The 57,671-nt window shown below is 61.8% G+C and carries 52 protein-coding genes and 1 tRNA gene (2 of these 53 running past the window's edge); 11 read left to right on the plus strand and 42 right to left on the minus strand.

Annotated features, from left to right (window positions below; translation table 11 throughout):
* A protein-coding gene (gene hisD / locus RIN13_RS01690; protein ID WP_309105597.1) for a histidinol dehydrogenase crosses the window boundary here: on the minus strand, positions 1-666 show its beginning. It extends 705 nt beyond the left edge of the window; only the first 666 of its 1,371 coding nucleotides appear in the window; it begins with the start codon at positions 664-666; its stop codon lies off the left edge, out of view.
* A gap of 73 nt (positions 667-739) precedes the next feature.
* On the minus strand, positions 740-1,246 hold the full coding sequence (locus RIN13_RS01695) for a hypothetical protein (RefSeq protein WP_309105598.1): 507 nt from the start codon (positions 1,244-1,246) through the stop codon (positions 740-742).
* A gap of 164 nt (positions 1,247-1,410) precedes the next feature.
* On the opposite strand from RIN13_RS01695, the gene RIN13_RS01700 reads away from it, so the two are divergent.
* The gene (locus RIN13_RS01700) at positions 1,411-1,881 is read left to right on the plus strand and encodes a flavin reductase family protein (RefSeq protein WP_309105669.1); all 471 of its coding nucleotides are present in this window, start codon (positions 1,411-1,413) and stop codon (positions 1,879-1,881) included.
* Here the strand turns inward: RIN13_RS01700 and dnaE are convergent.
* From dnaE to dinB, 23 genes are all read right to left on the minus strand, one after another.
* Entirely contained in the window at positions 1,878-5,408 is a 3,531-nt protein-coding gene (dnaE, locus tag RIN13_RS01705) for a DNA polymerase III subunit alpha (protein ID WP_309105599.1), read from the minus strand. The two genes, RIN13_RS01700 and dnaE, sit on opposite strands and share 4 nt — an antisense overlap.
* Positions 5,409-5,443: 35 nt before the next feature.
* Positions 5,444-6,370: an RluA family pseudouridine synthase gene (locus RIN13_RS01710; protein ID WP_309105600.1), complete on the minus strand. Its 927-nt coding sequence runs from the start codon at positions 6,368-6,370 to the stop codon at positions 5,444-5,446.
* Positions 6,363-6,941, minus strand: a complete 579-nt coding sequence (gene lspA, locus RIN13_RS01715) for a signal peptidase II (RefSeq protein WP_309105601.1) — start codon at positions 6,939-6,941, stop codon at positions 6,363-6,365. The genes RIN13_RS01710 and lspA overlap by 8 nt, the downstream gene beginning before the upstream one ends.
* Before the next feature lie 158 nt (positions 6,942-7,099).
* Entirely contained in the window at positions 7,100-7,795 is a 696-nt protein-coding gene (locus RIN13_RS01720) for a DivIVA domain-containing protein (RefSeq protein ID WP_309105602.1), read from the minus strand.
* A 170-nt stretch (positions 7,796-7,965) separates the two neighbouring features.
* On the minus strand, positions 7,966-8,253 hold the full coding sequence (locus RIN13_RS01725; RefSeq protein ID WP_309105603.1) for a YggT family protein: 288 nt from the start codon (positions 8,251-8,253) through the stop codon (positions 7,966-7,968).
* A gap of 120 nt (positions 8,254-8,373) precedes the next feature.
* Positions 8,374-8,904: a cell division protein SepF gene (locus RIN13_RS01730; RefSeq protein WP_309105604.1), complete on the minus strand. Its 531-nt coding sequence runs from the start codon at positions 8,902-8,904 to the stop codon at positions 8,374-8,376.
* A gap of 87 nt (positions 8,905-8,991) precedes the next feature.
* Positions 8,992-9,729 carry a YggS family pyridoxal phosphate-dependent enzyme gene (locus RIN13_RS01735; RefSeq protein WP_309105605.1) on the minus strand — a complete coding sequence of 246 codons (738 nt, stop codon included), beginning with the start codon at positions 9,727-9,729 and terminating at the stop codon, positions 8,992-8,994.
* Positions 9,722-10,438: a polyphenol oxidase family protein gene (locus tag RIN13_RS01740; RefSeq protein ID WP_309105606.1), complete on the minus strand. Its 717-nt coding sequence runs from the start codon at positions 10,436-10,438 to the stop codon at positions 9,722-9,724. The genes RIN13_RS01735 and RIN13_RS01740 overlap by 8 nt, the downstream gene beginning before the upstream one ends.
* A gap of 106 nt (positions 10,439-10,544) precedes the next feature.
* The gene (gene ftsZ, locus RIN13_RS01745) at positions 10,545-11,777 is read right to left on the minus strand and encodes a cell division protein FtsZ (RefSeq protein WP_309105607.1); all 1,233 of its coding nucleotides are present in this window, start codon (positions 11,775-11,777) and stop codon (positions 10,545-10,547) included.
* A 189-nt stretch (positions 11,778-11,966) separates the two neighbouring features.
* Positions 11,967-12,872, minus strand: coding sequence for an FtsQ-type POTRA domain-containing protein (locus RIN13_RS01750; protein ID WP_309105608.1), 906 nt, complete (start codon positions 12,870-12,872; stop codon positions 11,967-11,969).
* A complete protein-coding gene (gene murC / locus RIN13_RS01755; RefSeq protein WP_309105609.1) occupies positions 12,865-14,256 on the minus strand; it encodes a UDP-N-acetylmuramate--L-alanine ligase in 1,392 nt (463 codons plus the stop codon). Before murC ends, RIN13_RS01750 begins: the two co-directional genes overlap by 8 nt.
* Positions 14,253-15,359, minus strand: coding sequence for an undecaprenyldiphospho-muramoylpentapeptide beta-N-acetylglucosaminyltransferase (gene murG / locus RIN13_RS01760; RefSeq protein ID WP_309105610.1), 1,107 nt, complete (start codon positions 15,357-15,359; stop codon positions 14,253-14,255). Before murG ends, murC begins: the two co-directional genes overlap by 4 nt.
* 7 nt (positions 15,360-15,366) lie before the next feature.
* Complete coding sequence (ftsW, locus tag RIN13_RS01765; RefSeq protein WP_309105611.1) at positions 15,367-16,686, minus strand: putative lipid II flippase FtsW; 1,320 nt, start codon at positions 16,684-16,686, stop codon at positions 15,367-15,369.
* A gap of 2 nt (positions 16,687-16,688) precedes the next feature.
* Positions 16,689-18,305, minus strand: a complete 1,617-nt coding sequence (gene murD, locus RIN13_RS01770; RefSeq protein ID WP_309105612.1) for a UDP-N-acetylmuramoyl-L-alanine--D-glutamate ligase — start codon at positions 18,303-18,305, stop codon at positions 16,689-16,691.
* Complete coding sequence (gene mraY, locus RIN13_RS01775; RefSeq protein WP_247045104.1) at positions 18,287-19,396, minus strand: phospho-N-acetylmuramoyl-pentapeptide-transferase; 1,110 nt, start codon at positions 19,394-19,396, stop codon at positions 18,287-18,289. Before mraY ends, murD begins: the two co-directional genes overlap by 19 nt.
* On the minus strand, positions 19,393-20,880 hold the full coding sequence (gene murF, locus RIN13_RS01780) for a UDP-N-acetylmuramoyl-tripeptide--D-alanyl-D-alanine ligase (RefSeq protein ID WP_309105613.1): 1,488 nt from the start codon (positions 20,878-20,880) through the stop codon (positions 19,393-19,395). The genes mraY and murF overlap by 4 nt, the downstream gene beginning before the upstream one ends.
* Positions 20,881-20,886: 6 nt before the next feature.
* Complete coding sequence (locus tag RIN13_RS01785) at positions 20,887-22,575, minus strand: UDP-N-acetylmuramoyl-L-alanyl-D-glutamate--2,6-diaminopimelate ligase (RefSeq protein WP_375164640.1); 1,689 nt, start codon at positions 22,573-22,575, stop codon at positions 20,887-20,889.
* A 76-nt stretch (positions 22,576-22,651) separates the two neighbouring features.
* Positions 22,652-24,454: a penicillin-binding protein 2 gene (locus tag RIN13_RS01790; protein ID WP_309105614.1), complete on the minus strand. Its 1,803-nt coding sequence runs from the start codon at positions 24,452-24,454 to the stop codon at positions 22,652-22,654.
* A gap of 56 nt (positions 24,455-24,510) precedes the next feature.
* The gene (locus RIN13_RS01795; RefSeq protein ID WP_309105615.1) at positions 24,511-25,215 is read right to left on the minus strand and encodes a hypothetical protein; all 705 of its coding nucleotides are present in this window, start codon (positions 25,213-25,215) and stop codon (positions 24,511-24,513) included.
* Entirely contained in the window at positions 25,212-26,210 is a 999-nt protein-coding gene (rsmH, locus tag RIN13_RS01800; RefSeq protein ID WP_309105616.1) for a 16S rRNA (cytosine(1402)-N(4))-methyltransferase RsmH, read from the minus strand. The genes RIN13_RS01795 and rsmH overlap by 4 nt, the downstream gene beginning before the upstream one ends.
* A 183-nt stretch (positions 26,211-26,393) precedes the next feature.
* Positions 26,394-26,822, minus strand: a complete 429-nt coding sequence (gene mraZ / locus RIN13_RS01805; RefSeq protein WP_247045223.1) for a division/cell wall cluster transcriptional repressor MraZ — start codon at positions 26,820-26,822, stop codon at positions 26,394-26,396.
* A gap of 312 nt (positions 26,823-27,134) precedes the next feature.
* Positions 27,135-27,506 (minus strand): DUF3040 domain-containing protein, encoded by a 372-nt coding sequence (locus RIN13_RS01810; RefSeq protein ID WP_309105617.1) that lies wholly within the window; start codon positions 27,504-27,506, stop codon positions 27,135-27,137.
* A gap of 274 nt (positions 27,507-27,780) precedes the next feature.
* Complete coding sequence (gene dinB / locus RIN13_RS01815; RefSeq protein ID WP_309105671.1) at positions 27,781-28,941, minus strand: DNA polymerase IV; 1,161 nt, start codon at positions 28,939-28,941, stop codon at positions 27,781-27,783.
* A gap of 146 nt (positions 28,942-29,087) precedes the next feature.
* On the opposite strand from dinB, the gene RIN13_RS01820 reads away from it, so the two are divergent.
* Both RIN13_RS01820 and RIN13_RS01825 read left to right on the plus strand, forming a co-directional pair.
* Entirely contained in the window at positions 29,088-29,630 is a 543-nt protein-coding gene (locus RIN13_RS01820) for a hypothetical protein (RefSeq protein WP_309105618.1), read from the plus strand.
* Complete coding sequence (locus RIN13_RS01825; protein WP_309105619.1) at positions 29,627-30,721, plus strand: polyprenyl synthetase family protein; 1,095 nt, start codon at positions 29,627-29,629, stop codon at positions 30,719-30,721. Before RIN13_RS01820 ends, RIN13_RS01825 begins: the two co-directional genes overlap by 4 nt.
* 38 nt (positions 30,722-30,759) lie before the next feature.
* On the opposite strand, the gene RIN13_RS01830 is transcribed toward RIN13_RS01825, so the two are convergent.
* On the minus strand, positions 30,760-31,113 hold the full coding sequence (locus RIN13_RS01830; protein ID WP_309105620.1) for an Rv2175c family DNA-binding protein: 354 nt from the start codon (positions 31,111-31,113) through the stop codon (positions 30,760-30,762).
* Positions 31,114-31,370: 257 nt separating this feature from the next.
* Between RIN13_RS01830 and RIN13_RS01835 the strand changes: the two genes are divergently transcribed.
* Complete coding sequence (locus RIN13_RS01835; RefSeq protein WP_309105621.1) at positions 31,371-32,732, plus strand: LysM peptidoglycan-binding domain-containing protein; 1,362 nt, start codon at positions 31,371-31,373, stop codon at positions 32,730-32,732.
* Between the two features lie 96 nt (positions 32,733-32,828).
* Positions 32,829-34,895, plus strand: coding sequence for a Stk1 family PASTA domain-containing Ser/Thr kinase (gene pknB / locus RIN13_RS01840; RefSeq protein ID WP_309105622.1), 2,067 nt, complete (start codon positions 32,829-32,831; stop codon positions 34,893-34,895).
* Between the two features lie 106 nt (positions 34,896-35,001).
* On the opposite strand, the gene RIN13_RS01845 is transcribed toward pknB, so the two are convergent.
* The gene (locus RIN13_RS01845; protein ID WP_309105672.1) at positions 35,002-36,360 is read right to left on the minus strand and encodes a class II 3-deoxy-7-phosphoheptulonate synthase; all 1,359 of its coding nucleotides are present in this window, start codon (positions 36,358-36,360) and stop codon (positions 35,002-35,004) included.
* A gap of 174 nt (positions 36,361-36,534) precedes the next feature.
* A complete protein-coding gene (locus RIN13_RS01850) occupies positions 36,535-37,383 on the minus strand; it encodes a lysophospholipid acyltransferase family protein (RefSeq protein WP_309105623.1) in 849 nt (282 codons plus the stop codon).
* A 111-nt stretch (positions 37,384-37,494) separates the two neighbouring features.
* Between RIN13_RS01850 and RIN13_RS01855 the strand changes: the two genes are divergently transcribed.
* Genes RIN13_RS01855 through RIN13_RS01865 form a run of 3 tightly spaced genes read left to right on the plus strand, consistent with a single transcriptional unit; the run spans position 37,495 to position 39,613 of the window.
* Positions 37,495-38,283, plus strand: coding sequence for an alpha/beta fold hydrolase (locus RIN13_RS01855; protein ID WP_309105624.1), 789 nt, complete (start codon positions 37,495-37,497; stop codon positions 38,281-38,283).
* Complete coding sequence (locus RIN13_RS01860; protein ID WP_309105625.1) at positions 38,280-39,080, plus strand: alpha/beta fold hydrolase; 801 nt, start codon at positions 38,280-38,282, stop codon at positions 39,078-39,080. The genes RIN13_RS01855 and RIN13_RS01860 overlap by 4 nt, the downstream gene beginning before the upstream one ends.
* Complete coding sequence (locus RIN13_RS01865) at positions 39,077-39,613, plus strand: hypothetical protein (protein WP_309105626.1); 537 nt, start codon at positions 39,077-39,079, stop codon at positions 39,611-39,613. The genes RIN13_RS01860 and RIN13_RS01865 overlap by 4 nt, the downstream gene beginning before the upstream one ends.
* 43 nt (positions 39,614-39,656) lie before the next feature.
* On the opposite strand, the gene RIN13_RS01870 is transcribed toward RIN13_RS01865, so the two are convergent.
* Positions 39,657-40,757, minus strand: a complete 1,101-nt coding sequence (locus RIN13_RS01870) for an ROK family glucokinase (protein WP_309105627.1) — start codon at positions 40,755-40,757, stop codon at positions 39,657-39,659.
* A 172-nt stretch (positions 40,758-40,929) separates the two neighbouring features.
* Here RIN13_RS01870 and RIN13_RS01875 point away from each other — a divergent pair, with 172 nt between their 5' ends.
* Complete coding sequence (locus RIN13_RS01875; RefSeq protein WP_309105628.1) at positions 40,930-42,750, plus strand: long-chain fatty acid--CoA ligase; 1,821 nt, start codon at positions 40,930-40,932, stop codon at positions 42,748-42,750.
* A gap of 86 nt (positions 42,751-42,836) precedes the next feature.
* Here the strand turns inward: RIN13_RS01875 and RIN13_RS01880 are convergent, their stop codons facing one another.
* Both RIN13_RS01880 and RIN13_RS01885 read right to left on the minus strand, forming a co-directional pair.
* A complete protein-coding gene (locus tag RIN13_RS01880) occupies positions 42,837-43,298 on the minus strand; it encodes a hypothetical protein (RefSeq protein ID WP_309105629.1) in 462 nt (153 codons plus the stop codon).
* Between the two features lie 208 nt (positions 43,299-43,506).
* Positions 43,507-46,902: a pyruvate carboxylase gene (locus RIN13_RS01885; RefSeq protein WP_309105630.1), complete on the minus strand. Its 3,396-nt coding sequence runs from the start codon at positions 46,900-46,902 to the stop codon at positions 43,507-43,509.
* Between the two features lie 316 nt (positions 46,903-47,218).
* On the opposite strand from RIN13_RS01885, the gene RIN13_RS01890 reads away from it, so the two are divergent.
* The gene (locus RIN13_RS01890) at positions 47,219-48,040 is read left to right on the plus strand and encodes a ParA family protein (protein WP_309105631.1); all 822 of its coding nucleotides are present in this window, start codon (positions 47,219-47,221) and stop codon (positions 48,038-48,040) included.
* Positions 48,041-48,207: 167 nt separating this feature from the next.
* On the opposite strand, the gene RIN13_RS01895 is transcribed toward RIN13_RS01890, so the two are convergent.
* The 5 genes from RIN13_RS01895 to gcvH all read right to left on the minus strand — a co-directional run bounded on the left by RIN13_RS01895 (position 48,208) and on the right by gcvH (position 51,325).
* Entirely contained in the window at positions 48,208-48,801 is a 594-nt protein-coding gene (locus tag RIN13_RS01895) for a MerR family transcriptional regulator (RefSeq protein ID WP_309105632.1), read from the minus strand.
* Positions 48,802-49,038: 237 nt separating this feature from the next.
* Positions 49,039-49,542 (minus strand): bifunctional nuclease family protein, encoded by a 504-nt coding sequence (locus tag RIN13_RS01900; RefSeq protein WP_247045150.1) that lies wholly within the window; start codon positions 49,540-49,542, stop codon positions 49,039-49,041.
* Entirely contained in the window at positions 49,542-50,258 is a 717-nt protein-coding gene (locus tag RIN13_RS01905) for a MerR family transcriptional regulator (protein ID WP_309105633.1), read from the minus strand. The genes RIN13_RS01900 and RIN13_RS01905 overlap by 1 nt, the downstream gene beginning before the upstream one ends.
* A 23-nt stretch (positions 50,259-50,281) precedes the next feature.
* Positions 50,282-50,755, minus strand: a complete 474-nt coding sequence (locus RIN13_RS01910; protein WP_309105634.1) for an FHA domain-containing protein — start codon at positions 50,753-50,755, stop codon at positions 50,282-50,284.
* Positions 50,756-50,938: 183 nt separating this feature from the next.
* Positions 50,939-51,325: a glycine cleavage system protein GcvH gene (gene gcvH / locus RIN13_RS01915; RefSeq protein ID WP_309105635.1), complete on the minus strand. Its 387-nt coding sequence runs from the start codon at positions 51,323-51,325 to the stop codon at positions 50,939-50,941.
* 132 nt (positions 51,326-51,457) lie between these two features.
* On the opposite strand from gcvH, the gene RIN13_RS01920 reads away from it, so the two are divergent.
* Positions 51,458-52,330, plus strand: coding sequence for a DNA-formamidopyrimidine glycosylase family protein (locus RIN13_RS01920; RefSeq protein WP_309105636.1), 873 nt, complete (start codon positions 51,458-51,460; stop codon positions 52,328-52,330).
* Between the two features lie 104 nt (positions 52,331-52,434).
* Here RIN13_RS01920 and RIN13_RS01925 read toward each other — a convergent pair.
* From RIN13_RS01925 to RIN13_RS01950, 6 genes are all read right to left on the minus strand, one after another.
* Positions 52,435-52,511 (minus strand) — tRNA-Pro (locus tag RIN13_RS01925).
* A gap of 138 nt (positions 52,512-52,649) precedes the next feature.
* Positions 52,650-54,200 carry a ribosome biogenesis GTPase Der gene (der, locus tag RIN13_RS01930; protein ID WP_309105637.1) on the minus strand — a complete coding sequence of 517 codons (1,551 nt, stop codon included), beginning with the start codon at positions 54,198-54,200 and terminating at the stop codon, positions 52,650-52,652.
* 10 nt (positions 54,201-54,210) lie between these two features.
* Positions 54,211-54,927, minus strand: a complete 717-nt coding sequence (locus RIN13_RS01935; protein ID WP_309105638.1) for a lysophospholipid acyltransferase family protein — start codon at positions 54,925-54,927, stop codon at positions 54,211-54,213.
* The gene (gene cmk / locus RIN13_RS01940; protein ID WP_309105639.1) at positions 54,920-55,633 is read right to left on the minus strand and encodes a (d)CMP kinase; all 714 of its coding nucleotides are present in this window, start codon (positions 55,631-55,633) and stop codon (positions 54,920-54,922) included. The genes RIN13_RS01935 and cmk overlap by 8 nt, the downstream gene beginning before the upstream one ends.
* Positions 55,633-56,742, minus strand: coding sequence for a prephenate dehydrogenase (locus RIN13_RS01945; RefSeq protein ID WP_309105640.1), 1,110 nt, complete (start codon positions 56,740-56,742; stop codon positions 55,633-55,635). The genes cmk and RIN13_RS01945 overlap by 1 nt, the downstream gene beginning before the upstream one ends.
* Before the next feature lie 3 nt (positions 56,743-56,745).
* Positions 56,746-57,671 carry the 3' portion of a pseudouridine synthase gene (locus RIN13_RS01950; RefSeq protein WP_309105641.1) on the minus strand. 280 nt of this gene lie beyond the right edge of the window, so only the last 926 of its 1,206 coding nucleotides appear in the window; its start codon lies off the right edge, out of view — the gene reads right to left on this strand; its stop codon occupies positions 56,746-56,748.

Genomic DNA, 57,671 nt, shown 5'->3' on the forward strand with positions numbered 1-57,671 from the left:
TCCGCCGGGAACTCCGTACGCGAATGCGGCGATGGCCTGGGCACCACCGATGGCATACACCTCGTCGATACCCAACAAGGCTGCTGCCGCCAGAATAGTGGGGTGCGGGAGCCCGCCGAAATCCTTCTGGGGCGGCGAGGCCAGGGCGATTGACTCGACTCCTGCCGCCAAGGCGGGCACAACATTCATGATCACCGAAGAGGGGTAGACGGCAAGGCCGCCCGGAACATACAGGCCGACTCTGGCAACCGGAACCCAGTTCTGGCTTACGACTGCACCTTCGCCAAGCTCGACGTCGATACTGGCCGGCCGCTGGGCTTCCGCAAACCGGCGGGCCCTGCTGATGGACTCCTGGAGAGCGGACCTGACCTCAGGATCAAGGTTCTCCAGTGCGCGTTGCAGTTCTTCCGCGCGGACCCTCGGATGACCCTGCTCAACGCCGTCGAACGACCTGGCGAGGTCCCTGAGGGCATCAAATCCCCTGCTGCGGACGTCGCTGATGATTTCGAGTACCTTCTGCTCGGCGTCATCAGCGGTGTCGCCCTGTGCACGGGGCATGGCCGTACGTAACTGCGCCAAGGAGAGAACCTGACCCCGGAGATCAACGCTGCGGAAACTCAGCATCGGAGAAGGGGCGCCCTGGGTGGTGTCTGGAGAAGAGGTCACCCGAACATTTTACGGGCTAACTCCGGCCGGGCCGTGCCGCCGACAGGACGAAGACACAAAGACAGCCAAAGCATCAGTCAGCGATCTCTGCCGGCCGGCGCATAAGACTCACGATATTGACCACAAAGACCGACAAGGCAGTGGCGGCCGGCCACACAAGAAGCACCGGGTAGGCCCGAAGTGAGAAAGCGATGCTTGGATTTGCTGATGCATCCTCTGCCGTTCCCCACCACCCTGCGGCGAGGATCCCCACCCGCCAGGCGATCACCGATCCAACCCCTCCGCAAAGCACAGCGACCACTATGTTCCGGACCGTCGGCCCGTCCTTTCCCGAAATCAGTACTCCGGTCAGGCACCCGGCCAAGAGAAGGAGCCCAGCCAGGACCAGGTCCCGGGGCAGCCATCCGGTCGTGTTCATCCCGGATGCCAGCTCGGGATTTCCGCTCAGGAGATTAAGGCCGCTGGGGGCAAGAAGCCACCAGGCGACGCCGAGCGGGATTCCGGCAAGCAGGATCACTGCCGGCCCGATGACCGCGGTCCACCTTCGGGGAGTGGTGCGGGGCGTCTCTGGCTGTTTCATGAGGGAAACGCTAACAAAGGATCGCCCTTCTATGGCAACCGGGGCGCGGCCGGTGCCGGCGGAACGATCCCCCGCAGAGCCGGATAGGCTGGGAACCGGGTTTTTTACGTTCAGAAGCAGGGAGTTCGATCACATTGGCCCCAAATGAGGCAGCCTTTGAGGGCATGTTCCGGGAAATGTTCCGCCGCCACGCTGCCGGTGTGTCCATTATCACCGTCAATTACAACGGCGTTCCGTTCGGATTCACGGCAACGTCAGTCGCTTCGCTCTCGGCCAAGCCGCCCCGTTTCACCTTCAACATGGCCCGCAGCTCCAGTTCCTGGCCCGCGGTCGCGAACACTTCACATATAGGGCTGCATATGCTCGGACTTGAAAACCAGCCGCTGGCTGACCGGTTCGCACGAACCAAGGACCGCTTCGAGGGCGACCATTGGGCGCTCGGACCACACGACGTGCCTATTCTGAAGGATGTGACGGGCTGGCTGATCGGCAAGATCCAGATGCGGCTCTCCTTCGAGAACAATGCTGTAGTGGTGGTCGAGGTCGTGGACGGCCAGGTTGGCGAGGATGGCTCGCCGTTGCTCTACCACTCGGGCGGATATGGCCAGCCAGTCCCCCTGGACTACGAGATCTAGTTGTCGAGGCAGGTTGGCCCCAGTAGCACTTTCAGGTCCCCGAACAACGACGGTGTCGGGTTGACCCGGAGATGAACCGGCAGGCCCATCACCTCTACCCTTGTATCCCCTTGGAGAAGCAGCCGGACCTCGGACGTTCCGCGGTGGGTTCGCAACACATCGCCAAGTTCGGTGACAACAGCTTCGGTTGCTTTGTGGGTCTGCATAGTGATGACAACGGGACCGTTCATGTTGTCGCTGAGGTCCGGAACGGACAGCTCCATGCAGTTCAGCGTGACAGCACCGTCGTCGCGTTTTTGGAGCCGGCCCTTGACCACAACGATCAGGTCTTCGGCGAGCACTGAGGCGATGGGGCCGTATACCTGGCCAAAGAACATCACCTCCATGGATCCGCCAAGGTCCTCCACTTCGGCGCGGGCATAGGCATTTCCGCTGGCTTTGGCTATGCGCCTGCTCAAAGACGTGATCATGCCGGCGATAGTGATGATGGCGCCGTCGTTGGGTCCGTCCTCACCGATCACTGAGGTGATGGTCTGATCGGCATGCTGGCTTAACAAACCCTCCAGGCCCTGCAAAGGGTGATCCGAGACGTAAAGGCCCAGCATGTCCCGTTCGAAGGAGAGCTTGTCCTTCTTTTCCCATTCCGGCAGGTCCGGGATCTCGGTGGTGAGGGAGGCTTCCGGCTCCTGGTCCTCGAAGCCGGCAAAAAGGTCGAACTGGCCTATCGCCTCGTTGCGCTTCAGGGTAATGACGGAGTCGATGGCTTCTTCATGGATCATGGCCAGCGCACGACGGGGATGCCCCAGCGAGTCAAACGCCCCGGCCTTGATCAGCGATTCGATGGTCCGCTTGTTGCACACAACGGCCGGAACCTTGAGCAGATAGTCCTTGAACGAGGTGAAGGCACCCTCTGCTTCCCGGGCAGCCACCATGGCCTCAACAACGTTGACACCCACGTTGCGGATGGCGGCCATGCCGAAGCGGATGTCCGTCCCCACGGGGGTGAAGTTAACGCTGGACTCGTTGACGTCCGGGGGAAGCACCGTGATGCCCATTTTCCTGCATTCGTTGAGGTACATTGCCAGTTTGTCCTTGTCATCCCCAACGCTCGTAAGCAGGGCGGCCATGTACTCAGCCGGGTGATGGGCCTTGAGATACGCAGTCCAGTAGGAGATCACCCCGTACGCGGCGGTGTGTGCCTTGTTGAAGGCGTAGTCGGAGAAGGGAAGCAGGATGTCCCACAGCGCCTTGATAGCGGCGGCAGAATAGCCATTGTCACGCATGCCCTGGGAGAAGCCTTCGAACTGCTTGTCCAGTTCTTCCTTCTTCTTCTTACCCATCGCTCGCCGGAGGAGGTCTGCCTGGCCCAGGGAGTATCCGGCCACCTTCTGGGCGATGGCCATGACCTGCTCCTGATACACGATCAGGCCATGTGTGGTGCCCAGGATTTCCGCCAGCGGCTCTTCCAGCTCTGCGTGGATGGGCGTGATCTCCTGCAGCCCGTTCTTACGCAGTGCGTAGTTGGTGTGCGAGTTGGCACCCATGGGTCCGGGCCGGTAGAGCGCCAGCACGGCCGAGATGTCTTCGAAGTTGTCCGGCCGCATGAGTTTGAGCAGCGACCGCATGGGTCCGCCGTCGAGCTGGAAAACACCCAGAGTGTCACCGCGGGCAAGGAGTTCGTAGGAAGCCTTGTCCGTGAGTTCAAGATCCTCCAGCACGAGGTCAATGCCCTTGTTGAGCTTGATGTTCTCCACGGCGTCCGTGATGATCGTCAGGTTCCGCAGCCCGAGGAAGTCCATCTTGATCAGGCCAAGGCCCTCACACGTGGGGTAATCGAACTGGGTGATGACCTGGCCGTCCTGCTCCCGGCGCATGATCGGGATGATGTCGATCAAAGGGTCTGAGGACATAATGACGCCGGCAGCGTGCACGCCCCACTGCCGCTTCAGCCCTTCGAGGCCCAGGGCCATTTCGAAGACCTTCTGGGAGTCGGCGTCGGACTTGAGGAGCTCGCGCAGCTCATCCGCCTCCGAATAGCGCTTGGCTTCAGGATTATGCACATCGGCAAGGGCGATGCCTTTGCCCATCACATCCGGGGGCATGGCCTTGGTCAGCCGTTCGCCGGTGGAGAAGGGGTAGCCCAGGACGCGTGAGGAGTCCTTAAGTGCCTGCTTGGCCTTGATGGTGCCATACGTGACGATCATGGCCACGCGCTCGTCACCGTACTTCTCGGTGACGTACTTGATGACCTCGGACCGCCGCCGATCATCGAAGTCGACGTCGAAGTCGGGCATGGATACGCGGTCCGGGTTGAGGAACCGCTCGAAGATCAGGCTGTGCTCCAGCGGATCGATGTCCGTGATCCTCATGGCATAGGCGGCCATGGAACCTGCACCGGAGCCGCGGCCGGGACCCACGCGGATGCCGTTGTTCTTGGCCCAGTTGATGAAGTCGGCCACCACGAGGAAGTAGCCAGGGAAGCCCATCTGCACAATGACGCCGACCTCGTAGTCGGCCTGCTTTCGGACAGCGTCCGGGATGCCCTTCGGGTACCGGTACTGCAGCCCTGCTTCGACCTCCTTGACGAACCAGGACTCCTCGTTCTCGCCTTCAGGAACGGGGAACCGCGGCATGAAGTTGGCCTTGGTGTTGAACTCGACGTCGCAGCGTTCGGCAATCAGAAGGGTGTTGTCACAGGCCTCCGGGTGGTCGCTGAAGATGGCCCGCATCTCCTGGGGAGACTTGAGGTAGAACTCGTCGGCGTCGAACTTGAAACGTTTGGGATCGGCCATAGTGGACCCCGACTGGACGCACAGCAGCGCCGCGTGGCTGGCTGAGTCCTCTGCGTGGGTGTAATGCAGATCGTTGGTGGCCACCATGGGCAGGCCGAGTTCCTTGGCGAGCTTGATGAGGTCACCCTGGATGGCCCGTTCGATGTCGAGGCCGTGGTCCATCAGCTCGCAGAAGAAGTTCTCCGCTCCGAAAATGTCCCGGAAATCCGACGCCGCCTGCTTGGCTTCCTGGTACAGGCCAAGCCGGAGTTTGGTCTGAACCTCGCCAGAGGGGCACCCGGTGGTAGCGATCAGCCCCTGGCCGTAGGTCTGGAGCAGATCCCGGTCCATGCGCGGCTTGTACAGATAGCCTTCCAGCGATGCCAGCGAGGACATCCGGAAGAGGTTGTGCATTCCCTGGGTGCTTTCGGCCCACAGGGTCATGTGCGTATACGAACCTGCGCCTGAGACGTCATTGCGGCCGCCATCGCCCCAGCGCACACGGGTTTTGTCCTGGCGTGCCGTACCCGGTGTCAGATAGGCCTCCACGCCGATGATGGGCTTCACTCCCGAGTTGCGGGCCTTATTCCAGAAGTCGAAGGCCCCGAAAACGAATCCATGGTCGGTGGTGGCCAGGGAGTTCATCCCCAGTTCCTTGGTGTGGCTGAAGAGGTCGCCAAGCCGCGCGGCACCGTCCAGCATCGAGTACTCGGTGTGGTTGTGGAGATGGACAAACGAGTCGTTGCTGGAAGTCACCGAATCATTCTAGTGCCGACGTCGGACAACCTGCTTCAGGCTTGGCCCGAATCCAGGATCTCCAGTGCGTGAGCCAGGTCCTGAGGATATTCACTGGTCACGGTTACATGCTCCCCCGTCCGGGGATGGTCGAACCCGAGCTGGCGGGCATGCAGCCACTGACGGGTCAGCCCCAGGGAGGCAGCCAGCCGGGGGTCGGCACCGTATGTCAGATCTCCGGCACAGGGATGACGCAACGCCGAAAAGTGGACGCGGATCTGATGGGTGCGCCCGGTTTCGAGGTGGACTTCCACCAGCGACGCCTTCCCGAACGCTTCGAGAACCTCGTAGTGGGTGACAGAAGGACGCCCGTCCTCGATCACGGCGAAGCGCCAGTCGTGACCGGGGTGCCGGCCAATCGGTGCGTCGATGGTGCCGGCCAACGGGTCAGGGAGGCCCTGGACAACGGCATGGTAGACCTTGTCGACCGTTCGCTCCTTGAAGGCGCGCTTCAAGACTGTATAGGCATCTTCGGTCTTCGCCACCACCATCACGCCGGACGTTCCGACGTCGAGCCGGTGGACGATACCGGTCCGCTCGGGAGCACCGGAAGTGGAGATCCTGTACCCGGCACCGGCGAGGCCGCCCACGACAGTGGGACCGACCCATCCCGGAGATGGGTGGGCAGCGACTCCTACGGGTTTGTCGATGACCACAAAGTCGTCGTCGTCCAGCAGGATCTTCAGGCCTTCCACGGCTTCCTCCACGACTTCAAGCGGGTCCCGCCGTTCAGGCACGACGACGTCCAGCACGGTGCCGGGCGAGAGTTTGAGCGACTTTCCGACAGCCTTGCCTGCTGCCGTGACATTCCCCTCGGCGATGAGGGTGGCGGCCAGTGAGCGGGAGATGCCCATGAGCTTCGCAAGACCCGCATCTACACGCGTCCCGGCGAGCTCAAGCGGCACAATGACGCGTTCAGGCACTGTGATCCGTCGACTTCCTGGTGTCCGTATGAATGTGGCGCGATCCGTCCAGGCCTATTCCCTTAAGGGTCAGGATGCAGATGATTGCCACAGCGGAAACCACCGCCGAGTCAGCAATGTTGAAGATGGCGAAATTGGGCAACTGAATGAAGTCCACCACGTGCCCCATGGCAAACGAAGGTTCCCTAAAGACCCTGTCCGTCAGGTTACCCAGTGCGCCCCCCAGCAGGAGCCCCAAGGCCAGCGCCCACCAGGCCGAACCCAACCGTCGGAGCTGGAAAAGGATGGCGATCGAGACCACGGACATGATGATGGTGAAAACCCAGGTCACGTTCTCGCCAATCGAGAAGGCCGCCCCGGAGTTTCGGATGTAGTACCAGTGAAGCAGCGGGGGGAGGACAGGGATGCGTTCGCCCTCTACCATCGTGCTGGTCACCCAGAGCTTGGTCAGCTGATCAAATACATAGGCGAACACAGCGAAACCGGCAAACAGGGACATCAGCAGGAGCCGCCGTGACCTGGGCTTGGCAGGGGACGGTTGCGCAGCGTCAGGGGCGAGTTCGTCAGTCATGGGGGCTTTCATTCCGGTGCCAGCGAAATCGCTGGGAGACGGACCGCGGGTACGGGCCTGTCAGTTGCTGTCAGTTGGTTCGTGTCGCATGGACTTAATGGAAAAACCGGCGGCCAAGGAATCCCCAGCCACCGGCTTTCAGAATACTTCTTGCAACGTTAGTTGTTGGCTTCGACTTCCGGCGCCGCCACAGAACCACGGGCGTCCAGGTCGCGCAGCTGGCCTTCGATGTAGGCCTTGAGGCGTGAGCGATAGTCGCGTTCGAATCCACGGAGCTGCTCAACCTTGCGCTCCAGCACTGACCGCTGCTGCTCAAGTGCACCAAGGACCTTGCGGGACTTCTCCTGCGCGTCGTTGACGAGGCTGCTGGCTTCGATCTGTGCTTCCGCAATGATCTTGTCGCGCTGCTGCTCACCGTCGGCAACGTGCTTGTCGTGCATCTGCTGAGCCATGGCCAGGAGCCCGGCAGCAGATTCAGCCGTGGGCGTGATCCCACCGGCACCCGGAGCAGCTACGGGAACGGCTGCCAAAGCTGCAGCCTTCTCCGACTCCTGCTTGCGTGCTGCCTCAGCAGCCTTGGCCTCGGCTTCGGCCTTGGCGCGGGACTCGTCTTTGTCCGCCTTGACGGGGGCCGGCACCTTCTCTACGACGGGCGCCGCGACTGTCGACGTCGCAGGCGAGCCGGAACCGCCTTCTGCGAGCTTCTTACGAAGTTCGTCATTCTCCTGGTTCAGGCGCCGCAGTTCGACGACGATTTCGTCCAGGAAGTCGTCAACCTCGTCCTGGTCGTAGCCTTCGCGGAACTTGGTCGGCTGAAAGCGCTTGTTGACAACGTCTTCTGGCGTCAAAGCCATCTGGTCACCTCGTTGGTCTAGTTAGTCGGCGGCCTTCCGGCCGTCAAAACTACGGTACCTAAATATGGTCTCGTTCCTCTAATTCAACACGTCAGTGTCAAACCAGAGTTTTTTCACGGCTTAGCGACCCGTTTTCGGGCCTGCTTGCCAGCCGCAAGCTGTTATGAAAATTACGCGAAACCCCGGACGATTGCCATAGCGATGCTCACCGCAATGAACAACAGCAAGAAACCCAGATCCAGGGAGATCCCGCCAAGCCGCAGAGGCGGGATGAGCCGCCGCAGGAGGTTCAGGGGTGGGTCTGTGATGGAGTACACACCGTGGGCAGCCACAAGTGCGGCCCCACGGGGTCGCCATTCCCGCGCAAACATCTGGACCCAGTCAAAGACCAGGCGGATGATCAGCGCCACCAAAAAGAACAGCAGAACCAGGTAGACAAGACCGAAAACAATTCCCATGAGCTAACTCATATCTCCATGTTCATTCCGGAAACCGAGGTGTCCTGTAGAAGTCGTCTTGTCTATTTCAGCACAGATGCCAGACAGGCGGACCTGTCCGGCACCGATAACAGGGCTGCTCTAGCTCTGGTTGAAGAAGCTGGCCTGGGTCTCGCTGGCCTTCTTGTCGTCCCCGATGACCTCGATGTAGGAGGGCGAGAGGAGGAAAACCTTGTTGGTGACCCTCTCGATACTCCCCCGAAGTCCAAAGACGAGGCCGGCAGAGAAATCGACGAGCCGCTTGGCGTCGCCCTCCCCCATATCGGTGACGTTCATGATGACAGGGATGCCGTCACGGAAACTCTCACCTATGAGCTTGGCGTCATTGTAGGACCGCGGATGGATTGTGGTGATCTGGCGGAGTCCGGAGCCTTCTTCGCGGCTCGATGCCGCACGTTTAATAGGTGTCACTGGGGCACGGTACTCCTCTTCGGAGGCGTAGGACGCTTCCCGGGAGACCTCGCGGACAGGTGCCGGTGCGCGGCGTTCCTCGCGGTCATGCTCCATCGAATTGTCCTCACCCTTGTGCGATGTATGATGCTCGGACTCGTAGTGTTCGTCGCCATCAGCGAGCCCAAGATAGATCATTGTCTTGCGCAGAGCGCCTGCCATGGTCGACTCCTATCGTGTCCGTCAGCGGGCAGCTCAATTGACTTGACAGTACCGGAATCCCCGCCATTCTCATCCAGTACTTTGACGCTACCCCAACGCCGGACGCGAACCGAGAATATCCGAACCAATTCGGAGGTGTGTCGCCCCGAATTCTATGGCCGCTTCAAGATCCTGGCTCATCCCTGCGGATATGCCTGTCGCCTGAGGGTGGACTGAAGTCAGGGACGCAGAAATTCCCGCCAGCTTCGCAAAGGCTTTCCGCGGGTCACCGCCAAGCGGCGCCACGGCCATCAGCCCAGCCAGCTCAAGGCCCTCCAGCTCTGCCAGGTGGTCGGCAAGGGACCCCACGTCAGCAGGCAGGGCACCACCACGATGGCCCTGGGGGTGGTCATCGAGGTTGACCTGAATAAAGCACTTCAACGGATCACGGCTGGAACCCTCAAGCTGTGCAGCAACAGCTTTAGCCAAGGCACCTGCGATTTGAGGCCGGTCCACCGAATGCACTGCGTGGGCGTAGCGCACCACTGATTTGGCTTTGTTGCTCTGCAATTGCCCCACAAAATGCCACCGCAGCGGGAGGTCTCCCAGCAGACCTGATTTTTCTGTTGCTTCCTGGTCCCTGTTCTCTCCGAAGTCCAGGACACCCAAGGAGGCCAGGCGCCGCACATCCTCGGCGGGATGGAACTTGCTGACCACGATCAACTGGGGAGCAGTGGTACGTCCCGCCGCTGCTGCGGCTTTCCCGATCCGAAGGCGGACGGCATTGAGCCGTTCCCGGAGTTGAGAGGTTCTGGAGTCGTCCCTGTGCATTGAGGAATCACTCATGCGTCCATACCAGTCCGGCAAACCGTCCAGTGTGCCGGTTCCGGCGGTAGGAATACAGGGACTCATTCTCCAGGGTGCATTGTCCTGAGTATTCGATTGCGACGCCATCAGCTTCCAATTGGCTCCTTACGCCTGCCGGAAGATCCAACCCGGGCGTCCCCCACGAGGTCTCAGACCACGCCGCCGGAACCGTGGCTGTCACGCTATCCCTCATGCTGCCAGGGACCTCGTAGCACGAGCCGCAGATCGAGGGGCCTATCCAGGCCCGGATGTCCACGGCACCGGCGTCGCGCATCTTGTGGATTGCCCCGGGCACGATTCCCGCCGCCACACCGGGGCGTCCGGCATGGACGGCGGCAAGAATCGGCAGGGAGCCCGTGCCCGACGGCGGCTCAGCCACCATCACGACGGGGACACAGTCAGCCACCATCACCGCCAGGGGCATCCCGCGCGAGACCAGCCCATCGGCAGTAGGGACGGCTGTGTCATGTGCGTCAGCGCTGGTTTCCAAAAACAGGACATCGCTGCCGTGGACCTGATTCATGTACTGGAAGCGCCGCGGTTTGATCCCCGACGCCGCTTCCAGCAGGTCCCTGCGACGCCTGACATCAGCAGGATCATCACCCACATGCAACGCCAGGTTCCCCGCCCCGGCGTCGGTGAAGGCCACCCACGTGCCGGGACGGACTTCGGTTCGCCACGAAAACAATCAGAACACCTTCAAGCAATAGATCGGCGCCGGGTGGGCCCCGGTGGCACTCGGAAGCCTAAGCCTACGTCACGCCAGGAAGCCGAATCACTTCAGGACGCCGGCGTTACTTCAGAAAGTCGGGGACGTCCAGGTCGTCAGAATGGCTCCCGGAGTGGTCCGGTTCCACAACCGAGGGGAGGTCGACGTCGAAGCCTGAGTCGGCGGGCACAGCTGAGTGCCGCTGCTGACCCCAGTTGCTCAGGCCGGAGGCACCAATGCCTGCGTGCACCGGCTGGGCCTGCACAGGCGACGGAGCCTGCGCCGGCACTCCAACAGGAGCGGATGCCGGGACTGCCGGCCGCTGCGGTGCTGCCTGCGCAGGAGTCTGGTCCATAGAGGGCGAGGTTGCCTTGACGTCGTCGAAACCGGCTGCAATAACCGTTACGCGGGCTTCATCCCCGAGGGCATCATCGATAACCGCACCGAAGATGATGTTTGCTTCCGGGTGGGCAACCTCTTGTACGAGGCGGGCCGCTTCGTTGATCTCGAACAACCCAAGGTCAGAGCCGCCCTGGATGGACAGCAGCACTCCGTGGGCGCCGTCAATGGATGCCTCGAGCAGCGGTGACGCGATGGCGAGTTCTGCGGCCTTGACGGCGCGGTCCTCGCCGCGGGCGGAACCGATACCCATCAGCGCGGACCCCGCACCCTGCATCACGGACTTTACGTCGGCGAAGTCGAGGTTGATCAGGCCCGGGGTGGTGATGAGGTCGGTGATGCCCTGGACACCGGACAGCAGGACCTGGTCAGCGGAGCGGAAAGCATCCAGGACAGAGACGTTCCGGTCGCTGATGGAGAGCAGGCGGTCGTTGGGAATCACGATCAGGGTGTCAACCTCGTCGCGGAGGGCGTCAATTCCAGCTTCGGCCGAGCCTGCACGGCGGCGGCCTTCGAAGGTGAACGGGCGGGTAACAACACCGATTGTCAGGGCACCGAGGGAACGGGCAATCCGCGCCACAACGGGGGCGCCACCGGTACCTGTGCCGCCGCCTTCGCCAGCGGTGACGAAGACCATGTCCGCGCCGCGGATGACCTCTTCGATTTCGTCAGCGTGATCCTCGGCGGCCTGCTTGCCGACCTCAGGGTTGGCCCCGGCGCCGAGGCCACGGGTCAGCTCGCGTCCAACGTCAAGCTTGACGTCAGCGTCACTCATGAGCAGGGCCTGGGCATCTGTGTTGATCGCGATAAATTCCACGCCGCGCAGACCTACCTCGATCATGCGGTTGACTGCGTTCACGCCACCGCCGCCGATGCCGACGACCTTGATGACGGCCAAGTAATTCTGCGGAGCTGCCACGTTACGTGTCCCTTGTTCGTGTCCTGATGCGAAACCTGATGGAGTCTAGCTTGAAGCTTTCAACCTTAACCCTCGACCTGAGGGTTATAGTTATGTCAACTAACTCATGCTTGTGACGCTATTTCCTCTGCTTGCCACATTCAAATACCACCACCGCGTGTCGTCGGAATACCCCCGAAATAGTGCTCTTTAGCGGGTTACGGGGTGCCTGGGGACGCTGACGTCGTAGACACTGACGGGGTTCTTCGGGTCAGCCGGCACCTTGAGCAGCGCCTCCAGCACCTTCGCTTTGAGCTCCTTCTCCCCCGCGTTTCCCCAGACGATGGTTTGCCCGTCCACGAGCTTGAGCTCAACGGCGTCCACGGACTTTGCCGAGGCATCTGAAAGCTCTGTCAGCACGTCGGCCGGGAGGGCACCCAGCACACCTGTGATGGCATGGAACAGATCCTTGCCCATGGCCCCGCCGCCGCCGTCGATGACGGGTAGCTGGATACTGGACGGATCCGTGGTGCTGCTGAGCTGGACGCCCTCGATGTCGACGAGTTGAAAAGTCTCGCCTTGCTTAAGGAGTGCCACAGGGACGCGCTCCTGAACCTGGACCAGCAGCCCTGAAGGAGGCCTGGCCTGCGTCGTAACATCCTTGATCTGGACAAGTGGCTGCAGCAATGCACTGACCTCGGAGTCACTTACCTGCGGCAGGGGCTTGCCCTCCAGAGGTTCCAACGCCGTCTGGATCTGCTCAGTTGTCAGCATCTTGGTGCCCTGGACCGTGATGGTCCTGACCGCAAGCGCCGGGGAGTAAATGGCGGCGACGAGCAGCCCGGCCACCAACGCTGCAACGATGCAGGCCGTAATGATGATGTTCCGCCTGATCCGCCTTGCCCTGGGCTCAGGAAAGCTGACCACATTGTCCGGGAGTGGCGCGGAAGGCTGATCGCCCGGTTCGTCCGCAGATTTGGATGCCGAAATGATCCCGGAACGTTGCCGGTCGCCAACCGTTTGCGGCCTGCCAACGGGTGGTTTGCCAGACGGACCTTTATCCACGGATGGTTTGCTGCCGGAGCGCTTGTACGTTGGCCTCCGGGTGCTAGCCACTCAGCGCCTCCACAATGAGTGGGCCATAAGCCGTGACGTCCCCCGCACCCGCTGTCAGGATGACGTCGCCGGGTTGGGCCGCCGCCGTCAACTGGGATACTGCTTCGGTTCCGGCCCCTACAAGCCTGCCGCCTGCCTCAAGGTACTGCGCAATCAATTGGCTGCTGACGCCGGGGATAGGATCTTCGCGCGCCGGGTAGATGTCCAGCACCAGGGCGGTGTCGGCCAGGTTGAGGGCTTCCGCAAAGTCGCGCGCAAACTCCCGGGTCCGGGAGAACAAATGAGGTTGGAAGAGCACATGCACCTTGTGGGTTCCGGCCACCGAACGGGCAGCCGACAATGCCGCGCGGACCTCGGTGGGGTGATGCGCGTAGTCATCGTAGACCCGAACAGCGCGGCCTTCACCCTTGAATTCGAATCTCCGGGACGCACCGGAAAAGTCAGCCAGGGCAGTGGCTGCCAGCTGTGGTTCAATACCAAGTTCACGGGCCACGGCAAAGGCAGCTGTCGCATTCAGGGCATTGTGCAGCCCAGGCACTTTGAGGTCCAGCTTAAAGCATCCCTCAGGCGTCGATAACCAGCTGCCGTCCGGACCACCGTGGTGCAAGCGGACCTCACAGTCCTCAGCGGTTCCGTAGAGGAGGACCCGGGTTGCGCCTCCCGCCCTTGTCCGCTCCGTCAGGGCGCGTGCGCCGTCGTCGTCACCGCAGGCAATCAATAAACCATCAGCCGGAAGGAGCGCCGCGAATCGATCAAACGATTCATAGACTGCCTCCGGTGTGCCGTAATGGTCCAGATGATCCGCTTCCACGTTGGTAACCACGGCAATCCGTGGCCGGTAGTTCAGGAAGGAGCCATCAGACTCGTCCGCCTCCGCAACGAAGACCTTTGATGCCCCGTGGGCGGCATTGACGCCGAGGGCGGGTACGTTGGCACCGATTGCATAGGATGGATCGAGCCCTGCCCCCTGGAGCAGCACGGTCACCATGGAGGTAGTGGTCGATTTTCCGTGCGTGCCGGCAACCGTCACCACGTCATCATCAGCCATCAGCGCAGCCAGGGCCTGAGAGCGATGCAGTACGGCGATGCCCCGGTTGCGTGCTGCTGCAAGCTCGGGATTGTCCTCCCGGATGGCGGATCCGGAGACCACCGTGTCGGCGTCCCCGAGGTTTGCCGCTTCATACCCGACGGCGATGCGCGCCCCTGCAGCTGCCAACTCGGCCATCACAGGAAGATCTTTGGCATCGGAACCGCTCACTGCCACCCCACGGGCAACCATGATCCGGGCAACCGCTGACATTCCCACGCCTCCGATGCCGATGAAATGGACCTTGCCGAGGGATTCCTGCTTCCGCGGCTCAATCATCAGCCCGGGTTGATTCATCGGTTTACCGCTTCCAGGACGAGGCCGGCCATCAGCTGATCGGCGTTTCTGATACCAAGTTGTTGGGCTTGCGAGGCCATCCGGCCGAGGCGTTCCGTGTCAGACAGCAACGGAACGATCTCCTTGCTGACCCACTCGGGGGTGAAGTTCTTATCATTGACCGACAGGGCCGCTCCGGCATTCACCAGGCTTGAGGCGTTCAGGGCCTGCTCCCCGTTCCCAATAGGCAAAGGAACGAATACAGCCGGCAAACCCACAGCGGCCACCTCGCAAACGGTGGCGGCTCCAGCGCGGGCAAGGAGCAGATCGGCTGCCGCATAAATGGTCTCCATGCCGTCCACGAATTCGATTTGCCGGTAGCCCTCCGCCTCCAACGGACGGCCATTCGAATCCTGCAGGGACTTTCCCCTGCCGGTGATGTGGAGCGTCTGGATGCCAGCTTCCGCCAGTAGGTGGAGGGATGCTGCGATGGTGCGGTTGATGCTCTGGGCGCCCAAGGAACCACCGGTGACGATCAGGGTAGGGCGCTCAGGGTCCAGTCCAAGCGACAACCTCGCCTCCCGCCGCGCTGATGTCCGGTCGAGCCCGGAGATCTCCGGGCGCATCGGCATGCCGACATGCCGTGCGCCCTGAAGCCTGGTCTGCTCGAAGGCGACTGCGACATGGTTGCTGAGCCGGGCACCGATGCGGTTTGCCAGTCCGGGCCTGGTGTTGGCTTCATGCAGGACGATCGGGATCCTGCGCCGCCAGGCGGCGAGGTACATCGGAGTGCAGACATATCCACCCACTCCCACCAAAACATCGGCACCGGTATCGTCCAATATCTTTCCCGCCTGCCCGACTGCAGCAGCCAGACGCCCAGGAAGGCGGAGGAGGTCCAGCGACGGCTTGCGAGGAAACGGGACTCTGTTTATTGTCGCAAGTTCAATTCCTGCAGCCGGGACAAGTCGTGTTTCCATACCGCTTGGCGTCCCGACGGCGAGGAGCCTGGCTTCGGGACGTGCTTGCCGCAGAGCGTTGGCGATGGCAAGGAGCGGGCTGACGTGCCCGGCCGTTCCACCGCCGGCGAGGACCACGGACAGGGAGGAGGACTTCGGGTTCATTGGAATGCTATTTCCGCTTTCGTGGGGAGTTTTTGCGTCCGGCCTTTGCCCGGGCCGGAAGCAGCCGTTTGGGCTGGATACCGGGTGCCATCTGGGCCCTCGCCAACGACAACACTACGCCGATGGCACATAGTGACATCAGCAAGGCCGAGCCACCGTAGGAAATAAACGGAAGGGGCACGCCGATCACGGGAGCCAGGCCTGTGACGACGGCCATGTTGACCGTTGCCTGTCCCAGCAGCCAGACCATGATGGTTCCCGCCAATACCCGGTGGAACATGTCTTCCTGGGCCACCACTACCCGATAGATGGCTGCGCCGAGGATGGCAAAGAGGACCAGCACAACGAGGGTACCGACCAGGCCGAGTTCTTCTCCGATGATGGCAAAAATGAAGTCGTTGTGGGCCTCCGGGATCCAGCTGTACTTTTGCCTGCTTTGGCCGAGCCCTACTCCAAGCCAGCCACCCGAGGCCAGGCCGTAGAGGCCGTTCGTGGATTGGTAGTTGGCATCGCTGCCGTTGGTGCAGGCCCCGCCAGTCCACCAGGAGGTGATGCGGCACATGCGGTTGGAGCTGGTGAGTGCCATGACGGCGGTACCTGCCGCGGCAACCAGTCCGGCGAAGCCGAAAAGGTAAAGCGGCACGCCGGCAAAAAAGAGTGCCGCAGCAGTAATCATCATGATGATCATGGCTGTGCCGAGGTCATTGCCCAGGACAACCAGGCCGATGATGATGCCGGCGAGGGGCACAGCGGGGATCAGGGCGTGCTGCCAACGGTGGAGGAGCTTCCTTTTCATCGCCAGAACAGTGGCCATCCAAAGGGCCAGAGCCAGCTTGGCGGCCTCGGAGGGCTGGAAAGTGATGCCGCCCAGATCAATCCAGTTCTTGTTGCCGTTGACCTCGTCGCCGATCACCTGGACCAGGATGAGGAGGACCAGCGCAATGCCCACTCCGGGCCAGGCAAAACGCTTGAGCCAGACGACATTAACGCGCGAAAGGATAAACATGAAGAACAGGCCGATGACGGCGAACATGCCCTGCTTGAGGGCGGCGGAATAAGGTGACTCACCTGCCGCGATCGCTTCCACGCTTGAGGCAGAAAGGACCATCATGATGCCGATGGCAGTAAGGGCCAGCGTAGAACCCAGGATGAGGTAATACGTGGAGCCGTTGCGGGACGTGCCGGTCCCCTCAAGTACTGACCAGAAGCGACGGTATCCATTCCGGACTTTGACAGGAAGGGATGTGTTGGCCTGCCGCGCCGTCGAAGCCTGCCGCGGCTTTGCCCCGCCCGCCGTTCCGGTGGTGCGTGTTGGCGTGCTGGCCATTCTTACTCCTCGCCGGTCCGGGCCTGCCCTTCCACGAGCTCGCTAACGGCCTCGATGAAAGCGTCGCCACGGTGAGCGTAGGAAGAGAACTGATCCATGGAAGCAGCCGCCGGCGCCATGAGCACGGTATCGCCCGGTGAGGCGATCTGGGCCGCCGTCGCAACGGCTTTCGCCATCACGTACCTGCCGGAGTCCAGCCCGGAACCCGTGGAGGCACCACCCGTTCCGGCAGTCTGCGTATTGTCAGTGTCGCCCGTTTCAGCCCTGATCACCGGAACATCCGCAGCGTGTCGCTCAAGGGCGGCCGAAAGGTCAGTCACATCCTCGCCTATGAGGACCACAGCTTTGAGGCGGTGCGAATTTTCCCGCACAAGGTCGTCATAGCTGACGCCCTTCGAGAGCCCGCCGGCAATCCAAACGACGTTCTGGAAAGCCCCCAGTGATGCCGCCGCAGCATGGGGGTTGGTGGCTTTGGAATCATTGATCCACAGGACATCGTCATAGCGGGCCACCAGCTGGATGCGATGATCGCCGGGAATGTAGTTCCGAAGGCCCTGGCGGACTGCCGACGCGTCCACACCATACGCCCGCACGAGGCCTGCGGCGGCGAGGGCATTTGCCACCATGTGGCGCGGTGCCACCGGCCCAAGATCGGATCGGGCAGCAAGCTCAGCGGCACTGTCCTTGCGTTCAGCGATGAAGGCGCGGTCTACCAGGAGCCCTTCAACCACGCCCAGCATGCTGACGGCAGGGGTTGTTGTGGTGAAACCGATGGCGCGGCAGCCTTCCACGACGTCCGCGTTTTCGACCATCCGTTCGGTTTCGACCTGTTCGGCGTTGTAGATGCAGGCGACCCGGGTCCGCTCATAGACCTTTGCCTTGTCCGCAAGGTACGAATCGTAGGAGCCGTGCCAGTCAACGTGGTCTTCGGCCACGTTGAGGCACACGCTTGCAAGGGGGGAAACGGACTCGCTCCAGTGCAACTGGAAGCTTGAGAGTTCGACGGCCAGGACGTCGTATTCCACGGGGTCCCGGAGTGCATCAAGGATGGGGGTTCCCACATTTCCCACGGCGATGGCCTTCAGCCCTGCAGCCTGCAACATGGACTCTGTCAGTCCCACAGTGGTGGTCTTACCGTTAGTGCCGGTGATGGCGAGCCACTCCGCCGTCTTGCGCCCCGCGCGTTCACGTACACGCCAGGCGAGTTCGACGTCGCCCCAGACGGGGATGTGCGCGCGTGCAGCAGCCGCCAGGAGGGCCTGGTCAGGCCGCCAGCCGGGCGAGGTGACGATGAGGTCAGGTACTTCGCCGTCCACCCGGGGCACGGACTGAACGGCATCTTCCCCGAGGAGGATGTCGGCGGCGCCCACGATCTTCAGGGTGTCAGCGTGCGCCTGCGCCTTTGCACTCGTTGAGGCATCCACAACGACTACCCTTGCGCCCAGTTCGATGAGGGTGTCGGCTGCCGCAAAACCCGAAACGCCTATGCCAGTGACAACGACACGGAGCCCGGCCCAGTCTGAATCCCAGCTGACAAGGTCTTTGAGCCTCAGCAGGTTCGCTGACCGGGCTGCGGGGTTAAGTCCGCGGATCAGTGCGTTCACAGCAGCACTACCCATTCCGCGTAGAAGATTCCCAAGCCAGCGGCCACGCATAGGCCCCCCAGTATCCAGAACCGGACCACGACAGTGACCTCGGCCCATCCCTTGAGTTCGAAGTGATGCTGCAGCGGAGCCATTTTGAAGAAACGCTTGCCCTTGGTGGCCTTGAAATAGCCCACCTGGATGATCACTGACAGCGTGATCAGGACAAACAGCCCTCCAATAAAGGCCAGGAGAAGTTCCGTCCGGGAGAGAATGGCAAAGCCTGCCACGGCTCCACCGATGGCGAGCGATCCCGTGTCTCCCATGAAGATTTTGGCCGGGGAGGTGTTCCACCACAGGAAGCCGACCAACGCGGCGCTCATGATGGCCGCGAGCAGGGCCAGATCCAGCGGATCACGGACCGAATAGCAACCGGCGCCGGCCTGTCGTGGCGAGCCGCATGCCTGGTTGCTTTGCCAGATTCCCATGACAGTGTAAGCGCCGAAGACCATGACGGAAGCCCCAGCGGCCAGCCCGTCCAGCCCGTCAGTCAGGTTGACGCCGTTGGTCGCCGCAGTCACGATCAGGTTCGACCAGATCACGAACAGAATGGCCCCGATGACCGTTCCACCGAAGGCGAGGTTGAGCCAAGGGATGTCACGTACCAGCGAAATATGAGTTGATGCAGGGGTGACGCCATCCGCGTCCGGAAATCCCAATGCCATGACGGCGAACGCTACGCCCACTACGCCCTGGCCGATAAGCTTGGCGGCAGGGTTCAGGCCCAGGCTGCGCTGCTTCGAGATCTTAATGTAGTCATCCAGGAAGCCCACCAGACCCATGCCGACGGCAAGGAACAGCAGCAACAGCGCAGATGCGGAGGGCCCGGGCGAACGCGGATTCATCATCCACATGATGAGGTGGGTCAGCCCATAGCTCAGGATGACTGCAAAGACCACCACCGTTCCGCCCATCGTTGGCGTGCCACGTTTGGTGTGGTGGGACGTGGGTCCGTCATCCCGGATGAACTGGCCGTAGCTCTTGTGCACGAGCAGGCGGATGAACAGCGGCGTACCCACCAATGCGAACAGGAGGGCCAAGCCAGCGCCGATCAGCAGTGCGATCACAGCAGTTCGCTCCCTTCGTTGGCGGTTCGAGTGGCGGTTGCCGGGGCATGTGGGGGTAATGCTATCCGATCGCCCAAGTGCCTTAGTCCAATGCTGTTGGACGACTTGAAGAGAACGAGGTCCCCGGGGCGGAGTTCAGATTGGAGCAGATCGTACGCTTCATCGGCTGTCTCGGTGAAAACACATTCGTCGCCCCAGGACCCCTCCTGGACCGCCGAGACATACAACGACCGGGCCTCCCGGCCGACCACGACAAGGCGGGAGATGTTCAGGCGCACCACTTGCGTACCAACGGCGGTGTGTTCGCGGATCGAGTCGGGTCCGAGTTCAAGCATGGCTCCCAGGACAGCCCAGGTGCGCCGCCCTTGCCCCAGGTCCGCAAGGGTCCTCAACGCCGCACGCATGGACTCGGGATTGGCATTGTAGGCGTCATTGATGATGGTCACGCCATCGGGACGCTCCGTGCGTTCCATCCGCCACCGGCTGGCGGCGGTCTGCGAACTGAGCGAACGGGCAATCTGCTGTCCTGCAATCCCTGCAGCGTGCGCTGCCGTGGCAGCGGCCAGCAGGTTGGTGACGTGATGAGCCCCGATCAGCTGGCTTGACACATGAAACCCTTGGCTTTCGCCAGGAAGGGACAGGAGGAACTCAGGATTTCCAGCGCTGCTGGTTTCAGCGTCGACCGCCTGTACGTCTGCCTTCCTGCCCTGCCGTTCCGGCTGCGCCGAGAACCCAAGGACCGAAGAGGAGGTGCGGTTCTCCATGGCGGCCACTCGCTGATCATCGAGGTTAATCACGCCGATGCCGGCCTCAGGAAGTGCTTCCAGCAACTCCCCCTTGGCCTTGGCAATGTTCGCCACTCCGCCGAATTCTCCTGCGTGGGCCGTGCCAACTCCAAGGACCACTCCGATGTCCGGCCGAACCATGTCTGCGAGGTAGCGGATGTGCCCGACGCCGGTGGCCCCCATCTCGATAACAAGGTAGCGGGTTTCATAATCGGCTTTGAACACGGTGAGGGGAACACCTACCTCCCCGTTGTAGGAGCCCTGCGGCGCTACCGTTTTACCCTCGGCGGCCAGGATCCCCGCAAGCAGGTCCTTGGTGGTGGTCTTGCCGGCTGAGCCTGTGATGCCAATGACCGTCAGCCTGGTGCCCTCGGCCTCACGGTATGCGCGGATCCGGCGCACGGACTCCGCGGCCAGCGCTCCCATGGCCAGCACGGCATCGGAAACAACGACGGCGGGATACGGGCTACCGGTGGCGTCGGCAATGTCATGCTCTACGAGCGCGAGCACAGCGCCACGATCAAAGGCCGCGCCAACGAAGTCATGCCCGTCCGCGTTTTCCCCCGGTTTCGCGACGTAGAGGGACCCGGGAGAGGCTTCGCGGGAATCCGTCACGACAGAAAGAGGCTTGATGGCGGGATCGGCGGCGAGGCGGCCGTTTGTTATGTTGGCAATTTCAGCCGCAGTTAATGCAATCATCTCGGTTTAGGACTCTATCCGCTGGTCTTCGAGAGCCGAGAATCCACGGGCTGTCAAGGCGGCGCGGAGTTCCTCGCGGTCGTCCAGCGCGAGATTGACCCCCTGTACTTCCTGCCAGACCTCATGCCCCCTGCCAGCAACGAGGATTGTGTCCTGAGGGCGGGCGAGTTCAACTGCCTGCCGTATGGCCACATCGCGGGGGGAGCTCTCCATAATGGCGCAATCCAGCCCTTCTGCTTCTTTCGCGGCTGCCGCACCGGCTAAGACATCGCTCCGGATTGCGGCTGCATCCTCATCGTGGGGGTCGTCATCCGTGACTATGACGATGTCCGCGGACCGCGCCGCAATGGCACCCATGGTCGGCCTTTTGCCTTTATCCCGTTGCCCCGTTGCCCCAAAAACCACGATAAGACGTGCGTCAGGAGCAGACGGGCGTAACGCCTCCAGGGCTCGTGAAAGGGCATCGGGGTTATGAGCAAAGTCCACGACGGCGGCCGGCGACGTCGATACCAGCTGCATGCGGCCCGGAACAGAAGTACTGAAGGGGTCGGCAGCGTCCAGCGCCTCCTGCAGCCGTTCCTGGTTCACTCCGGATTGGAGCACCATGATGGTAGCCAGTGCCGCGTTGGACACGTTGAAGGTGCCGGGCAATCCTGTGTGCACCCGGATCTCCCTGCCGTCCCGGTGCTGGAGCGTAAAGCCTGTGCCGAGCCTGCGGGGTACAGCCTCTGCCACGTTCCAGTCAGCTGCGGCGGGCCCCTGGCCCACCTGGGTGGAGAGCGTGACGACCGGGATATCGGCCATTCTCGCGAGCCGCCGCCCCCACTCATCGTCCACCGTGATGACAGCGGCCGCGGCGTGTTCGGACGTGAACAGCTGGGCTTTGGTGAGGAAGTATTCCTCCATGGAGCCGTGCAGGTCGAGGTGATCCTGCGTGAGGTTTGTAAACCCGGCCACGTCGAAGATGACGCCGTCGACCCGGTGGAAGGAAACGGCGTGGGAGGAGACTTCCATGGAGACTGCCTCCAGGCCGCGCTCCCGCATCAATGCGAGGAGCGCATGCACGTCGGTGGATTCCGGGGTGGTGAGCAGGCTGGGGATGGGATCGCCGCCGGCAAGAATCTCAATGGTCCCGATCAGCCCGGGCGTCATGCCAAGGCTTCTGAGGAGGGCATTGATGAAGTAGGTCGTCGTAGTCTTGCCGTTGGTACCCGTCACTCCAAAAAGCGCGGGCGAGCCCTCGTTGCCTGCGCCGTTCCCGTAGACGCGAGCAGCAAGCGTGCCCACCAGCGAGCGGGGGTCCTGTGCAATCAGCACTGGCACTTCGATGTCCGTCGACAGGGCAAGTTGGCGCGCACCGGCGTCGTCCGTTATGACAGCCACGGCTCCGGCGGAGACGGCCTGCCCGACGAAGTCGGCGCCGTGCCGGGTAGCACCCGGCAATGCCACATAGACGTCTCCCGGTTCTACTGACCGGGAGTTGAGGGAAATGCCCGTGACGGCGATGGACCCCAGAGCCTCGGGGACAACCACGCCGATTTCCTCCCCGAGGCTTCCAAGTGCCACGTCGCTGACGGAGGAGGGACGGAAAGAGCCGCGTGTGGTGTTGTGCCGGCTTGGGTCGTCCGGATCTGTGTTGTCCCGAGCGGGAGCATTCTGGCCGGTGTTGGCGGCATGGGCATTGAGCTCTGACAAGTGGATCTCCGTTGGTGCTAGTTGATCACACCCCGGCGAGAGAGTGTGCCCCCAAATACATGCGGTTGTGGACGTGCTACTTGGCGTACTGCGGCAACCTGGCGGGCTCGCCGGTGGATGGCGGGACGTTGTAGGTCCGCAGCGTCTGGCTCATTACGGAACGGAACACCGGACCGTTGGTGATTCCGTAGATGCTGCCCTTGGGCCGTTGCAGGACCACTTCAACAATAAACCGCGGATTGTCCATTGGCGCCATTCCGACCATGGACGCTGTGTAGCCGCAGTAGCCTGACTTGCCATCGTCACAGGGTGACTCCGAGGTTCCGGTCTTGGCTCCCACGCGGTAACCGTCGATGGCCGCATCCTTGATCTGGCCCTCGGTTACGGCGCTCTCGAGGATGTCCCGGATCTGTTGGGCTGTTTCCTTGGAGACGACCTCCCTTGCCGGTTTGGCGGGCACCTTTTCCTCAGTTCCGTCAGGACTGAGGTAACTGTCAATCAGCCTTGGCTGCAGCATCACGCCGTCGTTGGCGATCGCCTGGTAAGCGCGGACGGTCTGAAGAGTGGACTGCGAGACCCCCTGCCCGAACAGAACCGTGTACTGCTGCCGGTCATCCCATTGGTCAGCAGGGGTCAGGATACCCTTGGCTTCTGCAGGCAATCCGATGTCAGGAGCCTCGCCGATGCCGAACTTCTTGAGCCAGTCGTAGCGTTCCTGCTTGGTCAGCCGCTGACCGGCCATTACTGTTCCCGTATTCATGGACCAGCCGAGGATTCCGGCCAGCGTCCGGTCCTCGGTGCCGTGGTCAAAGGAATCGTTGAACGTCTGCCCGTCTACGCTGTACGACGGCGGAATGGTGAACTTTTCGAGGGGGCTGGACTTACCTTCGTCGATGAGTGCGGCGGCGGTAATCATCTTCTCCACTGAACCCGGCTCATAAGCCGCGGTAACGGACCTGACACCTCGGTCTTCGGCTGCCACCTTCCCCGGGTCGTTAGGATCGGGGGCATTCGTATCAGCCATCGCCACGATGTTTCCGGTCTTGATATCCAGGACTGTGAGGACTCCCCATTCTGCGCTGAGCTTGTCAGTCTGGCTTTGGATCGCCTGCTGGGCAAAGTACTGGAGGTCTGAATTGAGGGTGAGTTTGATGTCCTTGCCGTCCTGGGCAGGGGTGAACTGGTCCACCCCGACGGGAATCCTCAATCCATCGGCTCCGATTTCGAAGAGCCGCTTGCCCGGAGTTCCTTTCAGGATCTCGTCCTGCGTCTGCTCCAGTCCGGCCTGCCCTGTTGTTCCGTCTTTGAGGAATCCGACAATTCCACCAGCCACCGACCCGTTCGGATAGACACGTTTGCTGGTTCCTTCGGCTGCGATTCCAGGAATCCCCAGCTTGGAAATCCTGTCTTCGACATCGGGCTTCAGATCCTTGGCCACAATGTAATATCTCCGATCGCCCGTGAGTTCCGCTTTGAGCTCCTCTGAGTCCCTGCCCAGTACGGCGGCGAGCTCGGAGATGCCTTGGTCCCGGGATACCTCCACGTACTTTTCTTCGCCGTTTACGGTTTCGAGGCGGGGGAACGAATCAGTTTTGGTGTTGAGCTTCTGGTCCACAACCAGGTTGTAGCGGATGACACTGCTGGCCAGGACAGTGCCCTTGGCATCGAGAATGCTCCCGCGCTCAGCAGGCAGCACGGTGGGCTTGAGTCTGTTGTTCAGCGCGGCTTGGGCCAGTCCCCCCGCATCAAGGCCCTGAACCAGGAACAGCTTTCCACCTACCACAAGGAGCAGCGAGAGCATCAGGCCTAGACCCAACCGCAGGCGCCTGGTGGGGCTCGCCACTTTCCTGGCTGCCGGTTTGCCGCTGCTTCGCGCCACAATCGAATCCTTGCTGGTTACCGTGGGTGGACTGGGCTGCCTCTGGCCGGGATGTTCTACTGGCCGGGTGTCTTCTGCTGCGGTGCCGGCACCGATCCCCCGTGAAGCTTTGCCTCGGGAGCGGCAGCTACCGGAGCAGGAGGCGTTACGGCTGGGACGGGAGGTCCTGCTGCGGCAGGGGCCGCAGAAGCGGAACCTGCTGCATTTGACGCATCATCCGGTTTCCGAACGGCGAGCGGCTCATTCGCACTCGCAGGCGGAACGACGGCCAGCTGACCGGCGACTGCCGGGGCGGCGATAACGGCGCCGGGATTTGCCCCCTTGACTGCTGGCAGTGCCTTTCCGGTGACAGTCAGGTTGGACAAGTCGATCTGGCCTTTGCCGGACGAGGGGACCATGCCCAGTTCCGTGGCCTTCGCTGCCAGGTTCTGTGGAGCATCGTAATTCTGCACCTGCTGTGTCAGATCCTGGTTCTGCTTCATCAGGCTGGACTGCTCGCTTTTGAGCTGCACCAGTTGATACTGCGATGTCGAGACCTGGATGTTCAGCACAAGGACCACCATGAGGGCAGCGGCCAACAACGCGAAGCACAATACGACAAATGGGGCGCGTCGTTTGGACGGTACGGAGCGCACCACGGACAGGGGCGTCCGGGATTTGGTTCCTTGGCCGGGTTTGGGCCCGGTCAGCGTGCGGGGGGTCAGGGCATGGGCAGAGCTGCCGGAGACAAGTGGAAAGTTCTTGGCTGCTGCGGTGCTCATGCTGATCTCCTGGCTCTGATACGTTCTACTGCACGCAGCCTGGCTGAGGCCGCACGCGGGTTCTCGGCTATCTCATCGGCAGTGGGCACCTCTGTGCCCTTGGTCAGGGTTTTGAGCTCGGGTTTGTGCTGTTCCAGCTCGACCGGGAAGCCGAGCGGTGCTGACGACTTCGACCCTGCCTGAAAGACAGCTTTTACGATTTTGTCCTCGAGCGAGTGATAGGACATCACCACCACACGTCCCCCCACGGCAGTCGCTTCCACAGCGGCGGGAACAGCACGTTCAAGCACTTCCAGTTCCTCATTGACTTCAATGCGGAGCGCCTGGAATGTTCTCTTCGCCGGGTGACCCCCTGATTTCGCGGCGGCCGAGGGCACCACAGAGCGGATTTGTTCGACCAGTTGCCCTGTGGTCTCGAATGGCCTCTCTGCCCGGGCGGCAACGATCCGATTGGCAATCCGGCCTGCAAATTTTTCTTCGCCCCATTTGCGGATGATCCGGACCAGATCTTCTTCGCTGTAGCCGTTGACGATGTCAGCTGCGGTCTGTCCACGGCTGGTATCCATGCGCATGTCCAGCGGAGCGTCAAAGGAGTAGGCGAACCCGCGCTCCCGTTCGTCGAGCTGCAGCGACGAAACTCCCAGATCCATCAGGATCCCATGGACTTCCACCACCCCAAGGTCCTGCAGAACTTCAGGAATCTCGTCGTAGACGGCATGGACGAGGTCAGTGCGTGAGGAGAAGGACTTCAGCCGCTCACCTGCAAGGGCGAGTGCCTCTTCGTCCCGGTCTATGCCAATCAGGTGGAGGTCGGGATAGCGCTGCAGCATCGCTTCCGAGTGCCCGCCCATCCCAAGGGTTGCATCAATCGCGATAGGAGTTTCACCGCGGCGGCGTGCTGCTTCGAATCCAGGGGCAAGCAAATTGATGCATCGGTCCCGCAGGACCGGCACGTGCCGTTCGGACGTCGGTTTCGCCTGGTCTGGATCAGTCATACCTTCGTCCTTCCTTGCCATGGTCCCTGCGTGTGCTCCTTGAGCCAGATCCCCATCCGCGCCTATCGTCCTGTCCGCCTGGCTTCGGGGAAGTAAGCCAGGAGGACCATCCGATGGGCGGCTGGAGATCTCGTCCAAGAAACGTGATCTGGTCACTCGAGCCCGGGAGCCCAAGCCAAGGACTCAGAGAATTCCCGGAATGGGGTCGTCGGTTTCCGAGAAAGAGGTTTCCTTCTCAGCCAGGTACTCATTCCAGGCCTGGGCATCCCAGATCTCTGCGCGGGATCCGGCACCAATGACTGCCAGTTCCCTGCCGAGACCTGCATATGCCCGAAGCGCGGGAGGAATAGTCACGCGCCCCTGCTTGTCAGGTACCTCGTCCGAGGCTCCAGAGAGAAAGACCCGGATGTAGTCACGAGCCTGCTTGGAGGAGATGGGCGCCTCCCGCATTTGCTCGTGAATTCTTCCGAACTCACGCTCACTGAAGACGTAGATGCAGCGTTCCTGGCCTCGAGTGAGAACCAAGCCGCTGGCAAGTTCCTCGCGGAACTTCGCTGGGAGGATGATCCGCCCCTTTTCGTCCAGACGTGGTGAGTGCGTGCCAAGAAACACCTGGCCCCACCGCCCGTCTGTCGTCGGAAGCTGCACGTCCCCTGTGCTGCCACTACCCTCTTACATCCTCCACTTTACTCCACATTCCCCCACAGTCAACGCAACACGGCGGATCTTGCAGGGCCCGTCCAGGGCAACTTCCGCAGAAATCCGAGGTTTTTCATGTCCGGGAGAAGTGGAGGGACAAAGAGCCCTTCCGGAGGCAGGAGGCCTTAAAAGCAAAAGGACCCGGCTATGCGGGTCCTTTATCTTGCCTTTGCGCCACAGCGCAAAACGCGGTGTGGGGGAAAGTGGGGAATCAGCGATTCATAGTCACGAGTCGCCGCGTCGCCGCTCGTCCCACCTTTCTTCCAGGCCATTCATGAATGAGCTGCGGGGCTTTCCCGGCTTTCGGCCTTGACGGCCCTTCGCGCTGCCTCCGGTCGATCTCCGCATGGTGGCGAAATAAACGCCCGCCCCCATCACGACGAACCCCAGGACCCCGACGAAGATAATCTGCACTGAAACGCCGATTAACAGCAGCAAAACACCGGCAAGGGTAGCCAGCACGCCAATTACCATGTGCCGGGTAGACCATGTTCTGCCAGGATCCGAGCCCATGGAACTGGCAAACTTGGGATCGTCCTCATGCAGCTGCTTCTCCAGCTGCTCCAGCAGCTTCTGTTCGTGCTCCGAGAGCGGCATCACGACCTCCTTAAGTCGGCCAGCGTCGGGACTGTTCGCGGCCCTTGCCTCTCATCCCACAACGTCCAACGTGCGTCTGAGGTTCCCGGCCACCTTCTGTGGTGAATTCCGGGAACATCAAGTTGGTCGAGGGGGCTGTCGTTGGGTTCAGGCTGAGAGTTCAATATGTCCAGACGTTCGAAATCTATGTACCTCTAAGGATAGTTTGTTGGGCTCGGTTCTGAAAGATACCGGCGGAGCGCCTGTGGTATTTGCAGGCGTCCGGCAGTGCCGATCAGCGCGGTTGATCCTTGGATCCAAGGAGCCGGGCCGGGAGGAGCGATTTATTGCCAAATTTCCCGGTCACCCTGTCCAGTGCCTGCTCGGCGGAACGCCAGTTGTCTTCCCGCCGGTCCAGGCTGAGTTGCAGTGCCGTCTGCCCTGTTTCCTCGAGGTGTTCGGCGCGCACCCCTATAAGCCGGACGGACATGGGGCGGTTGCCGAGAGAATCCAACAATTGACCCGCTACACCATAAAGAAGTTGGGCACTGTCAATGGGTGTGGTCACGCTGCGGCTGCGGCTAATGGTGGAGAAGTCAGCAAACCGGATTTTCAGAGCCACTGTCCTGGCCACTAAACCCGCACTGCGCAGTCTCGCGGCCGTCCGGTGGGAAAGCCTCAGCAACTCCCGCCGCAGCACTGCGTCGTCGGCGGTATCTTCGGCAAAAGTTTCCTCAGCGCCTATGCTCTTTTCCACTCTCACCGGGGTTACCACTCGTGGGTCGATTCCCCAGGACAAACGATGGACGTGCTCTCCGGATGCTCCCAGGACCTTTTTGAGCGATTGCACGGGGGTTGCCGCGACGTCAGCGACTGTTCGGATGCCCATTCTGGCGAGGACTTCGACTGATTTCGCTCCAACTCCCCACAATGCATCTACGGGGAGGCTGTGAAGATACGGGATGGTCTCCTCCGGCAGGATAAGGAGGAGTCCGTCCGGTTTGCATCGGGTGGAGGCAATCTTGGCAACGAACTTACTGGCTGCAATTCCGACGGAGGCGGTAATGCCCAGCTCCTCCCTGACCCGGCGTCGGATAAGTTCACCGATATCCCGGGGTGAGCCGAGACGCCGGATGGCACCCCCTACATCCAGAAAGGCCTCATCGACGCTCAGCGGCTCCACAAGCTGGGTGATGGATTCGAAGATTCCCATCAACTCTGCTGAGACTTCGTAGTAGAGCTTGTGACGCGGCTCGATGATGACCGCACGGGGACACATTCTCTGCGCCACAACCATGGGCATGGCGGACTTGACACCAAATGAGCGGGCCTCATAGGAGGCTGACAACACAACCGACCTGTCAGCGGGATGCCCGACAATCACCGGCTTTCCCACCAGTTCAGGCCGGCTGCGGAGCTCGACAGAGACAAAAAAGGCATCCATATCGACGTGCATAATGCTGCTGCGCCGGAGTTCCCGAAGAGCTGCTCCGGGCGGCTGAGGGTTGTTGTCCGGCACCACAGCTCAATCCTAGTCCCGGGGACTGACTAAACTGGAGGCTGAATCCGGCGTCGACCCTAGAAGGAGTACCTGTGAAGGGTATGGGAAAGCTGAAACCAACAGGCCTTGCACTATTGGCTGCCGCAACACTGTTTGCCACGGCTGCGTGCACTCCCACGGCTCCCGGTAACGGCTCCTCCCCCGAGCCCTCCGCCTCGAAACAAACCGCCACGTCAACCGGATCGTCCACAGCGACGGCATCCGCTCCGGCCTCACAGGATCCCTCGGCTTCGCCGTCGCCATCGGCAACGGTCGGAGCCCTTGTGGAAGGTTTTCCCTCGAAGCTGCTGCCCCTGATGCCTGGAGCAAAAGTGCTTTCGAGCAGTTTCGATAAGACGGGCACTCCCGCGACGGCGGCCATGGTCGGCAGTGTTGGGGCCCCGGCCGCTGATGTCCTGGCCTTTTACACGAAGGAGCTGGAAGCGCAGGGCTTCAAAGCGGTCCCCGGCGAGTCGGTAGAAACTGTAGCTTCCAAGGACTTCCTCAGGGGTGAGAACGAAACGATCAACGTGGCCGTGGTTCACAATGGAGGGGTCTCAACGTTCACGATCGGCGCCAACGTCTCCCCTGAGTCTGCCAAGTGACCACAGCGGAACAGCTGCGGCTGGAGCAGACGGCCTTTGTCGCCGCCGTCGCAGGCAAGCTAAATGACTTCCTGAGCTCGCGTCAAAGCATCATGTCCACTATTTCCCAGGACATCGACCCGCTCATGGGCTCCATCGCTAACCTGGTGACGGGCGGCAAACGGCTGCGGGCACTGATGTGTTACTGGGGCTGGCGCGGGGCCGGCGGAAAGGCCTCTGCCACGGAAGTTGTCACTGCCGGATCGGCCCTCGAGCTGTTCCAGGCCGCTGCCCTGATCCATGACGACATCATTGACCGGTCGGATACCCGGCGGGGCGGACCCAGTGTCCACCGCCGCTTCAGTCAATTGCACGCGGATCAGGGCTGGTCGCTGGACAGCGAACGCTTTGGGCACGCCGCGGCCATCCTCACCGGTGATCTCTGCTTGTCCTTCAGCGAAGAGTCGTTTACAGACATCGGGGAACGTGCTGCGTCGGGAAGCCAGGCCCGGCTGATCTTCAACCTGATGCGGGCTGAAGTCATGGCCGGTCAATACCTGGACATCCTGGAAGAAGTAGCCGGTCCGGTGCGGGACCGTGCGGGTGCCGTGACGCGGGCCCAATCAATCATCAGGTTCAAATCCGCCAAGTACTCCACCGAACATCCGTTGGCGCTAGGTGGAGCTCTGGCCGGAGCTTCGGAGGAATTGCTCCGCGGGTACTCCGCTTTCGCTCTCCCGCTGGGAGAGGCATTCCAGTTGCGGGACGACGTCCTGGGCGTCTTCGGGGATCCGGTTACGACAGGAAAACCCGCCGGGGACGATCTGAAGGAAGGCAAACGGACTGTCCTGGTCGCGTTCGCCTTGGATCTGGCCACGCCTCAGGAGTCGGCTTTTATTGATTCACGCCTTGGCCGGCCGGATCTCACTGATGAAGACGTTGCAGAAATCCGACGCATCATTGTTGACTGCGGAGCCCTGCAGGCAACCGAGGTGCTTATCGACGAGTTTGGTGCCGCAGCCTTTGCCGCTTTGGATCTGCTCCCCTTGGAGGACCTGCCCAAAACCGCACTGCGGAAACTCGCAGAAGCCACCGTCAGCCGGGCGGCCTGAGCAGAGTTTCACCCAGGCTGCACCGGCCTCGAGGCCAGTTACCAGGCCATAGTCTGGGCCCGGCGGCGGATTTCCGTCTTCCGGCCTTCGCGAAGCGCGTCAATCGGCCGGCCACGAAGGGATTCGTCAGGGGTGAACAGCCAGGTAATTAGCTCTTCGTCTGAATATCCGGCGTCAGACAAAACGACGATAGTTCCCTTCAGGCTTTCAACGGCGTGGCCGTCCTGAATAAATGCCGCAGGAACGGACCGGATTCGTCGATCCCCGACTCTTAGGGCGGCCAACGCCTTTTCATCGAGCAGGCCATGCACTTTGGTAATTGACACATCAAGCAGCTGCGCCACATCGGGCAAGGGCAGCCATTCGCCTACGAGGCTTTCTACATTACTCACGGATCAAGGTTGCCACGGCTGGAGGTACTGCGCCTAGTCAGTAGGCGCCTGATGTGGCACCGAGGCACTGCTCTTTCCCGCGACACTCCCAAAATGCCAGTGATACCGAAATTTCCACAATTCTTGTGCTAACTGACAATTTATGAGAGATTCACATTGATCACATCAGTAACAGAACTATCATTAGTCACATAGGTCTCATCAGCAACACAAAAGGGCACTCGCAGTATTTCGCCGCCTAGAAGAGGATTTTCCCAATGACGACGTTCCGATCGCCAAAGCAGCACCCCCGGCCAAGCTTGCCCATGGTGGCGGCGACAACTGCAGCCCTTCCCGCCGTCGTACTTTCATCCTTGGCGATGGCCCAGCCGGCCACTGCGGAAAATCGCCCCAAGGCCGTCCCCGCAACCCTTGCCGCCGCAATGCAGGCGCGTGCCGTTGCCCTGCAGACGGAAGTCTCAGCAAAAGCTGCCACCATTCCCGCCGCTGCTGTGTCCACCGCGATGCCGTCTGCATTCCGCCCGATGCAGCAACAGGCTCCGGCCGAGTACACGGTCGCCAAGGGTGACACGATAAGTGCTATTGCCCGGCGGTACGGCCTGGATACCAATGCTGTTCTCAAGCTGAACAATTTGCAGGCCAACACCGTCATTTATCCCGGTCAGAAGATCAAACTGGGCGGCTCTGCATCGCCTGCGTCCGCACCAAAGGGTGACGCAACGGCCGCTCCGGCTCCTTCAAGCGGGGGGAGTGTGTATACGGTCAAGCCAGGAGACACTCTCGGCGCCATCGCTGCACGGCACGGCGTCAAACTCTCCGACGTTCTTTCCTGGAACGGGCTGAACATGGGCTCCATCATCTACCCCGGCCAGAAGATCAAGATCGGTGGGGCCGCGCCGTCACCGTCTGCTCCTGCCCCTGCTGGAACTCCGGTTGCCACACCGGCTCCTTCAAGCCCCGGCTCCTATACCGTCAAGTCAGGCGATACGCTGTCCGCCATCGCAGCCAAGCACAATGTGAAGCTTTCGGACCTCCTTGCAGCCAACAAGCTGACAATGACCAGTGTCATCTATCCGGGCAACAAGCTGGCTATTCCGGGGTCGGATGTCCAGCCGGTAGGAAGCGTTACACCCCTGGTGCCCAGCACGTTCCTCGGCTTTACCTATCCCCCGGCTGTTGTGGACTCCGCCAACAAAAACAAAGCCCTCCTCAACGCCTCTCCAGTCCCGTCAAGGGAACAAATGCGGTCCATCGTGGCAGATACTGCCCGGCGGATGGGCGTGGATCCTTCGCTTGCCCTGGCCTTCGCCCACCAGGAGTCAGGATTCGACCAGCGGGCAGTGTCACCTGCCAACGCCATCGGCACCATGCAAGTCATCCCGTCATCCGGGGAGTGGGCGTCGGATCTCGTGGGGAGAAAGCTGAATCTGCTGGACCCCTATGACAATGCCACCGCAGGAGTGGCCATCATCCGTCAGCTGATCAAGACCAGCAAGGATCTTGACCACGCCATAGCCGGCTACTACCAGGGTCAGTACTCCGTCAGTAAGTATGGAATGTACGAGGACACCAAGAGTTACGTTGCGTCCATTAAGGCTCACCGAAAGAATTTTTCCTAGTTCCGCCAGGATCTGATGAGCCCCGTGGGCAGTTCAGAAAGGGTTCGGGTCGCATGTCGATTCGGACCCTTTCTTCGCACCAATTAGGATCGTAGGGTGCAGGAACATGGGTCGGGCAATCTCGTAGGAACGCTGGTGGACAATCGCTACCAGGTAAAGTCCCGGCTGGCGCGCGGCGGAATGTCCACGGTTTACGTGGCAACTGACCAGCGGCTGGAGCGGGATGTCGCCCTGAAAGTGCTCCACCCGCACTTCGTCAGCGACGACACTTTTCTGGACCGGCTCGCGCGTGAAGCCAAAGCAGCCGCAAAACTGTCCCACCCGCACGTCGTCGGAGTTCTCGATCAGGGAACGGACGGCCAGATTGCCTACCTGGTCATGGAATACATCAAGGGCCATACCCTGCGCGATGTCCTGAATGAGAAGGGCGCCCTCTCCCCCCGGCTGGCGTTGGCACTGATCGATCCGGTGGCTGAAGGATTGGCCGCCGCCCACTCGGCAGGATTGATCCACCGCGACATCAAGCCCGAAAACGTGCTGATAGCTAACGACGGTCGCATTAAGGTCGGCGACTTCGGACTTGCCCGGGCGGTCACGACGTCGACCAGCACCGGAACCCTTATCGGCACCGTGGCCTACCTGTCTCCCGAGCTTGTATTGGGAAAGCCTGCCGATGCCCGCAGCGACATCTATTCAGTCGGGATCATGCTCTACGAGATGCTCACGGGCAGACAGCCATTCGAGGGCGATGTTCCCATTCAGGTGGCCTATCAGCATGTCCACGGGACAGTCGAGGCGCCGTCAGCCCAGGTTCCCGGCCTGGCATCGGAAGTGGATGAACTGGTCCAGTGGTGCACCGCAGGTGACCCGGAAAACCGGCCTGTGGACGGAAATGCCCTGCTGTCCGAATTACGGCACATCCGCACCAATTTGAGCGATGCGGAACTGGATCTCCAGCCGCCGGCTGCACGCAAGGACAACGCCGCCGCATCAGGAGTGAAGGAACCAGGCGCGCGGCAAGAAGCAACGGAAGTGGTTATCGGTGCCGCGGAACCGACGGAAATTATTGCCCGTGCCAATAATCCCACCACGGTACTTCCAGCCAACATTGCACCTGCTGCGCTCCAAGCCTCCCGGCCCGTCGGGTTACCTCAGGATCCCGAACTTCCTCTGCGGCCGCTGGGCAAGCGGGAGCAAAGGAAGCTGGAACGGGACGATGAGCGCGCCCGCAACCGTGCCGCAGCCACTCCCGTCCGCAGCTTGCGGGAAGGGGATCCGCGGCGCCGGGGAGCGCTGTGGATCGTTGTGCTGGTCATTGCGGCTGTTCTGGCTACGGGGGCTGGCTGGTTCTTCGGCATGGGCCCTGGTTCGCCGGGCACCATCCCGGACGTGGCCAACAAGACAGTGGCCGAGGCGCAGCAGCTGCTTGGCACCGCAGGGTTTCAGTCGAACACCAAGGACGTGTTCGACGACGACGTGCCTTCCGGTTTGGTGGTGGGATCCGACCCTGAAGCCGGACGGGAGATCAGAAAATTCCAGCCGGTCGCCCTCTTCGTCTCCAAGGGACCCCAGCTGTTCCCCCTGCCGGAGATGACAGGAAAGTCATTGGACCAGGCAAAGTCAACGCTCAATGAGGCCGAGATGGCCCTGGGTCCCGTCACCGAGAAGTTCGACGAAACCGCCCCGGTCGGAACAGTCCTGGCGCAGGACCCCGCCCCGGGAACTGCCGTCAAACGGGGAACGCCTGTCAGTCTCACCGTCTCCAAGGGCCCCCAGCCCATCCCTGTACCGGATGTCAGGGGGAAATCCCAGGACGAGGCCGTGAAGACTCTTGAAGCAGCTGGCCTGAAGGCCGTTATCGCAACTGAGACAGTGAACGACAAAAACGTACCCAAGGGAGCCGTAGCCGCCCAGGCACCTGCCTCCGGAACGTTGACCAAGGGGCAGCCCGTAACGCTCACTGTTTCCAAGGGACCGAAGCTTGTGGAAGTACCAAGTTTCATCGGCAAGCAGGCCGACGACGCCCGAAAGGCCCTTGAGAAACTGGGCTTCCAGGTTCGCGTCAACAACATCCTTGGCGGATTCTTCGGCACAGTAAGGGACCAGGACCCGGTTGAAACCGAAGTCCCCGAGGGCTCCGTGGTCACACTCACCGTCGTCTAACCGGCGTCGTCGAGTCAAAGCCCCTGACGGCGTGCGCCCGCGGTAGGCGATAGTACAAAGCCCCCGCCGGCTTTGACGCAAGCCGAGACGGGGGCCGTGCGGAGTACTACCGCTTAGACAGTGAACCCGCTACAAGGAATGCCATCTCGAGGGACTGCATGTGGTTCAGCCGGGGATCGCACACGGACTCGTAACGGTCCAGGAAGGCTTCCTGATCGATCGGGTCTGCTCCACCCAGGCACTCCGCGACGTCGTCGCCGGTCATTTCAACATGGAGGCCGCCTGGAATGGTCCCAAGGCTGTGGTGCACTTCGAAGAAGCCGCGGACCTCGTCAATGACGTCGTCGAAGTTGCGTGTCTTGTAGCCGTTGGGAGACGTGACCGTGTTCCCGTGCATGGGGTCCGTAACCCATAGAACCTGAGCGCCGGAGGCCGTAACCTTTTCGACCACTGCAGGGAGCTTTTCGCGGATGTTCCCTGCGCCCATTCGGGTGATGAAGGTCAGCCTGCCCGGCTCCCGGTTAGGGTCCAGCTTGTCGATGAGCCTCAGGGCGTCATCACCGGAGGTGGACGGACCAAGCTTTACGCCGATGGGGTTACGCACTCTCGACAGGAAGTCGATATGGGCGTGATCAAGCTCGCGGGTACGCTCACCGATCCACAGGAAGTGAGCAGACGTGTCGTACGGCAGCCCGGTCCTTGAATCGATGCGGGTCAGGGCCCTTTCGTAGTCGAGGAGCAGTGCCTCATGGCTGGCGAAGAACTCCACACGCTTGAGGGCCTCGAAGTCGGCACCGCAGGAGGCCATGAACTGGATTGCCCGGTCGATGTCCCGCGCGAGGGACTCGTAGCGCGCGTGCGCGGGGTTTTCAGTGAATCCCTTGTTCCAGTGGTGGACCAGGCGAAGATCTGCAAAACCGCCTTGGGTGAAGGCCCGGATCAGATTCAACGTCGAGGCGGACGTGTGATAGGCCTTGAGCATCCGGCCGGCATCGTGGCCGCGGGACTCGGGCGTGAAATCATACCCGTTGACAATGTCCCCGCGGTACGCCGGCAGGGTGACGCCGTCGCGCGTTTCATCGTTGGACGACCGGGGCTTGGCGAACTGCCCGGCCATGCGGCCCATCTTGATAACAGGGAGCGCAGCACCGTAAGTAAGCACAACAGCCATCTGGAGAATGGTTTTCACCCGGGCACTGATCTTGTCTGCCGTCGCTGCCTCGAAGGTCTCAGCGCAATCCCCGCCCTGGAGAAGGAACGCCTTACCTTGGGCCGCGGCAGCCAGCCGCTCACGAAGGATGTCCACTTCGCCGGCGAAAACCAGAGGTGGCAGGACTGACAGTTCACGGACCGAGGCGTCGAACACGGCCTTGTCCTGCCAACTGGGCTGCTGGGAAACCGGCAGGTTCCGCCAGTTGTCCAGTCCCGGATAGTCAGCAGCGCCGCTCTGGGCGGTGGCTGTCATCGCGCTCCCCGGCAATGATGCGCCGGAAAAAGGTACGCCGGCAACAGTGGCTCCGGCAACAGTGGCTCCGGAAACAGTGGAGGCAGATTTTGAAGATAGCTCAGTCACACTACAAGAGTAGTTGCCGCTGAAGTGATCGGGGCACAGCAAACGTCATTCGCACCGAGAGTACCGTCACACTTTTGCTTCGCCGGGTGTGCTGTCGTCGGTTCCATCGCCCTTGCCGTCATTCTTGCCGTCACTCTCGCTGTCCACAGCGTCGGCTGCCGTGTCGGCCGCAGTGTCGGCCGCAGTGCCATCTGCAGTGCTGTCCAGCATGCCGTCGTCGCTCTTTTCCCTGGCCTTTGCCGCGAGCGCAAGTTTCACGGTGGCTGCGTACTCATCCACGTATTCCTGGCCGGAAAGCCGCATCAGCTCATACATGATCTCGTCCGTGACGGAGCGCTGAATTAACCGGTCGTCCTCCAGGCCGTAGTAGCGACTGAAATCCAGCGGCTCCCCGAAAATCATGCCGATGCGGCGGATGTGCGGCATTCTTTTGCCTATGGGCTGCACTTTGTCCGTGCCAATCATGGCAACGGGGATGACCGGAACCTGCGCCTGCAGCGCCAGTCTGGCGACACCCACCTTGCCTCGGTACAGCTTCCCATCGGGGCTGCGGGTGCCTTCAGGGTAAATCCCCAGGAGCCCGCCACGGGTCAGGACATCCATCCCTGCGTTGAGGGACAGCGCGGAGGCTGCGCCGCCTGACCTGTCCATGGGCAACTGGTTGGTAAGCCGGAAAAACAACGCGGTCAGCTTGCCCTTGAACCCGGTACCCGTAAAGTACTCCGATTTGGCCAGGAAAATCACGGGCCGAGGAACCATCAACGGCATGAAGATAGAGTCGGAAAACGACAGATGGTTCGAAGCCAGGATTGCCGCGCCTTCGTGGGGTATGTTGTCCAGACCCTTCACCCAGGGGCGGAACAGCAGCTTCAGAACCGGACCCAGAAAGATCCTTTTCATGACCCAATAGAACACGTGTCGTACCTCTCCGGAGGGCAGCCGGCCAACCCTGCTCCGGGCGTGACCGGGACTTCAGTGCAACCCTACTCTAGTGAGATTTGTCCCCAACAGTGACACGATGGGCACATGACAGAAAGCAGCAATCCGCCGGTGCCGGCGGCTTTTAGCTACCAGGGTCACGGCCCGAATGCGAGAATCGGCATTGCTATCTGTCACGGCTTCACAGGCAGCCCGCTCAGCGTCCTGCCCTGGGCCGAGCACCTCGCCGCGCAGGGCTTCGCAGTCTCGGTTCCCCTGCTTCCCGGGCACGGTACGCATTGGCGGGACCTTGCACGATCCGGCTGGCGGGACTGGTACGGCAGCTACGAGGCCGCTTACCTTGAACTGGCGGCCCGCACGGAAGCCTGTTTCGTGGCTGGGTTGTCCATGGGCGGTGCCATCGCCCTCTTGGCGGCCTCCCGCCACACGGTGAAAGGTGTTGCGGTAGTTAATCCCGGCTTGAGTTTCTATGACCGCCGGGCCCGGTATGTGGGCATCCTCAAGTATTTCCAGCCCACCACCGTTCCGATTGAAGAAGAGAACCCGACGGCGGCAGCAACCCAGGACGGCGACTACTCCCGCACACCCCTCGCTGCCGTGCACCAGCTGAGGAAGCTTTTCACCTCCGCTATCAGGGGGCTGCCCCGGATAGCGGCACCTGCATTGGTGTTCAAGTCCGAGAAAGATGTTGTGGTGCCGCCCTCTTCACTCGAGATGATCCGACGCCGTTTGGGGACAGACCGGTTGGAGGTGGTCCCTTTGACAGGCAGCGGCCATGTGGCAACCCTGGACGTTGACGCCCCTGTGATCTTCGAACGGTCAGTGAAGTTTTTCTTGGAGAACGCGGCCAAGGAAGTATCCTCGGAGACATCATGAGCAGCTTCCCGGATCATAGCCCGTTCGTCAGCCCCTTCACAGGTCTTGGACCTCGAGTGGGCGTTGCGCTGTCGCACGGCTTCACTGGAAGTCCCCATGCAGTGCGCGCCTGGGCCAAAGCCCTGGCTGAACAAGGGTATGCCGTCCGGATTCCCCTGCTTCCGGGTCACGGAACAAGCTGGCAGGAGCTGGCACGGACGCGCTGGCAGGCCTGGCATGCTGCCTACGATGAGGCTTATCGCGAACTCGCCAGCGAATGCGACTACGTCTTCACAGCCGGACTGTCCATGGGCGGAGCTTTAGCGCTGCGTGTCGCCGCGAAACGGCCGGTGGCCGGCACCATCCTCGTTAATCCGGGGCTCGTCATTGACGATCCGCGTGCTCCGATTGCCGGCATTCTCAAGTTCGTGCTCAAGAGCACCCCTGCCATTGCCAATGACATTCTGAAACCCGGGATAGATGAGGGCGCATATGCCCGGACACCTGTGGCCGCCGCCCACGAGCTGAACAGGATGTTCAAGGACACCGTGAGGCTCCTTCCGAGGATCACGGCCCCTGTCCGCGTGTTCCGCTCCACGGTGGACCATGTGGTCTCCGATACCAGCATTACTGCGCTAAGGCGTGGGCTGACGCATGCCCCCTTGGAACTGACCGTGCTGGAGAACAGCTACCACGTGGCTACCCTTGACAACGACGCCGACAAAATCTTCCGGGGCTCCGCTGCTTTCATCCAGGACGTCCTCACGACTTCCGGAGAGCGGGCATTTCCCGGCGCACCCGAAGGGCAGCTTCCATGACAAAACCTGATGCCAACTCGCCGGATCCGGGCACCAACCCGGACGACGCCGCGTGGCTGGATCTTGTATCAAGGCTGGAGCATGGTGACCCGGAGCTGCCCAAGAGTACTGGCAATGAAGGCACCGGATCCACACGTCCGTTCAGCGACTTTGACCCGCTGGGGCTTTCCGGCAGTGCACCAACGGAGCCATCCGCCGCGGAACGCCAACTGGCGGCCGGTGATCCACGGAACCAGCCAGATGCCGACCCTTTGGAGCCGGGTGGCCCCCGGGACTATGAAGTAGAAGACGAGGATCATGGTTTCGTACCGGAAGAGCCGCCGAGCCTTGCCGGCGTCGATCCTTTGACCATGCTTGCTTGGGCAGGCGCCATAGGCGGACCGGTTGCCTTGTTGCTCGCAGCCATGTTCTGGCGTTCCGCACCGCTGCTGGCGGTTCTGGGGATCGTTGCCGTGTTCGTTGTTTCGGTGATTTACCTGATCATGAAGCTGCCCACCGACAAAGACGAGTACGACGACGGCGCCCGCGTCTAGTTAGATACCAGCACCTTGGTTAGTTACCAGCGCTTGTCCAGTACTAGCCGTGCATGCGGCTGCTGACCCGCGATAGGTCGGCCGCACCAATCAATCCGGCGTTGGGCCCAAGGGCAGCAAGGGCAATTTCTGCGGCAGGGCGGAATCCCCGGCCGGTGAGATTCCGGGCGAAGGCTTTCCGCGCTGGCGCCACCAACAGCTCACCGGCGTCGCACAGGCCTCCGCCAATCACAAACTTCCCCGGATCGAGTGCCGCAGCCAGGTTCGCCAAGCCTAATCCGAGCCACTCCCCCACGTCCTCCAGGAGTTCCCGGGAGGTTGCATCGCCGGATTTAGCCAGCTCGGTAACGACGACGCCGGTGATGTCCTCCACTGCGCCGTCGACTGCCTTTAAAAGTTCCTGGGCCACTGGGGAATTGGCAGCCGCGAGTTCCCGTGCCTCGCGGCCCAGGGCATTCCCGGAAGCATACTGTTCCCAGCAGCCCCGGTTTCCGCACTCACAGCGGTGGCCGCCCGGCATGATGATCTGATGTCCGAACTCCCCCGCTACGCCAAACCGTCCCCGTTCAACCCGGCCGTCCATCACCATTGCCCCGCCGATTCCTGTTCCCAGCGTGATGCAGACCAGCCGGCTCTGGCCTTGGCCTGCGCCGAAGCGCCATTCAGCCCAGGCGGCAGCGTCGGCGTCGTTGGTCAGCAGAACGGGGCGCCTGAGGAGCCTCTGGAGGTTCTCCCTTACGGGCTCATTTCGCCAGGCGAGATGGGGACTGAAGAGCACCGTCCCGCCGTCGAGGTCCATCCAGCCGGCAGCCCCGATGCCCACCGAACGGATCCGGTGGCCTTGGCCCAGTTCTTCCACCAATTCGACGATCACATGCTCGACTGCCCGTGGGTCGTTTCCGGGAGTGGAACGTCGTGCCTGGCTGAGGATCCTGCCCTCCGCGTCGACCACTCCGGCCGCCACCTTGGTTCCCCCGATGTCCACACCGATGGCCAGGCCCCGACGTCCCAGCCTCAGGTGTTCCCGCAGGCCAAGGCCGGAGATGCCCGGAAGGACGGAATCCTGGCGGTACGGCTTCGGACTCCGCCACGCTGCCGTCCTGCGATAGGGTCTGGACGAGGGGGCGGGCGGGACTGAGTGCATGGGTCCACTCTATTAGCCCTCATCCAGCAGCGTGCGGACCACGCTGACCCCGGCGGTCATGGCGTTAATCATAAAGTTACCCGCCAGTAGGATAAATAGGGCCCACTCTTGAGGGCCGCGTATTAGTCTTAGAGCACCCCCTTGCGGGCTTATGGATATCAAAGGAGCTATCGTGCGCGAATACAGTGTCCCGCCCCTGGTGAATGTGCCTGCCGAAAGCAACATCACCGACCTCGTGCTGCGTCAGGCAGCCAAGGCATCGAACCCCGCGCTGTTTTCGCGCCTCGACTCGGCGGGGCAGTGGCAGGACGTCCGGGCAAAGGACTTCCTGACCGACGTTTCCGCCCTTGCTAAGGGCCTTATCGCCAGCGGAGTAGGCGCCGGGGACCGCGTAGGAATCATGTCTCGTACGCGGTACGAATGGGCTCTGGTTGATTTTGCCATCTGGTTCGCCGGTGGCATTTCCGTTCCCATCTATGAGACGTCATCGCCTTCGCAGGTAGCTTGGAACCTGGGTGACTCCGGAGCCGTGGCAGCGTTTGGTGAAGCGGCCCACCACGAGGACATCATCAGGCAGGCGGTCTCCTCCGAGGGCCTGACGGCGCTCACACACGTATGGCAGCTTGAGGGCCGTGGCCTTGACGAGCTCCGGGCGGCTGGCACCGGCGTGAGCGATGAAGACCTGGAGGCCCGGCGCAGCCAGGCACAACTGAGCGATATCGCCACCATTATCTACACCTCAGGAACAACCGGCCGGCCAAAGGGTTGCGAGCTGACCCACGGCAACTTCGTGGAGCTTTCGGAGAATGCACTCGCCACCTCGCTGAGCACGATCGTGAACGAGAACGCCAAGACGATCATGTTCCTGCCCCTGGCGCACGTCTTTGCGCGGTTTATCTCCGTCCTGGCCGTGGCGGCCGGTGTTACCGTCGCCCACACTCCTGACATCAAGCACCTGCTCCCCGACCTCCAGAGCTACCAGCCCACCTTTATTTTGGCCGTGCCCCGGGTTTTTGAGAAGGTATACAACTCCGCACTGACCAAGGCCGAGGACGGCGGCAAGGGCGCCATCTTCCACCGGGCCGCGGATACGGCCATCAAGTATTCGCGTGCCAGGCAGGAGGGCTCCGTTGGTCTCGGGCTCAAACTCCAGCACGCACTGTTCGACAAACTCGTTTACAGCAAGCTCCGGGCAGCGATGGGCGGGCACGTGGCGCACGCTGTCTCGGGCGGTGGCCCGCTCGGTGAGCGTCTGGGACACTTCTTCCAAGGCATCGGCCTTCAGATTCTTGAAGGCTACGGTCTCACGGAGACCACCGCCCCCGTCTCGGTCAACACCCCGGATCTCATTAAGATCGGCACTGTAGGCGTGCCGATTCCGGGAAATACGGTGAAAATTGCCGATGACGGCGAAATCCTCGTCAAGGGCGTGTGCGTTATGCGCGGTTACTACAAGCGTGAAGACCTGGCTGCCGAGACCTTCGTGGACGGCTGGTTCCGCACTGGCGATATCGGCCAACTCGATGATCAGGGATTCCTGACAATCACCGGACGCAAGAAGGAAATCATCGTCACGGCTGGGGGCAAGAATGTCGTTCCGGCATTGCTCGAGGACCAGATCCGGGCCGATGCCCTTGTGTCCCAGGTCCTTGTAGTGGGTGACAACCGGCCGTTCATCGGAGCCCTGGTGACCCTGGATGAGGAAGCACTGCCAGGATGGCTCCAGCGCCATGGCCTGCCCGCGACCACGACGCTCCAGGAGGCAACCGAGAATCCGGTGGTCAGGGCTGCTGTCCAGGAATTGATCAACCACGCCAATGGCTCGGTCTCGCAGGCCGAAGCCATCAAGTCGTTCCGGATTGTTCCCTCGGACTTCACGGAGGCGTCAGGGCACCTGACTCCCTCGATGAAGGTGAAGCGGGCACAGGTCATGAAGGACTTCGATTCCGTGATCGGCGAAATGTACGCCGCTCCCCGCCCGACTCACGCCTAAAGGGGTAAGTTCGCGCGTAAAAGCGGTCAGTCTGCGCAGGCCTTGGGGCCTGCGCAGACTGGAAACCTACTTAAGCGGGACGCAGCTCAGCTCTGCTGAAGCTCCTCAACTACCAGCGCGGCCAGTTCGACTGCAGCCGCCCTTGTGGCAGGCCGAAGTTGGCGAAGGTCGATTCTGGATCCTTCTGCCAGGTGACGGTCGTGGGGAATCCGTACCACGTTTTTGACCCGGGACAGAAAGTGCTGTTCTATCTCGTCCACGTTGACCAGGGTCCCGGCACCGGCAGCCATGTTGATCACCACCGTGGCCTTGGCCACCAGGTCATGTCGTCCATGGGCTTCAAGCCAGGACAGCGTTTCGGACGCAAGCCTGGCTTCGTCAACGCTCCCGCCTGAAACCAGCACAACAGCATCGGCTTTTTCCAGGGTTCCCTTCATCACGGAGTGAACCATGCCAGTGCCGGAGTCGGTCAGCACGATCGAGTAGTAGCGCCCCAGGATGTCGGTGACTGCCCGATAGTCCGCGTCGTCGAACGCATGGGCCACCATCGGGTCCGCATCGGAAGCCAGGATGTCCAGGCGGGAACCGTGGTGACGGTTGTCTTACCGACACCGCCCTTGCGGGAGAGCACAGGAACGTAACGCGTTCTCTCCCCGAGGCAGTGGGGGCGGTCCAAGAACCACCCCCACAGTCTTCCGTCAGCCCCAGCCTAACCCGTACACCCTCCGGATTGGGGCCCTGATTCGCTGTTGGTCTTTACTCGACGACCAGCAGCAAATCCCCGCCTTGAACCTGCTCGATGCTGTTGATCGCGACGCGTGACACGGTACCAGCCAGCGGAGTGGTGATCGAGGCCTCCATCTTCATGGCCTCGATGGTTGCAACGGTATCGCCGGCCTTGACCTCGTCCCCCGGCTTGGCAGTCAGAGTCACAGCGCCGGCAAACGGAGCCGCTATGTGCCCTGGCTGAGAAGTGTCCGCTTTTTCAGCTGCCTTGACGTTGCTGACAACCGAACGGTCGCGGACCACAACGGGCCTGGATTGGCCGTTCAACGTACACATCACCGTCCGCATGCCCTTTTCGTCAGGCTCCGAGACTGCCTCCAGGGAGGCAATCAACCGCACGCCCTTCTCCAGTTGGATCACATGCTCTTCGCCGCGCTGCAGGCCGTACAGGTAGTCACGCGTATCCAGGACGGACAGGTTGCCGTAGCTTTCGACGCTCTTGAGGTAGTCCTTGGTCGGTCCCTCAAAAAGGAGCCTGTTCAGCGTCTGTTGGCGGGTCCGGGAATCGGATTGCAGAGCCGCGCTGTCCGCGGCGCTCAGGTCCGCATCCCTGACCTTGATGCTGCGCCCCTGAAGTGCCTTGGTTCGGAAGGGTTCGGGCCAGCCTCCTGGCGGGTCACCGAGCTCGCCGGAAAGGAACCCGATGACGGAGTCGGGGATGTCGTAGTTCTGCGGGTTCTCGTTGAAGTCCGCAGGGTCTGCATTGAGGCCCACGAGGTGCAGCGCAAGGTCCCCGACAACCTTTGAGGACGGTGTCACCTTGACGAGGCGCCCGAGGATTCGGTCGGCGGCGGTGTACATGTCCTCGATGGCTTCGAAACGCTCACCAAGCCCCAAGGCCATTGCCTGCTGCCGCAGATTGGAAAGCTGCCCGCCTGGAATCTCGTGCTGGTAGACACGTCCGGTGGGACCGGGCAGTCCCGACTCGAAGGGCGCGTACACCCGACGAACGGCTTCCCAGTACGGTTCCAGCGAGCTCACCTTGGCGAGGTCCAACCCGGTATCGCGCGGAGTGTGGGCGAGGGCCGCCACGAGTGCTGACGCTGAGGGCTGGCTTGTTGTTCCCGCGAGCGACGCAGAGGCGACGTCCACGGCGTCGACCCCTGCTTCCACTGCCGCCAGCAGCGTGGCGAGCTGGCCGCCAGCGGTGTCATGGGTGTGCAAGTGGACCGGGAGGCCGAAACGTTCCCGGAGCGCCGTTACCAGGCGTGCAGCAGCGGCAGGACGCAGCAGGCCTGCCATGTCCTTGATTGCCAGGATGTGGGCGCCGGCATCGACGATCTTCCCGGCCAGGTCCAGGTAGTACTCCAGCGTGTACAGCTGCTCATTCGGATCCAACATGTCGCCGGTGTAGCAAAGTGCAACCTCAGCAACAGCCGTGCCCGTGGCCCGCACAGCCTTAATGGCAGGAGCCATCTGGCTGATGTCGTTGAGGGCATCGAAAATCCGGAAGATATCAATACCTGTGGCGGCAGCTTCGTTGACGAACGCTACCGTTACTTCTTCCGGGTACGGTGTGTAGCCGACTGTATTCCTGCCCCGCAACAGCATCTGGAGACAGATGTTGGGCAGCGCCTTCCGGAGGGCTGCAAGCCGCTCCCAGGGATCCTCACTGAGGAAGCGGAGTGCGACGTCGTAGGTAGCGCCTCCCCAAGCCTCTACAGAGAGCAGCTGAGGCAAAAGCTCCGAGACGGCGGGCCCGGCTGCTACCAGGTCCCGGGTCCGGACACGTGTGGCCAGCAGGGACTGGTGGGCATCACGGAACGTTGTGTCCGTAACCGCTACAGGCTGCTGTGCGCGGAGTTCCGCGGCGAAGCCCTCAGGCCCGAGTTCCAGCAGCCGCTGGCGGGAGCCGGCCGGGAACGTTGACCCGGCTACGGCGGGAAGCTTGGACGCCGGATCCGAGTGGACGGTTAGCTCCCCATGGGGTTTGTTGACCGTGACGTCGGCAAGCCACGTGAGGAGCTTGGTTCCGCGGTCTGCTGAAACACGGGACTTCAGGAGCTCGGGGCGCTCATCGATGAAGGAAGTCACCACGTTACCCGCGACAAAGTCGGGATCCTCAAGGACAGCCTGAAGGAAGGAAATGTTCGTGGACACGCCTCGGATACGGAATTCCGCGAGGGATCGCTTGGCCCGTGCCACCGCCGCAGGGTAATCGCGGCCGCGGCAGGTGAGCTTGACCAGCATGGAGTCGAAGTGCGGACTGATCTCCGCGCCCGAGTAGACCGTCCCGCCGTCGAGCCTGACGCCGGCCCCGCCGGCAGAGCGGTAGCCGGTGATCTTCCCGACGTCGGGACGGAATCCGTTGGCCGGATCTTCAGTGGTAATCCGGCACTGGAGGGCGGCACCCTTGAGCTGCACGGTGTCTTGGGAAAGGCCAAGGCCGGCCAACGTTTCGCCTGAAGCGATACGCATCTGGGCCTGGACCAGGTCGACGTCGGTCACCTCTTCCGTAACCGTGTGCTCCACCTGGATGCGGGGGTTCATTTCGATAAAAACGTGCTGGCCGGCCCGCTCGCCCACTGTGTCCACAAGGAACTCAACCGTACCCGCGTTCACGTAATTGAGTGCTTTGGCGAACTTGACGGCGTCGCGGTAAAGAGCCTGCCGGATCCCTTCGTCAAGGTTCGGTGCCGGTGCGATTTCGATGACTTTCTGGTGCCGCCGCTGGATGGAGCAGTCGCGTTCGAAGAGGTGCATCACATTGCCCTCCGCGTCGGCGAGGATCTGGACCTCAATGTGACGGGGACGCAGGACAGCCTGCTCGAGGAACATCGTAGGATCGCCAAAGGCGGCGTCGGCTTCCCTCATGGCTGCCTGCAAGGCCTCCGGGAGAGCCTCGCGGGTGTCCACCCGGCGCATGCCTCGCCCTCCGCCTCCGGCCACGGCCTTGGCAAAGATGGGGAACCCGATCTCGTCCGCAGCGGCGATGAGCTCGTCAACGTCCTTCGAGGGTGCGCTGGATTTCAGCACCGGCACGCCAGCGTCCCGTGCGGCCTGGAGTGCTGCCACCTTGTTTCCCGCAAGTTCAAGGACATCGGCCGGTGGGCCTATAAACGTGATACCTGCGGCTTCGGCTGCCCGCGCCAGGTCAGGGTTCTCCGAAAGGAAGCCGTACCCGGGGTAGATCGCATCTGCTCCGGATTCCTTGGCCACACGGACGATTTCATCGACGTCGAGATACGCCCGGACGGGGTGTCCCTCTTCGCCGATCAGATACGCTTCGCCCGCCTTTTGGCGGTGAATCGAGTTACGGTCCTCATAGGGGAAAACAGCAACTGTCTTGGCTCCCAGCTCATAGCCGGCGCGGAAGGCGCGGATAGCGATTTCACCGCGGTTTGCCACCAGAATCTTCGAAAACATACTTCTCCTGCATCATCGCGGGTGTATCGGTAGGTGGTCACAGTGTCTAAGACGGTTACGTTCAAAGACAAATCATTGTGTCCGCTATCACAGAATTATCCGTCATGTCGGACTCCATCCGCAGCGGAACTGCCAGCGGATGAGCGCTGGGCAACCGGGATCGGGACTCTTCCCCGCCTCGGGGACGGCTAAAGCAGGATTTGACTCCAGGTCAACATATGATGAGTTGGGCGGCGCACCGTCGCCCCGGGCTTCGGGACACGCCGAAGCCGACTCTACCCCAACACGGCAACCGGCGTTAGGTATTGGTTTTTCAGTGCAAGTAGTCAGCATCAGCAGCCTCAAAGGCGGTGTCGGTAAGACATCCGTTACCACCGGACTGGCGTCTGCGGCGCTCGCCGCCGGCATCCCCACCCTCGTTGTGGATCTTGATCCGCATGCCGACGCCAGCACAGCCATGGGTGTCCAGCCTGACGGTCAGCTGGACATCGGCAGAATGCTCAAGAGTCCCAGGCGCGCCCGGCTGGGCGATAACGTCGTACCCAGCGGCTGGCTCAAGCGCACCTCCGCGAATGGTGCCCCGGCGCCTGTGCTGGACGTTGCCGTGGGTTCGGCGTACACCGGAATCTACGACCGCCCTGATCTGGGCCGCCGCGATCTGCGAAGGCTTTCGCATGTCCTGGCGACGGCGGATAATTACGAGCTTGTCCTGGTTGACTGCCCGCCGTCACTCAATGGCCTCACCCGGATGGCATGGTCCGCCAGCGACAAGGTAACCCTCGTGGCAGAACCCGGATTGTTCTCTGTCGCCGGGACCGAGCGCACCATGCGCGCCATCCAGCTCTTCCGGCAGGAATTTGCTCCCGGCCTTTCCCCCGCCGGCATTATCGCAAACAGGGTTCGCAGCGGATCGTCAGAACATGCGTTCCGCCTGGCCGAGATGCAGACCATGTTCGGCAAGCTCCTGCTGACCCCCCATATTCCGGAGCAGGCTAACTGGCAACAGATCCAGGGCGCGGCCCACGCAGTCCACCACTGGCCGGGCGACTCAGCCAAGAACTCATCAGCCCTCTACGACGCACTGCTGCAGAACCTTCTGTCCGCCGGGGACGACTCGCAGGGGCGGGCGAAACGTTAGGTACGACTCCAAGGACGGCCCGGCAAACGCTTCTGGGTAATGATGTTCTGATGTACGACGGCGAAGGCCGCCTTCCTGGTGGAAGGCGGCCTTTGTTGTTGTCTAAATAAAACCGGGCAGTTCAACTGCGCGCAATTTCGAGCCCGGCAGTTCAGCTGCCGGCGGGGTCAACTGATTTTCCGCGCGGCCCGGCGCTTGCTGAGTTCGTCGTCGGGAAAGGACTCCGTGGCATGTTCACTGGGCAGTGCCGCGAGGCTCCCTTCCACTTCGCGCCAGACACGGCCTACTGCGATACCAAATACGCCCTGGCCGCCCTGGACGAGATCAATGACTTCGTCGGCAGAAGTACATTCGTAAACGCTGGCGCCGTCGCTCATGAGGGTGATCTGCGCCAGGTCTTCGACGCCCCGCTCGCGCAGGTGTTCAACTGCAGTGCGTATCTGCTGCAGGGAGACGCCGGTATCTAAGAGTCGCTTGACCACCTTGAGAACCAGGATGTCACGGAAACCGTATAGACGCTGGGAGCCTGAACCGGCCGCACCCCGCACTGCCGGCTCAACCAGTCCTGTGCGTGCCCAGTAGTCCAGTTGACGGTAAGTTATCCCCGCTGCCTTGCACGCGGTAGGGCCGCGGTAGCCTGCATCTTCGTCAAGGACGGGCAGGTCCTCGGTGAAGAGGAGGCCCTGGGCACCGCTTGCGGGCAGGGCTACGCCAGCCGTCGAGGGCTGCTCCAGCTCGCCTGCTTCGCCTTTAGGACTCACGTGGACACTCCTTGTCATCTGCTCCCCTAAGGAAGTTGCAACACAGTGGCACGAACAAAAATCCATCCGTGTAATTCTGCCGCGGCTGCACATTCCAGTGTGACTTGCGCGGCTGCTGTATGCAATGGGAACTTGTATCTTCGACGTTAAGCCTGTGGAGGCGCGAGGTCAAAGATGTAGGGGTGTTTGGAAGGGCGTGTCGAAACTTTCAGGCTGAGCTTTAACCTTTGCCTGACCTCAGCCGTCGAAATCCTCAGGCTCCACGTCATCCAGGAACTCACGGAAGCGCCGCAATTCCCGCTCCTCGTCCACTGTAGGGCCCGGATCGGTCTCTTCACCGTCGTCATGCTCAGTGATCCGGACGCCAGCCTCCTCCATCACAGAGTCGGCGCACCAGATGCGGCATTTTGCCCTCAGAGCCAAGGCCAAAGCATCCGAGGCCCGGGAGCTGACAGTGCTGCCGTTCTCGAACTGGAGCTGGCCGTAGAAGATGTTGTCCTCAACCGCCACAATGTTGACGCTGACGATGCTGTGCCCGAGGGTCTCCACGACATCAATGAGGAGGTCGTGGGTCATGGGGCGTGGCGGAACCACGCCTTGCTGGGCCAGGGCTATGGCGCTGGCCTCCGGAGTTCCGATCCAGATAGGAACATGGCGTTCCCCGTGGATCTCCCGCAGGAGAACGAGTGGCTGATTCGAGGGAAGCTCAATCCTCACCCCGACGATCTCTACTTCTATCATCAGATGTCCATCCGGGAGATTCGGTCCTGAACAAGCGCCCGATGCAAGGACAGGCAGATGTCGCTGATCTCACGGGCCGCTTCGGCCGCGCGTGCCTGCGATGCAGCATCCTTGCGTGAGGTGAGGGTGGCAACGGCCCGCTCCACGAGTCCGAATTCACGTTCCGCGGCGGCCTGGAACGGGCGGAGGTGCCGTGGTTCCAGTCCATGGCTCTCCAGCTGGACGCAAGCCCGCGCTACCTGGAGGGCATGTTCATCGAAGGTGCCATTGGCGTGCGAAATGAGTCCGAAGCTCAGCAGTGACTGAAGGAGCGGAACACTCGCCCCCGACTCTGCCCGCAACTGTTCTTCGCTGAGGCGGCGAACGCGTGTCTGCAATTCAACTGCGAGGACATCCGAAACGATGCGGGGCGACACATTGACGCCCGGAGGCAGGTTCTCCGGGCGTTCCCCCCGGTCTATGGCGTCAAGATAATCCTTGATCACCTTTAGCGGCAGGTACTGGTCGCGCTGCAGGGCAAGTACGAACCGCAACCGTTCAACGTCGCCGTCTGAATACTGCCGATATCCCGCGGGAGTCCGCTGCGGATTGATGAGGCCCTTTTCCTCAAGAAACCTGATTTTCGACGCGGTCATATTGGGAAAGTCATCGCTCAGCTGCGCCAGCACTTCCCCAATATTCAGGACTTGCGGTCCCCGCCGTTCCGGCTGTGCCATGGCCACAGGCAACTACTCCGTAATCAGCCCTGGCCTGCGCGGGCAGGGCTCAGGTAGAACGTAAGACGGAATTTTCCAATCTGGACTTCGTCTCCGGACCTGAGCTCAAGGGCGTCGACCCGGTCATGGTTAATGTAGGTTCCGTTGAGGCTGCCCGTATCAACCACTTCGAAGCTGCGATCGGTACGGCGGAATTCCACATGCCGGCGAGAGACCGTGACGTCGTCGAGGAAGATGTCCGCATCAGGGTGGCGTCCCGCCGTAGTCACATCCGAGTCCAGCAGGAAACGCGCCCCCGCATTTGGACCGCTGTGCGCTACGAGCAGGGCAGAACCGTGAGGCAGTGCCTCGACGGCGGCCCGCTCCTCGCGGGACAACTGCGGAGCAATGGCTGGCTCATCCCGAACAGGCGTGAGATTGATGGAGGTGGTTTCCGACGACTTCGTCTCACCCTTACCGAAAATACCTCTGGCTCGGTGACGTTCATGGCCAACCATGGTTCCTCCTCATCCGTTGCAGCCGCCCCGCCTGCAAACAACCCGTCTCGTCCGGAAATGCCTGGCACATCCGATCTGCGGCGCGTCGTCCAGCCGTTGATTACTCAATCGAACATCCACATCGATCGCTCGAATCAGACGCTCATCAAAGTTCAACGGCCGGACGTCGCTGCCCAGTAATCTTTAGCCTACCTGTTGTTCGTACTCGGCTGCACTGAGTAGTGAGTCAACCGCGTCAGGTTCCGCCAGCTTCACCTCGATCAGCCAGCCGTCACCGTAAGGATCTGAATTGATCAGCGCCGAGTCCGTGTCCAGCGATTCGTTGCGGGCAACCACTTCGCCCGTGACCGGCGCATAGATGTCACTGACGCTCTTGGTCGATTCGACTTCACCCACGACGTCGTTTGCCTTGACCGTTGTTCCTACCTCGGGCATCTGCGCGTAGACGACGTCACCGAGTGCGTCCTGGGCGAAGTCCGTGATTCCCACGCGCACAACGCCGTCGGCATTGGGCGCCGAGACCCATTCGTGTTCTGCAGTGTAGGAGAGGTCTTCGGGGATGTTGCTCATCAGGGGGCCTTTCATCGGGTCAAACACCAATGTCAACGGAAGCCTGCTGAACAAGCCGCCGCTGAAAGTATAGGCACATCAATCCCTCCGAAGGCCGCTGATTTTGCCGCCTCCCTATGGCACAGTGGTGACATGCCAGAACTCCCCGAAGTGGCCGGGCTGACTGCCTTCCTGGGCTCCCAGCTTCGTGGTGCAGTCATGACACAGTTTCAGATTGTCTCCTTTGCTGTGCTCAAGACGGCCGATCCGCCTTACTCGGCTCTTGAGGGCCGGGACATTCAGGGAGTACAACGCCACGGAAAATTCATCAGCATAGATGCCGGCAACATCTTTCTGGTCTTCCACTTGGCGAAGGCGGGCTGGCTGCGGTACACGGAATCGCCCACTTCAACCCAGCTCCGTATGGGCAAAGGGCATATCGCCGCACGCTTTGCCCTGACGCGGGGACCGGAGGCGCACATCGGTATCGACCTGACTGAGGCAGGGACAAGGAAAAGTCTCGCCGTCTACGTTGTACGGGACCCCCTTCACGTCCCCGGTATCGCCACCCTCGGGCCCGATCCGCTGAACCCTTCCTTCGACTTCGAAACTTTTGCCGCGATATTGGCCTCGAACCCCCACCAGATCAAGGGAGTGCTCCGTAATCAGGGAACAATTGCGGGCATAGGAAACGCGTACAGTGACGAAATCCTGCACGCCTCCAGGATCTCACCCTTCGCCGTCGCCAAGTCCCTGGACCGGGCCACAGTCCAGGTGCTCTATGGCGCCATCCACACAGTGTTGGGAGCCGCTGTGGCGGAGGCCGTCGGCAAGGCTCCAAACGAGCTCAAGGACGCCAAACGAAGCACAATGCGGGTCCATGGCCGGGCAGGCCAGGCCTGCCCCGTATGCGGCGATACCGTCCGGGAGGTTTCTTTCGCGGATACAGCCCTGCAGTATTGCCCCACCTGCCAAACCAAAGGGAAAATTCTCGCGGACCGCCGGACTTCAAAGTTCCTGAAGTAAGCCGGGCGCGCCGTCGAAGTTCCTGACACACAGGGGAACTGGCGCCATCTCGCCGAAACAACAAAACCCCGCCGATCCGATGAAGGACCGACGGGGTTTTTGGTTGGTCGGGCTGACAGGATTTGAACCTGCGACCCCTTGACCCCCAGTCAAGTGCGCTACCAAGCTGCGCTACAGCCCGTCAGTTCTGCCGTTCTCCGCTTCGATGAGATCTGAGAATTTCATCTAAGCAGTCCGGCCGAACCACCTCCAAAAGCTTACACGATTCCGGAGGGTGCCTGTGACACCGAAGGGGCATCACAGGCCAGGTGTGTCCAAATTAACGCTTCTTGCCGCGCTTTTCGCGCACGCGCATGTTGACCTCGATGGGGGTTCCCTCGAAGCCGAAGGTTTCACGCAGGCGACGGGTGATGAAGCGGCGGTATCCCGGGTCCAGGAACCCGGTGGTGAACAGGACGAACTTCGGCGGACGGCTCGACGCCTGGGTGCCGAACAGGATGCGGGGCTGCTTGCCGCCGCGGACCGGGTGCGGGTGTGCCGCGACGAGCTCACCGAGGAAGGCATTGAGCCTGCCCGTAGGGATGCGCTTGTCCCAGCCCTCAAGGGCCACGTCAAGGGCAGGGACCAGCTTGTCCTTGTGCCAACCGGTCTTCGCTGAGATGTTTACGCGGGGTGCCCAGGCCACATGGGCGAGATCCTGGTCGATTTCACGCTCCAGGTACTTCCGGCGCTCATCATCCAGCAGGTCCCACTTGTTGAATGCCAGGACCAGTGCGCGGCCGGACTCGATGGCCAGCTGCAGGATGCGGACGTCCTGCTCACTGAGCACCTCATCCACTGCCAGGAGCACGACTGCCACCTCGGCCTTCTCGAGCGCCGCCTGGGTCCGCAGGGAGGCGTAAAAATCCGCACCCTGGGCCATGTGCTGCCGGCGGCGGATGCCCGCGGTGTCGACAAACCGCCAGGTTCGGCCGCCGAGCTCGATGAATTCGTCGACGGGGTCGCGGGTGGTACCGGCTGTGTTGTCCACCACTACCCGCTCCGAGCCGGCCAGCTTGTTGAGCAGCGAGGATTTGCCGACGTTTGGCCGCCCGATCAGAGCGACCCGGCGCGGGCCGCCGGACCGCTCAAGTCCCTCGATGGTGGAGAACTCCGGAAGGGTATCCATGACGTGGTCAAGAAGATCTGCCACACCGCGGCCGTGAAGCGCCGAAACAGGGTAGGGCTCGCCGAATCCCAGACCCCAGAGTGTTGACGAATCTGCTTCCTGTGCGAAGTCATCCACCTTGTTGGCCACCATAATGACCGGCTTCTTGCTCTTCCGGAGCATCTTCATAACGCCTTCATCGGTGGCTGTAGCACCGACCGCGGAATCGACCACGAAGAGCACGGCATCAGCCAGCTCTACTGCCATCTCTGCCTGCTCTGCAACCCGGGCGTGGATACCGCGGGCATCGTGCTCCCAGCCTCCGGTATCCACAATGGTGAAGTTGCGTCCGTTCCAGTGCGCCGAGTACATGACGCGGTCACGGGTGACTCCGGGCGTGTCCTCTACTACTGCCTCACGGCGACCAAGGATCCTGTTGACCAGCGTGGATTTGCCCACGTTCGGGCGGCCGATGATGGCCAGAACGGGGTCCAGCTTGACCGGTCCGTCAAAGTCCTCATCCGCGTAGAGACCGTCCAGAAGGGCTGCGTCTTCCTCATCAAGGTCATAGTCTTCCAGGCCGGCACGAAGGGAGGCCGCGCGGACATCCGCCTCGTCGTCGTCCAGGGCTGCAAGGTTCTCCGCCACCTGGTCCGTGCCGGTGGGCGTGTATTCGTCTTCGCCGGCGCCAAAATTGCCGGAGGTTTGAGTCGTATCGCTCATTGCACTTTCCTTAGTGGTGGTCTGCCGGCGTCCCGGCTACTGCTTCATAACGTTTTTGCGGGGAATCCGCGAGGGGCAGAGGCTGCCCGCTGACTTGAATTGCTTGCTGGATGTGCTGCGCCAACGCAGCACGGATCTCGATCCCCGCCCTGTCCATTGAAACACGCCCGGTCTCGCCGGGTTTGCGGGCGACCTGGAGGGGCTCACCGAAATGGACGTGAAGTTGTCTGCGCGGCCGGGGCAAGGCGTCGAGGTGCTCGCCCGTGATCCTGGTGCCGAGAATTGCAACCGGCACAACGGTTGCGCCGGAATTGAGCGCCAGCCAGGCCACACCATTATTGATCGAGGATGCTGCCCCACTCCCCCGGGTCCCTTCAGGAAGTATGCCTACGCACCGTCCGGCGTCGAGCATGTCCTTGCTGAGCTGAAGGGCTTGACGGTCGCCGGCGCGGTCAACCGGCAACTGGCCGGACGCGCGGAGAACCTGTCCGAGGAAGCCCGTGAACAACTCTTTTTTAACGAGGATGTGCATCGGCCGTGGTGCCGCCCCGAACATCAGCGGCCCGTCGAGGAAGCTGATGTGGTTGGCCGCGAAAATCACCGGGCCGGTGGACGGTACTTTGGTCCGGCCAAGGATCGAGGTGCGGTAAAGGACATGGGTCACGAACCAACCAACGGGACGGCTCCATGCCACGCTCAGACCGGCCCGAAGTCCGGGCTTAGTCACGGTTGAGTGCCTTGGTGACGATGGCGAGGGCGGCGTCAACGGTCCCGTCAAAGTCGAGGTCGGAAGAGTCAAGGGTCACAACACCGTCGGCCGCCTGGGTGAAGTTCACAACTGTGGAATCCTTGGCATCCCGATGCGTCACCTGGGCGGCAAGCTCCTGCTCGTTCTGGGAGCCGCCGAGCTGGATACCCCGCCTGCGGAGCCTGGCTTCTTCGCTTGCGGTCAGAAGCATCCGCACTTCGGCGCCCGGTGCCACAACAGTGGTGATGTCCCGGCCTTCCACAACGATGCGCCGGTGGTGCTGTTCGATGAGTTCACGCTGACGCCGGATCAGCTCGGTGCGGGCGCCAAGGGTGGTTGCAACAGCGCTGACAGCCGCGGAAATAGCCGGCTCCCGGATCTCCTGGCTCACGTCCGAGCCTCCGACCCTGACGTATTCCTCCAGCGGACTCGTGCTGATTTCCAAGGGCAATTCCTCGGCTGCCTGCTCCACGGCAGCCCGGTCCTCCAGGTCGATGCCCTGGTCAAGGCAGTACCAGGTAAGTGCCCGGTACATTGCGCCGGTATCCAAATAGGCAAGGCGGAGCCGGCGTGCCACTTCCCGGCTCACGCTTGACTTGCCCGAGCCTGACGGACCGTCGATAGCCACAACAAGGTCCCGGCCCTGCCGCAGGGTAGGCAATGTATCGATGAGTTCCTGTGTCATTACTGAAGTACCCGCCATCCGCGGTCGTTGAGCGCCTCGATCAGCAAATCATGCTTGTTTGGCAGAACGGATAATTCCACCATGCCAACATTCTGCCCTGAAGAGTGGTCCAGGCGCAGGTCCTCGAGGTTAACGCCGATCTCGCCGATCTCGGTGAGGAGGCGCGCGATTTGGCCTGGCCGGTCATCCACGAGGACCGTAAGCCATGAATATGCCTGCGGCGGGCCCCCATGTTTGCCGGGAATGCGGGACTGCCCTGCATTGCCCTCACTGATCAGCTGGGCAAGGTCCAGGCGCGCTCCGGGAGCAAGCGGGTCCTCTAACGTGCCGATGAGACGGTTAAGGTCTTCGCGGACTCCTTGAAGAATTTCCACGACCTTCTCCGCATTGGCACCAAGGATCTGAACCCACAGGGTGGGATCACTCGCTGCTATGCGGGTGGTGTCACGCAGACCGTTTCCGGCCAGCGAAAGGGCGTGGAGAGGAGTACCTTGCAGTCGGCTGGCCAGCAGAGACGACATCACTTGGGGCAGGTGGGAAACCAAAGCCACAGCTTCGTCGTGTTCGTCGGCGTCGAACTGGGAAACGATGGCCCCAAGATCCGTCGCCAGCGCGTGCGCCGTCAGGAGGGCATCGGGCAGAGTTTCCTCGCAAGGGCACAGGACCCAGGGCATGGAGGTGAAAAGTTCACCCCTTGCCGCAACCGGCCCGGCTTTCTCCCGCCCGGCCATGGGATGCGTGCCCACGTACCTGCCAAGGTCCGCGCCACGACGTCGCAGTTCCTGCTGGATCCCCGCCTTGACGCTGGCGATGTCGACGACGACGGCCCCGGAGTAGTCCCCCAGGGCACGCTCGACGACGTCGGCCGTTACATCGGGAGGAGCAGCCACCACCACCAGTTCGGGCTGCTCCGTTCCCATCCCGGACAGGGGAAGCCCTGCCCCGATGTCAACGGCAACTGCCTGGTTGGTAGGTGACGGATCCGAAAGGAAAACGGGGACGCCACGTCCGCGGAGGCCAAGACCGATGCTGGTCCCGAGCAGCCCGGTACCAATCACCACCACGGGGCCGTTCAGATGGCCGCGCCCGTGAGTACCGAATGCCGACATTCCTTAGAGCCCCACTGATGCCAGCAGGTGGCCGACTTCCTGCTTGCCCAGGTTCCGGATGCTGCCCTGTCGCTGGTCGCCCAGACCGATAGGACCGACCTTGACCCGGACAAGCCGGAGAACCGGGAAGCCCACGGCGTCGAAGAGCCGGCGGACGATCCGGTTCTTACCGGAGTGCAGCACTACTTCGATCAGAACGTGACCGGGTGTGGAATCCACCAGCTTAAAGGAGTCGACAGAAGCAATGCCGTCCTCAAGCTCAACGCCGGCCCGCAGTTGGGCGCCGACCCCTTGGGGGAAGGGACCCCGCACCTGCACGAGGTACGTCTTGGGCACTTCGTAGGAAGGGTGTGTCAGGCGGTTCGCCAGTTCGCCGTCATTAGTCAGCAGCAGCAGACCCTCGGTGGCCACGTCGAGACGGCCCACGTGGAACAGCCGTTCGCCATGGTTGTTGCGGACGAAGTCGCTGATGCACGGGCGACCGTCGGGATCCTCCATCGTGGAAACAACACCCTTGGGCTTGTTGAACACCATGTACACGAGGGACTCGTCGAGCTGGATGCGCAGGCCGTCCACATGGATGACCGCAGTTTTGGGATCAACGCGGACGCCGAGTTCGGTAACAACCTGGCCATCGACTTCCACGCGGCCCTCAGCGATCATCTCCTCGCACACGCGCCTGGAGGCCACACCGGCCTGAGCCATGACCTTCTGCAGCCTGATGCCGTCGGCATCGTGGAGTTCTGACTGAGGTACTTCGTTGCGCGGACCGCGCTTACGGGCAGGCTTCCGCACCGGCCCGAGGTTCTGGCCGAAGCGTTCGCTGCCGAAGGCGCGCGGGCCCCCGGAATTCTGTGCGCCCGTCCGCGGCTTCGGTTTCAACGCCCCGGGTGTGCCTGGAGTTTTTCCTGCGCCGGGCTTCCGTGCGG

The organism is Arthrobacter sp. (assembly GCF_031179985.1).
Lineage (GTDB): Bacteria > Actinomycetota > Actinomycetes > Actinomycetales > Micrococcaceae > Arthrobacter.

Excerpts from the sequence above, each read along its gene's own strand:
- cmk (WP_309105639.1), bottom strand. The coding sequence starts at position 55,633 with ATGACACAGGAACTCATCGATACATTGCCTACCCTGCGGCAGGGCCGG.
- RIN13_RS01865 (WP_309105626.1), top strand. The coding sequence starts at position 39,077 with ATGACAAAACCTGATGCCAACTCGCCGGATCCGGGCACCAACCCGGAC.
- der (WP_309105637.1), bottom strand. The coding sequence starts at position 54,200 with ATGAGCGATACGACTCAAACCTCCGGCAATTTTGGCGCCGGCGAAGAC.
- rsmH (WP_309105616.1), bottom strand. The coding sequence starts at position 26,210 with ATGACTGATCCAGACCAGGCGAAACCGACGTCCGAACGGCACGTGCCG.
- RIN13_RS01820 (WP_309105618.1), top strand. The coding sequence starts at position 29,088 with ATGGGAAAGCTGAAACCAACAGGCCTTGCACTATTGGCTGCCGCAACA.
- gcvH (WP_309105635.1), bottom strand. The coding sequence starts at position 51,325 with ATGAGCAACATCCCCGAAGACCTCTCCTACACTGCAGAACACGAATGG.
- RIN13_RS01835 (WP_309105621.1), top strand. The coding sequence starts at position 31,371 with ATGACGACGTTCCGATCGCCAAAGCAGCACCCCCGGCCAAGCTTGCCC.
- dinB (WP_309105671.1), bottom strand. The coding sequence starts at position 28,941 with ATGCACGTCGATATGGATGCCTTTTTTGTCTCTGTCGAGCTCCGCAGC.
- RIN13_RS01945 (WP_309105640.1), bottom strand. The coding sequence starts at position 56,742 with ATGTCGGCATTCGGTACTCACGGGCGCGGCCATCTGAACGGCCCCGTG.
- RIN13_RS01885 (WP_309105630.1), bottom strand. The coding sequence starts at position 46,902 with ATGTTTTCGAAGATTCTGGTGGCAAACCGCGGTGAAATCGCTATCCGC.
- lspA (WP_309105601.1), bottom strand. The coding sequence starts at position 6,941 with ATGACTGACGAACTCGCCCCTGACGCTGCGCAACCGTCCCCTGCCAAG.
- RIN13_RS01910 (WP_309105634.1), bottom strand. The coding sequence starts at position 50,755 with ATGGTTGGCCATGAACGTCACCGAGCCAGAGGTATTTTCGGTAAGGGT.
- ftsW (WP_309105611.1), bottom strand. The coding sequence starts at position 16,686 with ATGGCCAGCACGCCAACACGCACCACCGGAACGGCGGGCGGGGCAAAG.
- RIN13_RS01880 (WP_309105629.1), bottom strand. The coding sequence starts at position 43,298 with ATGGTGGCCCATGCGTTCGACGACGCGGACTATCGGGCAGTCACCGAC.
- RIN13_RS01730 (WP_309105604.1), bottom strand. The coding sequence starts at position 8,904 with ATGGCAGGCGCTCTGCGCAAGACAATGATCTATCTTGGGCTCGCTGAT.
- murG (WP_309105610.1), bottom strand. The coding sequence starts at position 15,359 with ATGAACCCGAAGTCCTCCTCCCTGTCCGTGGTCCTCGCCGGCGGTGGA.
- RIN13_RS01920 (WP_309105636.1), top strand. The coding sequence starts at position 51,458 with ATGCCAGAACTCCCCGAAGTGGCCGGGCTGACTGCCTTCCTGGGCTCC.
- RIN13_RS01795 (WP_309105615.1), bottom strand. The coding sequence starts at position 25,215 with ATGAGCACCGCAGCAGCCAAGAACTTTCCACTTGTCTCCGGCAGCTCT.
- RIN13_RS01855 (WP_309105624.1), top strand. The coding sequence starts at position 37,495 with ATGACAGAAAGCAGCAATCCGCCGGTGCCGGCGGCTTTTAGCTACCAG.
- RIN13_RS01845 (WP_309105672.1), bottom strand. The coding sequence starts at position 36,360 with ATGACAGCCACCGCCCAGAGCGGCGCTGCTGACTATCCGGGACTGGAC.
- RIN13_RS01720 (WP_309105602.1), bottom strand. The coding sequence starts at position 7,795 with ATGGCTTTGACGCCAGAAGACGTTGTCAACAAGCGCTTTCAGCCGACC.
- RIN13_RS01700 (WP_309105669.1), top strand. The coding sequence starts at position 1,411 with ATGTTCCGGGAAATGTTCCGCCGCCACGCTGCCGGTGTGTCCATTATC.
- RIN13_RS01695 (WP_309105598.1), bottom strand. The coding sequence starts at position 1,246 with ATGAAACAGCCAGAGACGCCCCGCACCACTCCCCGAAGGTGGACCGCG.
- RIN13_RS01860 (WP_309105625.1), top strand. The coding sequence starts at position 38,280 with ATGAGCAGCTTCCCGGATCATAGCCCGTTCGTCAGCCCCTTCACAGGT.
- RIN13_RS01870 (WP_309105627.1), bottom strand. The coding sequence starts at position 40,757 with ATGCACTCAGTCCCGCCCGCCCCCTCGTCCAGACCCTATCGCAGGACG.
- RIN13_RS01735 (WP_309105605.1), bottom strand. The coding sequence starts at position 9,729 with ATGAGTGATTCCTCAATGCACAGGGACGACTCCAGAACCTCTCAACTC.
- RIN13_RS01905 (WP_309105633.1), bottom strand. The coding sequence starts at position 50,258 with ATGGCACAGCCGGAACGGCGGGGACCGCAAGTCCTGAATATTGGGGAA.
- murD (WP_309105612.1), bottom strand. The coding sequence starts at position 18,305 with ATGGGTAGTGCTGCTGTGAACGCACTGATCCGCGGACTTAACCCCGCA.
- RIN13_RS01900 (WP_247045150.1), bottom strand. The coding sequence starts at position 49,542 with ATGATAGAAGTAGAGATCGTCGGGGTGAGGATTGAGCTTCCCTCGAAT.
- RIN13_RS01725 (WP_309105603.1), bottom strand. The coding sequence starts at position 8,253 with ATGGGAATTGTTTTCGGTCTTGTCTACCTGGTTCTGCTGTTCTTTTTG.
- murC (WP_309105609.1), bottom strand. The coding sequence starts at position 14,256 with ATGAATCAACCCGGGCTGATGATTGAGCCGCGGAAGCAGGAATCCCTC.
- murF (WP_309105613.1), bottom strand. The coding sequence starts at position 20,880 with ATGATTGCATTAACTGCGGCTGAAATTGCCAACATAACAAACGGCCGC.
- RIN13_RS01810 (WP_309105617.1), bottom strand. The coding sequence starts at position 27,506 with ATGCCGCTCTCGGAGCACGAACAGAAGCTGCTGGAGCAGCTGGAGAAG.